Raw genomic sequence first — 56,437 nt, 5'->3', positions numbered from 1 at the left:
AGGGCTGCAAGCGCGGCCTCGAGCTCGTGCACAACGGCAATGAGCGCTCGGCCTTGTTCACGCTGCGCACCGCGCGGGAAATGGGCGACCTGCACCGCGTCATCCTCGGCACCGACGCGCCCGCCGGCTCCGGCGTGCAGCCGCTCGGCATCCTGCGCATGGTCTCGATGCTGTCCTCGCTCGGCGATCTGCCGGCCGAGATCGCGTTCTGTCTCGCCACGGGCAACACCGCGCGGATGCGGCAGCTTGATTGCGGCCTGATCGAGGTCGGCCGCTCCGCCGACTTCGTCATCATGGACAAGGCGCAGCACTCGCCCGGCAAGAACATCCTGGAGAGCGTCCAGCTCGGCGACCTCCCCGGCATCGGCATGACCATCATCGACGGCATCGTGCGCACCCAGCGCAGCCGCAATACCCCGCCGGCCGGCAAGGTGCCGGAGGTGGTGGCGAAGTGACCCCAGGCGGAGCGGCCAACCGCTCCGCATCGTCCCTCGAAGGGTTTGAACAAGTTTGCGGCCTGCTGCGTCTAACGCAGGCAGCCCTCGGCGGCGGCAGTTCATTGCTGGACCATCGAGGCAGACATGAAAAGCTCATCGCGAATAGCCGTCGGCGTTGCCGGCGCGGTGGCGGGCTATATCGCCACTTTTGTGCTGCTGTCCTTCTTCGATTTTGGCAACCGGGCGGACCCGATCACATCGGGTCTGCTGGGACTGTTCGTCTACTCTCCCATCGGCGCAATCGCCGGCGCGGTGCTCGCAAGCTGGCTGGTGACGCGCCCAGAGACGGACGCAAGCAACGGAAGCGTCGCCCGCACCAGTCTGAAGTCGCTTGGTATCGTCGCACTCTTCTGCGTCGCAGCCGCCGCTGCTTACCTCGCTTACGCCTACGCGACCGCGACGCCGTGGCTCAATCCGAACGCGGCCAATCCTCTTCTCGTGTTCGAGGTTCGTTTTCCGGCGGGAGTAACGGTGCCGGCGTCAGCACAGGGCATCAGCATCGAATTGCAGACCGACCTAAACACCATGCCGGGCGAAGTGAACCCGACCGCCTTCTATCGCGACGGCGACCAGCCTGTCATCGCAGGCGAGGTCGAACTCGCCTTTCGAACCTCCCACCGTCAACTCGCCGTGAGCATCCAGGGCCAGCCGACCCGAATCTATCCGATCGACTTGACGGCCCGTGCCCCGCATACGCCGGAGTTCGGAACGTGGCGGCGGCTTAGCGATGGCAGCGAAATCCGCTACCGCGCCAAATGGCCGGGCAAGACATGAACCTCGAGAGCGGCACTCTTTTGGAATTCCACGACGCACACAGATCTGCGCCCCTTGTCCAGCTGCCGTAGGGTGGGCAAAGGCGCAAAGCGCCGTGCCCACGATCCCTTGCCGATTGAGAAAGATGGTGGGCACGCTGCGCTTTGCCCACCCTACGGCACCGTCGCTACCGCAGCTTGTTCAGCAGCGCCATCAACGTCTCGCGCTCTTTCGCGTCGAGCGGCGCCAGCGTCTCGCGAGTGATCGCCAGCGCATTGGGCGCCAGCTTCTCCGCGAGCTGCTGGCCGGCGCGCGTCAGGCTTACCAGCAAGCGGCGGCCGTCTTCGGGATCCTGACTGGTCTCGGTCAGGCCGCGCGCGGTGAGGCGGTCTATCACGCCCTTGATGGTGGCGACGTCCATCGCGGTCAGGCGGCCGAGCTGGTTCTGTGAGCACGGACCGGTCTCGGCGAGCTTGGACAACGCCGCCCATTGCGTCGGCGTGAGATTGGTACCGATGTCGCGGGCGAAGATCGAGCTGTGGCGCTGCCAGACCTGGCGCAGGATGAAGCCGACCTGCTCGTCGAGCACGTAAGGCGGTTTTGCCGGTTTGACGTTCTTCTTCGCCGTGACGCTTCTCGCCATCCGTTCCCCGCCCCTACAACGACAGATGCGCGTCGCGGATATCAGGACGCGCGTCGAGCTCGGCCATGGTGCCGCCGAAGCAGATGCGCCCGCGCTCGATGATGTAGGCGCGATCCGAGATCAGCCGCGCGAAATGCAGGTTCTGCTCGGAGACGACGATGCTGACGCCTTCCTTCTTCATGGTCAGGATGGCATCCACCATCTGCTCCACGATCTTCGGCGACAGGCCTTCCGAGGGCTCGTCGAGCAGCACCAGCGAGGGATTGCCCATCAGCGTACGCGCGATGGTCAGCATCTGCTGCTCGCCGCCGCTCATGCGGCCACCCGGACGGTTCTTCATCTCACCGAGATTGGGAAACAGCGCGAACAGCTTTTCGCGCGTCCAGTGCGGCGCGTTCGCACGTTTCGGCTGCTTGCCGACTTCGAGATTCTCTTCAACCGTCAGGTCGGTGAAGATACGCCGCTCCTCCGGCACATAACCGAGCCCCTCGCGCACGATCTCGTGGGTCGGCTTTGCCGAGACATCCCTTCCCTCGAACATGATGCGGCCGGTTCGCTGTGCGACGAGGCCGACGATCGAGCGGAACGTGGTCGACTTGCCGGCGCCGTTGCGCCCGAGCAGCGCGACGACCTCGCCCTCGCCGACCTCGAAGCCGATGTCGAACAGGATATGGGCCGGGCCGTAATGGCTGTTGAGGTCCTGCACCGTGAGCTTCATGCCGAGGTCCCCTCGCGGTGGCGGGCGTCGTAGACCAGGCCCTCGCCGAGATAGACCGCCTGCACCTGCGGATTGCCGCGCACCTCGGCCGGCGAACCCTCGGCGATCAGCGCGCCGCGGTTGAGCACGATGATGCGGTCGGCATGCTCGAACACCACGTCCATGTCGTGCTCGGTGAAGAGCACGCCGATCGATTTCTCCCGCGCGATCTGCGCCGTCAGCCGCATCAGGTCGACGCGCTCGCGCGGCGCCATGCCGGCGGTCGGCTCGTCCATCAACAAGAGCTTGGGCTGGTTGGCGAGCGCCACCGCAAGCTCGAGCCGCTTGAGGTCGCCATAGGCGAGCTCGCCGCAGGGTCGATCCGCATAGCCGCCCATGCCGACCAGCTCGAGTAGACGGCCGGCCTCGTCGCGGTCGAACTTGGGTGCCGAACCGAACGGATTGAACAGCTGCCTCTCGTGCGAGATCAGCGCGACCTGCACGTTCTCGCGCACGGTCATGGTGGCGAAGGTCGCGGTGATCTGGAAGGTGCGCCCGACGCCGAGCCGCCAGACATCGCGCGGCTTTCTGCCGGTGATCTCTTCGCCGAGCAGGCGAACATGGCCGCTATCGGGCTTGTTCTGACCGTTGAGCATATCGAAGCACGTGCTCTTTCCCGCGCCGTTCGGCCCGATCAGTGCCAGGATTTCGCCTGATCGCAGCGAGAACGACACCCCGCGCACGGCATGGATGCCGCCATAGGATTTGGTCAGACCTTCGACCGCAAGAAGTGGGGGTGCAACGCTCATTCGGCAGACTCGATCGGCTTGGCAAGCAGAGGTGAGGCCGGCGGCGGCGCTTTCCGGCGGCGCTGCGCCAACGTTTCCAGCATGCCGACGATGCCCTTGGGAAAGACGACGACGATCAGCATGATGAAGCCGCCGAGCACAAGCTTCGACAGATCGGTCTGGCTGACCAGCCAGATGTTGAGCGCCTTGTAGACGATGGCGCCGATCACCGCGCCCGACACCGTCTCGACGCCGCCGAGCAGCACCATGACGAGCGCATCGACCGACAGCGAGATGCCGAGATTATCGGGGAAGACGCTGCCCTTGAGGTAGGCGAACAGCGCGCCGCCGATGCCGGCAGTCGTGCCAGCAATCACGAAGGCGGTCCATTGGATGCGCTTGGCGTCGATGCCGATCGCTTCGCTGCGCAGCAGAGAGTCGCGCGTGGCGCGAAGCGCGTAGCCGAATGGCGAGAACACCATGGCCCGCAGCGCGATGGTCACCAGCGCCGCAACGCCGAGCGCCAGCCAATAGAAGTGCGACGGGCTCGCCGCCCACGTCTCCGGCCAAACGCCCAGGATGCCGTTGTCGCCGCCTGTCACGCTCACCCATTGGAACGCGATCGACCAGACGATCTGTGCAAAGGCCAGCGTCAGCATCGCAAAGTAGACACCGGAGAGCTGCACGGCAAAGAAGCCGAACACGGCGGCGCCCATGCAGCCCAGCAGCGGCCCGAGCAAGAGGCAGACGAGCATCGGCAGCCCCGCCATCTTGGCGAGGAATGCGATGCCATACGCACCGAGGCCGAAATAGGCGGCATGGCCGAACGAGGCGAGCCCGCCGACCGACATCAGGAAATGCAGGGAGACCGCGAAGATCACGAAGATCGCGATCTCCGAGCCGACGGTCAGCAGATAACTGCCGGCGAACAGCGGCAGCGAGGCTGCGACGGCAAGCGCCGCAAGCGCCATCAGCCGCTCGTTTGCCGTCAGCGGCCGCCAGGGATTGACGGTGAGGCCCGGCGTCTTGCGCGCGGGCGCCTCCGGCTTGCCGAACAGGCCCCAGGGGCGCACGATCAGCACCACCGCCATCACCAGGAAGACCAGGATGATCGAGATCTTCGGAAAGATCAGGATGCCGAAGGCATTGAGCTCGGAGACCAGCACCGCCGCGACGAAGGCGCCGATGATGCTGCCGAGGCCGCCGATCACGACGACCACGAAGACCTCGACGATGATGCGCAGATCCATGGCGTGATGCACGGCATCGCGCGGGATTTGAAGGGCGCCGCCGAGCGCGGCGAGGAAGACGCCGACCGCGAACACCGATGTGAACAGCCACTTTTGATTCACACCGAGCGCCGCGACCATGTCGCGGTCCTGAGTCGCCGCGCGCACCAGGACGCCCCAGCGCGTGCGCTGGAACAGCAGCCAGAGGATACCGAGCACGACGGGTCCCAGCACGATCAGGAACAGGTCGTAGGTTGGAATGTTCTGGCCGAAGAAATCGATGGCGCCCCTGAAGCCCGGCGCGCGGCGGCCGACGAGATCGTCGGGCCCCCAGACCAGCACCACGAGATCCTCGACCATCAAGGTCAGGCCGAAGGTCGCGAGCAGCTGGAACAATTCCGGCGCATGATAGATGCGGCGCAGCAGCACCATCTCGACGATGACGCCGATGACGGCCACCGCGAGCGCCGCCAGCACGATGCTGCCCCAGAAGCCGAACGCGCCGGACAGGCGCTCGGTGAGCGTGAAGGCGATGTAGGCGCCGATCATGTAGAAGGCGCCATGCGCGAAATTCACGATCCGCGTCACGCCGAAGATGATCGACAGGCCCGAGGCCACCAGGAACAGCGACGCCGCGCTGGCGAGACCGGTCAGAAACTGTACGACGTAAAAGGCCATCGGCGGTCCGGGTTGAGTGATGTCGTAGGGTGGGTTAGCCCAGCGACAGCGCGGAGCGCTGTCGCCCGGCGTAACCCACCATCTCTCGTGTGTGCCGCAGAAGGTGGTGGGTTACGCCTTCGGCTAACCCACCCTACGCAGCGGAGTCCGGAACGGCTCTTTAGTCCTTCGGACGCAGCTTCGCGACCTCGGCATCACCCGGCAGATAGTCCGCGCCCTTCTTGTAGGACGAATCCACCATCACGCCCTTGCCGTCCTTCAGCGCGGTCTTGCCGACGAAGGCACCGAGCGTGGACTGGTGATCGATCTTGCGGAAGGTGATCTCGCCGAACGGTGACGGCATGGAGAGCCCTTCCGCGGCCGCGATCAGCTTCTCCGGGTCGGTGGAGCCGGCCTTCGTCAGGATTGCCGCTGCCGCCTTGATGGTCTGGTAGCCGACGATCGAGCCGAGGCGCGGATAATCGTTGTACTTGGCCTGGTAGGCCTTCAAGAACGCGTCGTGCTCAGGCGTCTTGATCGAGTACCAGGGATAGCCGGTGACGATCCAGCCCTCGGGCGTCTCGTCCTTGAGCGGATCGAGATATTCGGGCTCGCCGGTCAGGAACGAGACGACCTCGCGTCCCTTGAACAGGCCGCGGGTGTTGCCTTCACGCACGAGCTTGACGAGATCGGCGCCGAAGGTGACGTTGAGGATCGCTTCCGGGTTGGCGGCGGCAACGGCCTGCACCACGGGACCTGCGTCGATCTTGCCTTGCGGCGGCCATTGCTCGTCGACCCACTGGATGTCCGGGCGCTTCTCCGACATCAGCTTCTTGAACACCGCGACCGCCGACTGGCCGTACTCATAGTTCGGCGCGATCGTCGCCCAGCGCTTGGCCGGCAGCTTGCTGGCGGCTTCCACCAGCATCGCGGCCTGCATGTAATTGGAGGGGCGCAGGCGGAAGGTGTATTTGTTGCCCTTCGACCAGGTGATGGCGTCCGTCAGCGGCTCGGCCGCGAGGAAGAACACCTTCTTCTGGTTGGCGAAGTCGCTGACGGCAAGGCCGATATTGGAGAGGAACGTGCCGGCAAGCATCGCAACGCCCTCGCTCGACACCAGCTCGTTGGCCGCGGTCTGCGCGTCCGCCGGCTTGCCGCCGTCATCCTTGGAGACGACGACCAGCTTCTTGCCGTTGATGCCGCCGGCTGCGTTGACCTCCTCGACCGCGAGCTGCCAGCCCTTACGATAGGGCTCGGTGAACGCCGGCAGCAGCGAATAGCTGTTGATCTCGCCGATCTTGATGTCCTGCGCCATGGCCGAATGAGCCATGCCGCCTGCCAGGAGCGCGAAGGCCGCTCCCACAAAAATGTTTCTCGCTCGCATCCCAACCTCCAGTTTTTGAACTCTTTGACGTCGTCAGCGTGACCTTGTCGGGAAGGCTGTGCCCGCCTCCCCGGTTCTCAAACCCTATCTCAGACCGTCTTCGCCCTTGATCTCCGCGACCGTGAGCCCGCCGACGCGCGGCAGCGGACGGCCGCTGTCGGTGACGGCGACGGCGACCATGATCTCGTTGGCACGCGGCGCATCGTTGATCTGCACCTCCATGCCGTCGAAATGACTGCGCACGAAGGCCGCATCCTTGTGCCCCAGCGGAATGTCGAGCGTCGTGCCCGGCCCGCTGCGCTTCTTCGACGACGGGATCAGCGCCGCACCCTTGCTCAGGACCTTGCGCACCGGCGCCCCCATCTTGGGATGCAGGATCGCGGCGGCATGTTCCAATTCGCCGTTCTCGCCGACGGCCGCGGCCTTGCCGTAGCTCTGCGCCTTCGCGCCATCGATGCCGAGCGCAGCCACCGCGCGCTTCGACAGCAATTCGCCCAGCTCCTCGCCGATCGCGATCAGCGGCGAGAGATCCTCGACATATTGTCCAGCGAAGGGATTCTCGATCACGGCGATCGCCGCGGCACGCCGGGTCGGCGGCGAGACCTGGCGCCCCATTTCCATCTGCGTCTCTTCGACGACGGTGACGATCTTGCGGATGATCGCGCTCATGTTTCGCTTCCCTGGTCAGGCACAGACCGCGTCTTTCGGCAGACGCGGGCGCGTTCGTTGCTCTTTTATATCCTTAGGTCCGATGACAAGCATATCACCACAAAGCTGCAACACGGCACCCTCGATCAAGCCGCGATCGAACAATTGACGTGCACATTCCGCGCCAGATTCGAGGGCGGCAGCGATCTCGCTCCGTGACAATTCACCGACATGCCGGGTGACAAGACGCGCGCCGAGATCGCTGTCGGGCTGAAGCTCGCAGGCCGGTTGCCTGACGATGGCAGGATGCCCGGGCAGATCGACGGCATTGGCGATGACCGTCGCCGCAGCATCGGCCTGCGACGCCGTCGCGGCCAGCACCGTCACCGCATCGGCGATCCCGAGAGAAAAGCTCCGGCCGTGACGCCCGCTGGTCGCAATGCCCCCGACCTGGTCATCCGCATCGACCCGCATCGTCCGCATCACGCCGTCACCATCGGGGCGATCCATCAGGCCAATCGAAAAATGCTCGCCTCTCCCGAGATGCAGAGCGATGTCGCCGCCATTATTGACATAGGCCCGATCAAGCGTCGCAGCGCCCAGCATGGCGCCGAGGATCTCCTCGGCCACGCTGCCGGCAACGGCGGCCATCGGCGTGATGAAGCCATCGGCGGCAAAGGGCGCGACAGCCGCGTGCATCCGGCGCGCCACCACGCCGCCCAGCGAGGTCCGCGCCTCGGCCGCAGCGCGTAGCGCCGGCAGCTCCGCGCAGAGTTCGTCGAGCAATCCGGTGAACCGCTGCGCCGCGGCCTCATAGGCCGCACGCACCGCGTCGGCACGCCCCCTCGCCTCGATGATCAGGTCGATCGGTCCGTCCTGCAAATGCAGCCGCCGGCCATCAGACAGCAATGCGATTTGCGGGAGCCTGGTCATGCCCGCGGCCCCGGAATCGGGTTCACCCAGGGCAGCTGGCGGACATCGTCGCCGTTCTGCACCTCGGACAGCGGCTTCACGTAATCCATGTGGCCGCCGAGCGCGGCATAGTCCGACAGCTTCATCGTGAACTCGATCGGCGCGACCAGCGCCGGGGTCGGAACGTACCCGAAAGCCCCCGCCGGCATCTGCGTCACATCGACCATGTAGGTGATGCCGCCGCCGGGCCAGACATAGACCGGCGCACCGCCGCTGGTGACGCGCGTCAGCGCATCCTTCACCGAGCGCGTCAGCCGCACCGGATTGTCGGTGACGCCGGCGCGCAAGGAGCCTCCGGCCCCGGCCATGAACAGCACGGTGCACAGCGCCGGCTCGCAGTTCTCCTGGATGCGCTCGACCGAGAACTTCAGGTCGGCAGGCATCTCGGTCTCGACCGGCTTCAAGGCCTCGTCGAGCACGTAGTAGGACGAGTGCTCACCGGTCGTGGAGACCATCAGCATTGTCAGACCGGGGCGGGCTTCCCTGGCATCGAATGGCCCGAGGATCGCTAGCGGATCGGAAATGTTGGTGCCGCCCCACCCCGTGCCGGGATCGGCGACCTGAAAATAGCGGCCCGGCGTCGAGCGCCGGCCCTTCATCTTGATGCCGGTGTCGGCGATGTCGAGCAGCTTGCCGGCCTGGTGTTCGCTGAGCACGCCGGTGATGTGGTCGTCGACCACGACAACCTCGTCAACCTTGCCATGCCATTGCTTGGCGAACATGCCGATCGTCGCCGAGCCGCAGCCGACGCGCATGCGCTCTTCCCTGACGCCGTTCACGATCGGCGGCTGGCCGGCCTGCACCACCACCGTGGCGCCGCCGTCGATGGTGAGCTCGACCGGCCTGCAATTGGCGAGGTCCATCAGCGTATCGCAGGTGACGCGGCCCTCCTTCTTGGAGCCGCCCGTCAGGTGATGCACGCCGCCGAGCGACAGCATCTGCGAGCCGTATTCGCTGGTGGTGACGTGGCCGACCGCCTCACCCTGCGCGCGCACGGTCGCGGTCTCCGGACCGAGATAGCGGTCGGTGTCGATCTTCACCTTGACGCCGCAATAAGAGAAAATGCCCTCGGTGACCACGGTCACCATATCGACGCCTTCGACCTCGGCGGACACGATGAACGGCGCCGGCTTGTAATCGGGATAGGTGGTGCCCGCACCGATCGCCGTCACGAAAGTGGAAGGCTCGTGGACGATCTTGCCGTCCCAGTCTTCGGTGCGGCTGAACGGAACCAGCTTGCCGCCATGCGAGACGGTGCGCTCCAGGATCACGTGCGGATCGACGCGGACGAGCTTGCCGTCGTGGTTGGCGTAGCGGTCGCAGGCACCCGCCGCGCCCGGCTTGATGTAGCACATCACCGGACACGCATCGCAGCGGATCTTGTCGATGGCGGCGCTCGTCGTTTCAGTCACCATGTCGGAGCCAGCTGGCGCGGGTTATCATTCGTATACGAACGATGTTGCGCGCGGTCGCCTCCGACTGTCAAGCGGCGGTGCAGTGCAAAAGATGCAGCTGCCGCATAAAGCCTCATTTGCCCATCCGCTCTGTCCACAAACAAGGCAGCTGCGTTGCACTGCGGCATGCATGGCTTGCACGTTTGTGTACAAACGGTATCGTCGCGATGTCGAATTTGATGCGGGCTTGGGACCTAGGATGACGCAGACACCGATCCGCCTCACCGTGAACGGCAGGATCCACGAGATCGATGCGGCGCCGGAGACGCCGCTGCTCTACGTGCTGCGCAACGATCTCGCGCTCAACGGCCCGAAATATGGTTGTGGTCTCGGCGAATGCGGCACCTGCACTGTCCTGATCGACGGAGCTGCAGCACGCGCCTGCGTGATTCCCGTCAGCGGCTGCGCTGGCCGCGACATCGTGACGCTCGAAGGGCTCGGCACGCGCGACAAGCCTGACGCCGTGCAGCAGGCCTTCATCGACGAGCAGGCCGCGCAATGCGGCTATTGCCTCAACGGCATGATCATGACCACCAAGGCGTTGCTCGCGATCAACCCGCGGCCGACCGAACAGGAGGCGTTGGCGGCGTTGCGCTACAATCTCTGCCGCTGCGGCACCCATGTCGAGATCCTGCGCGCCGTGATGCGGGCGTCGGGCCAGCTCACCGAGGCGGCTGACTGATGGCCTCCTCTGTTTCGAACGGAACCGACCGGTCACCGGGATCGCTTGTCGTCGTCCGCACCGTGGACGAGATGACGTCCGAGACCTTCGTCCGCATTACCGCCGACGGATCGGTCACGGCCTATAACGGCCATGTCGATCTCGGCACCGGCATTCGCACCGCACTCGGTCAAATCGTCGCCGAAGAGCTGGATGTGTCCTTCGCTCGCGTCGTGATCGTGCTCGGCGACACGGCCCTGGTGCCGAACCAGGGCGCGACCATCGCGAGCGAGACCATCCAGATCACCGCCGTGCCGCTGCGCAAGGCCGCAGCGCAGGCAAGAGGCTTCCTGATCGCGCGCGCAGCGGAGCGCCTGGAGCTGCCGGAGGCCGATCTCAGGATCGAGGACGGCCTGGTGCGCGGGCATGACAACCGCAGCGTCAGCTATGGCGAACTGATCGGCGGCGAACAGATCCGACTCGAGCTTGCCGAAGATGTCGCGGTCAAACCCGTCGGCGACTACGCGATCGTCGGTCAGTCCGTCCCGCGCGTCGACCTGCCGGCCAAGGCCACGGGCGAGTTGACCTTCGTCCACGACATCCGCCTGCCCGGCATGCTGCACGGCCGCGTGGTGCGACCGCCCTATGCCGGCGTAGATGCGGGACCCTTTGTCGGCACCAGCCTGATCGCGGTCGATGAAGCATCTGTCCGCGACATTCCCGGTCTCGTGGCCGTGGTGCGCATCGGCGATTTCGTCGGTGTCGTCGCCGAGCGCGAGGAGAATGCGATCCGGGCGGCGGAGCAGCTCAAGCTGAGCTGGAAGCCGACGCCCACCCTCACCGATCTTTCCGACCTCGAGACCGCACTTCGCGCCAATCCATCGACCCCGCGCACCCTGATCGACAAGGGCGATGTTGGCGCGGCGATATCCGGCGCGGCCAAGCCGATGCAGCGCACTTATGTCTGGCCGTATCAGATGCACGCCTCGATCGGCCCCTCCTGCGCAGTCGCGGACTATCAGGACGGCAATATCAGGGTGTGGTCCGGCACGCAGAACCCGCACCTGCTGCGCAGCGATCTTGCGCTCCTGATCGAGCGGCCCGAGAGCGAGATCGAGGTCATCCGCCTGGAGGCCGCGGGCTGCTACGGCCGCAACTGCGCCGACGACGTCACCGCCGACGCGCTGCTGCTGTCGCGCGCGGTCGGCCGTCCCGTGCGCGTGCAGCTGTCGCGCGAGCAGGAGCACACCTGGGAGCCCAAAGGCACCGCGCAGCTCATCGACGTCAATGGCGGGCTCGATGCCGACGGCGGCATCGCCGGTTACGATCTCGCCACGCGCTATCCCTCGAACGCCGCGCCGACGCTGGCGTTGCTGCTGACCGGTCGCATCTCACCGGAACCAGCCGTGCTCCAGATGGGCGACCGCACCGCGATCCCGCCCTATGACTACGAGCACATGCGCGTCGTCGCCCACGACACGCCGCCGATCGTGCGCGCGTCCTGGTTTCGCGGCGTCTCCGCGCTGCCGAACACCTTTGCGCACGAATCCTACATCGACGAGGCCGCCACCGAGGCCGGAATCGACCCGATCGAATATCGCCTGCGTTACCTGAAAGACCAGCGCGCCATCGATCTCGTCAATGCCGTGGCGGAGCGCGCTGGCTGGACGCCACGCCCTGTGAGGCAGGACAAGGACGGCGAAATCGTGCATGGGCGCGGCTTTGCCTATGCCCTCTATGTCCACAGCAAGTTTCCCGGCTACGGCGCGGCATGGTCGGCCTGGGTGACAGATGTTGCCGTGAACAAGACAACCGGCGACGTCAGCGTGACCCGCGTCGTCGCCGGGCAGGATTCCGGCCTGATGATCAACCCGGACGGCGTGCGCCACCAGATCCACGGCAACGTCATCCAGTCCACCAGCCGCGCGCTGATGGAAGAGGTCTCGTTCGAACGCGGCGCGGTGGCGGCGCGTGAATGGGGCGCCTATCCGATCATCCCCTTCCCCAACGTGCCCAAGATCGACGTCCTGATGCTGCCGCGGCAGGATCAGCCGCCGCTCGGCGTCGGCGAGTCGGCCTCGGTGCCGAGTGCGGCGGCCATTGCCAATGCGATCTTCGATGCCACTGGCGTGCGCTTTCGCGAGCCGCCGTTTACCCCGGAACGTATCTTGAAGGGGTTGCATGGTGAAACATCGGCTGTGCCCCTGCCCGCGCCCACGGCTCCGCCTCCCTCTCGCATCTGGGATAATCCGTTCGCCAAGCGCGCCGGCATCTTCGCAGCAATTGCGGCGGTGTGCACGGCTGCGATCGGCATTGGCGCCGCGCTGCTGCCGGGGCGCGCGATCGCGCCGATCGCACGGCCCGACGCGTCGGTTTATTCCGCAGCGACGATCGCCCGCGGCGAGCAGCTCGCGGCGCTCGGCAATTGCGCGGAGTGCCACACCACGCTTCGAGGCGCGCTCAATGCCGGCGGCCGCGCGCTCGAGACCCCGTTCGGCACGATCTACAGCACCAACATCACGCCCGATGTCGACACCGGCATCGGGGCATGGTCCTATCCCGCCTTCGCGCGCGCGATGCGCGACGGGTTGCATCGCGACGGGCGGCAGCTCTATCCGGCCTTCCCCTACACGCATTTCGCCAAGACCAGCGACGCGGACATGCAGGCGCTCTACGCCTATCTGATGGCGCAGCCTGCGGTGCGCGCGACGCCGCCGGCGAATCAGCTCGCCTTCCCGTTCAATCTCCGTCCGCTGCTCGCGGGGTGGAATGCGTTGTTCCATGAAGCAACGGAGTTCAAGCCCGATCCGACAAAATCGGAAATCTGGAATCGCGGTGCCTATCTGGTCGAAGGTCTCGGCCATTGCAGCGGCTGCCATTCGCCGCGCAACGCATTCGGCGCCGAGCAGCGCAATGCCTATCTCGCCGGCGGCTTCGCCGAAGGCTGGGAGGCGCCGGCGCTGACCGCGCTCTCGCACGCGCCGATCCCGTGGAGCGAGGACGAGCTGTTCGCCTATTTGCGCACCGGCCATTCACGCTATCACGGCGTCGCCGCCGGCCCGATGGCGCCTGTGGTCAGGGACCTCAAGGCCCTGCCCGACCAGGACATTCGCGCGATGGCGGTCTATCTAGGTTCCTTCAACGGCGCCGCCGCCGACGCACCTGCTCTTGCCGCGAAGCTGGAGAGCACAACGCAAGTCACCGTCGCCTCCTCCACCGGCGCGCGGCTCTATCAGGGCGCCTGCGCAGTGTGCCACGAGGTCGGAGGCCTGCCGCTGTTCGGCACTCGTCCCTCGCTCGCGCTGAACAGCAACCTGCACAGCGCGACGGCGGACAATCTGGTCCAGGTGATCCTGCACGGGATCACAGATCCGGTCTCCAGCGAACTCGGCTACATGCCGGCATTCAGGAACAGCATGAGCGACGCGCAGATCGAGGAGCTCGTCACGTTCCTGCGCAGGCAATTCGCACCGGACAAGCCGGCATGGCCGGGCGTGCGCGATACGATCGCACGGGTGCGCGTGTCGGCGCACTGAGATAAGGCGAAGGAAGGCGTGGCTTAACGCTCGCCTGTGGCCATCCTTCGAGACGCCCGCCTGCGGCGGTCCCTCAGGATGAGGACGGAGTACGTGGGACGAGTTCAATAAGGCAAGGCTGCCGCTTAGCCTCACCCTGAGGAGACCGCGAAGGCGGTCGTCTAGAAGGGCGAGACGCTTGCTCAGACCTCGCCCCGCTCACGCCTTCAACTCTAACCGTGCTTCATCTCCACCGGCGGGGTGCCGTGGGTGTGGAAGGACTCGATCGTCTTTAATCCCCAGGCCTGGCCTTTCTTGCGCTCCTCCTCGGTCCACACGATCGGCTTCCAATCGGGCGCGAGGATGAGACGCGCGCCGGCATTGGCGACCTCGACGCGGTTGCCGCCGGGCTCGTAGACGTAGAGGAAGAAGGTCTGCTGGATCGCGTGCTTGTGCGGACCGGTCTCGATGTGCACGCCGTTCTCGAGGAAAATGTCGGCCGCGCGAAGAATCTCCTCGCGGCTGTCGAGCGCGTAGGTGACGTGATGGAAACGGCCCGGCACGCCGGAATGGTCGAGCGAATAGGCGAAATCGTAGCTCTTGTTCGACATCGTCAGCCACATCGCCGCTTCCCGGCCGTCGTTGAGCACGATCTGCTCCGTGAGGCGGCAGCCGAGGTAATTCTCGAAGAATTCGCGATTGGCCTTGATGTCGACGGCGAGGCAGTTGAGGTGGTCGAGCCGGCGCACGTTGACGCCGCGCGCGGGAAAGCGCTGCGCCTGGTTCTTCAGCGCGGGCTTCAGCTCCGGCGGTGCCTGGTACCACTCGGTCTCGTAATAGAGCTCGACGATGTGGCCGTCGGGATCGCGGCAACGGAAGGTCGGGCCCTGCCCCATGTCGCCATCGATCCAGCCGATGTCGAAGCCGGATCCCTTCAGCGCGGCGACGCGGCGCTCCAGCGCCTGCTGGCTGCGCGCGCGCAGCGCCATGTGCTCCATGCCCGAGGTTTTCGACGCCGTCAGCTTCAGCGAGTAGCGTTCGTAATCGTCCCAGCCGCGCAAATAAACCGACTCGCCCTTTTGGCCGCTGACGGTCATGCCCATGACGTCGACGAAGAATTTCAGGCTCTCATCGGGCTTGGGCGTCAGCAGCTCCATATGGCCGAGATGAGCAAGATCGAGGATCGGTTCGGGCTGCATGTCTTCCTCCAGCAAGGCTGGCGATCCGCCGGATCGCGCGTTCGGGTGCAGGATCGCAACAGGCTGACCCACCCGAAGGCGGCACCGAGGCCGCCGGTTCATTTGTACTAATGTACAAATGATTAGGTCCCGTCAACAAATCAAACGCCAGTCTGGACTCGGATGACGTTCGCTGCGGGAGGGCCATCATTCCCGAAAACGGGAAGCGGAGTGACCGGATGGTAAAATATTCCTTAACCCCTCTTTTGCGCCAGGCCCTTGAACTGCAGCATTTTCCCGACGTTTCCGCCCATAAGTCCGCGTTCGGAAACAAACCCCACGGCCGAATTGTCACAGATTTAACGAAGCGGCCGCGCTTGGCGCTTAACCGTTTGTCCAGCGACGGCCGGGCATAGTCCGGGACAAATCTCTCGCTCTTGCCAGGTTCATTGATCGTGACATCCTTTGGACGCGTGATTTCGGTTCGCGGCTCGCTCGCCCGGGTCGGGCTGCTGGCGGAAAGCCAGATGCCGATCTCGGAAGTTCGGGCAACCGTCGGCCGCTTCGTCAGCATTCGCAGTGCCAGCTCGGTCATCGTCGCGATGATCACCGAGGTGTCCTGCGAGAATTTGTCGAGCAGCGACAATTATATCGCGGTCGCCTCGGTCGACCTGCTCGGCGAAATCCTCAACGCCAGCGACAAGCCGAAATTCCAGCGCGGCGTCACCAATTATCCGACCATCGGCGATGCCGTCGACCTGATCACCAGCCAGGAGCTGCGCACGATCTACGCGCCGACCGGCTCGGACCAGATCAATGTCGGCTTCCTTCAGCAGGACCGCTCGGTCGTCGCCTATGTCGACGTCGAGGAAATGCTGTCTAAGCATTTTGCGGTGCTGGGATCGACCGGCGTCGGCAAATCCACCGGCGTGTCGCTGCTGCTCAACGAGATCCTGAAGGCGCGCCCGAACCTGCGTATCTTCCTGCTCGACGTGCACAACGAATATGGCCGCTGCTTCGGCGACCGCGCGCTGGTGCTCAACCCGCGAAACCTGAAGCTGCCGTTCTGGCTGTTCAACTTCGAGGAAATCGTCGACGTGCTGTTCGGTGGCCGCGCAGGCGTGCCCGAGGAGCTCGACATCCTCGCCGAGGTGATCCCGCTCGCCAAGGGCGTCTACACCCAGTACCAGAACGCCGACCGAATCGGCCTCAAGCGCATCGATCCCAAGCAGATCGGCTACACCGTCGACACGCCGGTGCCCTATCGCCTGGTCGACCTGATGTCGCTGATCGACGAGCGCATGGGCAAGCTCGAGAACCGCTCCTCGCGCATCATCTATCACAAGCTGATCTCGCGCATCGAGGCGGTGCGCAACGACCCGCGCTACGCCTTCATGTTCGACAACGCCAATGTCGGCGGCGACACCATGGCCGAGGTCATCAGCCATCTGTTCCGCCTGCCCGCCAACGGCAAGCCGATGACGGTGATGCAGCTCGCCGGCTTCCCGGCCGAAGTCATCGATTCCGTCGTCTCGGTGCTCTGCCGCATGGCCTTCGATTTCGGCCTGTGGAGCGACGGCGTCTCGCCGCTGCTGTTCGTGTGCGAGGAAGCGCATCGTTACGCCTCCGCCGACCGCAACATCGGTTTCGGGCCGACCCGCAAGGCGGTGTCGCGCATCGCCAAGGAAGGCCGCAAATACGGCGTTTATCTCGGCCTCATCACCCAGCGCCCGGCCGAGCTCGACGCCACCATCATCTCCCAGTGCAACACGCTGTTCACGATGCGTCTTGCCAACGACCGCGACCAGGCGCTGCTGCGCGCCGCGGTATCGGACGCCGCCGCCAACCTGCTGTCCTTCGTGCCCTCGCTCGGCACGCGTGAAGTGCTGGCCTTCGGCGAGGGCGTCGCGCTGCCGACGCGCTTGCGCTTCAAGGAGGTGCCGCCGCACCAATTGCCGCGCGGCGAAGCCACCATCTCGAGCGTGCCGTCGGTCACCTCCGGTCACGACATGCATTTCGTCAGCGCCGTGCTCGAGCGCTGGCGCGGCGCCACATCGCAGCGCGACGTGCCGAACGATCCGGTGTTCTCGGCCCCGCCCGCCAAGACCCTATCCAACGTCGAGGCCCCGATGCTGCAACCCTCGATGGGGCTCGATCCGGACCGCTTCTCGCTGCTGAAGAAGCCGCTGCGGTAAGGGGCGGACAGCCGCCTCCGCAAATTCCGGTGTCATGCCCCGGCTTGACCGGGGCATCCAGTGCGCCGCAGCTTCTCTGCTCAAGCACTAACGCATCTGGAATACCGGATCGCCCGATTGAATCGGGCCGATGACATCAGTGCGTTGCACCGTCGCCCGTCGCACCTCGTTGAGCCTCTCGCCCGCATAGACTATGTTTTGCCGGCGCAAAGCCGGCGGGAGATAACGGATAAGACATGACCGAGCTGGACTGGCCCGAAATCCTGCTGCGTCTCGGAAGCGCGACGCTCGCCGGCAGCGCGATCGGCCTGAACCGCGACCTGCACGGCAAGCCGATCGGGCTGAAGACGCTCGGAATCGTCGGGCTCTCCACCGCAACCGTCGTGCTGCTTACGGTCCAATTTGCCGAGCCCGGCAAGATCACCGATGCGGCGAGCCGTGTGATCCAGGGCATCTTGACCGGCATCGGCTTCCTCGGGGCCGGCGTCATCGTCCATGAAAGCGAACGTTTTCGCGTGCGCGGCCTGACCAGCGCCGCCTGCACCTTCCTGGCCGCCTGTCTCGGCATTGCCTGCGGCGCCGGGCAATGGAAGATCGTGCTGGCCGCGCTGGCCTTCGCCTTCGTTCTGCTGACGATCGGCCGCCGCCTGGAGCGCTGGCTGCATCGGATGCTCGGTGGCAGGGACGATCCTCATCGGGTGGAGGCTTCGACAAAGACGGCCCGCCGGGACGAAGGCTAGAATCGCAGCCGCCGTGCCCAGATCGGTTTCAACAATTCGAGCACCGTGAGCACCAGCAGGCCTGCACCGAGCGTGACCATCAGATCGTTCAGATGCAGGGGACCGAAACGAAACAGGCCGGACGCCGGCGGCCAGACCAAAGCAGTGGTCAGAATCGACGCGATCGACACGAAGATCCAGAGCAATGCCGGGTTCGGACGGAAGAAGGCGGACAGGAACGACGCGCTGAAGGACCGGTTGACCAGCACCAGCGCGACGATGCAGACGACCAGCGCGATGAAGGCGAGCGTGCGCGCCTCGTCGGCAGATATGCCGGAACGAAGCGCGACGATAAAGATCGCGGCGATCAGCGCAAATGCCAGACCCCCCTGAAGAACGCTCCAGCCGACCAATGCCCACGAGAACAGCACCGCATCGGCGCGCCTCGGCGGGCGCGCCATGACATCGCGCTCGTCCCGCTCGGCTTCGAACACCAGCGAGCAGACGGGATCGATGATCAGCTCCAGAAACGCGATGTGAACGGGGCCGAGAATCACCGGCAACCCGAACACCAGGGGAAGCAAAGCAAGCCCCGCGATCGGAACGTGGACAGCGAAAATGAAGGCCATCGCCTTGCGGAGATTGTCGTAAATCCGGCGCCCGAGGCGGACGGATGCGACGATCGAGCCGAAGTCGTCGTCGAGCAGGACGATCGAGGACGCCTCGCGGGCAACATCGGTGCCGCGGCCGCCCATCGCGACCCCGATATGGGCGGCCTTCAGGGACGGCGCGTCGTTGACGCCGTCGCCGGTCATCGCGACGATCTCGCCGTTGCGCTTCATCGCCTGAACGATCCGCAGCTTCTGCTCCGGCAGGACCCGGGCGAACACGTTCACGTTCCTGACGAGTGCCTCCAGCTCGCTCTCGTTCGCGAGCTTGATCTGCTCGCCGGTTACGACCTCCTTGACGTCCAGCCCGGCCTGCCCGGCGATCGCCATGGCGGTCGCAGGATAGTCGCCCGTGATCATGACGACGCGAATGCCGGCCGAACGACATTCCGCCACTGCCTCGGGGACGCCAGGACGCAGCGGATCGGCCAGCCCGACGAGACCGAGGAAGCGGAACGAAAAGCCTTGCTGCGAGGTCGGCAGACTCTCACCGCTATGGCTCGCAGCGGCCACGCCCAGCACGCGGAGGCCGTTCTTCGCCATCGCCGCGACCGAATCGCGCATCGCCTCCTGCTGCGCACCGTCCAGCTTGCAGAGGCGGGCAATCGCCTCGGGGGCACCTTTCGCCGAAGCGAAGACGTCCTGATGATGCGGCAACCGCCAAACCTGGGTCATCGCCAGCAGCTCGGGCCGCAGGCCGTAGGTACGTATCAAGGTCCGAGCGCCGCCGGCTTCCTCATCCTTCGGCAGCTGCGCCTGCACGAACGTGTGCAGGGCCTTCTCCATCGGGTCGAACGGTTCCGGCGAGCTCGCCAGCACGCTGCAACGCGCCAGCTCGAAGAACTCTGCTCCCACGGGAGCGGGCTGCGATGAGGCAAGGCGCATGCTCGTCCCGTCGCGCAGCCTCAGCTCCGCAACCGACATCCGGTTCTGCGTCAGCGTGCCGGTCTTGTCGGTGCACAGCACCGTGGCAGAGCCAAGCACCTCGATCGCGGCGGAGCGCCGCGTCAGCACGCGCGCCTTCGAGATGCGCCAGGCGCCCATCGCCATGAACACCGTGAGGACGACGGCAAACTCCTCGGGAAGCATGGACATGCCGATGGCGATGCCCCCGAGCAGCGCCTGCAGCCAATCCCCGCGCAACGTTCCGTAAAGCAGGACAGCGGCCAGGCTGATCGCCGCGCCGCCGAGAAAGCAAAGCCGCACTAGCCGTGCCGTCTGTTGTTGCAACCGCGGCGGCTCTGCCTGCAAGCCATGCAGCGACAGTCCGATCTTCCCGATCTCGCTGCGAGGGCCGGTGGCCCCGACCTCGGCCAGGCCCTCGCCTCGCACCACCAACGACCCCGAATACACGAAAGGCTGATCGTCGCCGCCCGGGCGATGCTCGGCCGAAGCGGTTTCGCGCGCCGGCGTCTTGACGGCCTGCTTGCGAACAGGGACCGACTCGCCGGTCAGCAGCGACTCGTCGACCGCCAGATCATGCGCGCTGACGAGCATCGCGTCCGCCGGCACCCGGTCGCCTTCGGCCAGGACCAGAAGATCGCCGCGGACGACGTCGCGTCCCGCGATCCGCCGCCGCTCCCCATCCCTGACCACGAGGGCGCGTGGACTGGTCAGCTCCCGCAGGGCTTCCAGCACGCGCTCGGTGCGGGTTTCCTGCACGATCGTGATCACGACGGAGATGGCGCCGAACGCCAGCAGAAGCAGCGCCTCGCGGAGGTCACCGAGCAGGAGGTAGACCAGCCCGCCCCCCAGAAGCAGCGCGAGCATCGGTTCGCGCAGCACCTCCAGCACGATGCGCAGCGGCGTGCGTCGCTCGGCCCGAGGCAGTTCGTTGAAACCGTCCTGTTGCAGCCGCAGCCGAGCCTCGGTTTCGCTCAGTCCGCCGGAAACGCCGCGTTCTGCCTTGCTCACGTCTTCCGCCGCAGGCCCCAGAGACTTCCAGCCCCCACAATGGCCGTCACAAGCAGGACGGCGACGAAGGTCTGAATGATGGTGAAGTTCAGGGCATCACGCGCGACGAACAACGCGGTGATGGCGCCGGCAATGACGAAGAGGATGCGGAAGATGACGCTCATGGTTCGTGTCTCCAGTTAGCATGACCTGGAGCCCACCTCACCCCCGACGTCAGGGCAGAACGCTGCTTCGGCAATCATGCAGGCGGACAGTACCGGGCTGCCACCATACGCGTTTGCGGAATGTCAAACCGTTGCCCGGGACGCGATGGCGCCGATCCCGAGAACTCCGCGGCGCGACGTCTATAGCGGTCGCGACGTCCGTTGTTGCAACGCACCCCTTGCGTCCTGCCGCCGCCATGACGGCCGGTTTCACGATCGCTCCGCACGGTCCATGCGCAAATAGAGCGGGCCTACGATTGCACGCGGACATTGCGAAGATTTTCTGCAACACGTTCATCACGTGTGCTATCAAAAAGCGTGCTTCGGAGTGATCCCCGCCCTATGACGACCCAGCGGCCCATAAGCTCTGACGACGAGCACCGGGTGCTCCAGTTCAGGCCGCGCACCTCGCCTCCCCCTGCGGTCCACCGCGGTAGCGGTACCGTGAAGCCGTTGCGCGGCGCGCCCGAACCGCTCGACCTGTCGCGCTACGAGCAGCCTCGTGCCGAGCCGGGCGATTTCCGTCATCGTATGCTCGCCAACATCGCGGCGCTGGCCTTCACCATCGCGTTGACCGCCATTGGAATCTGGCTCGCGGTCAGCATCGCCGACCTGCGCCGGACCCAGGATTGCGTGCTGATGGGCCGTCGCGACTGCGTCAAGATCACGACGCCGCATATCTAGGCCCGATCCGCCGGCGGGAGCGGGCCCGGCGGGCGTCCCCAGCCTCGTCTCCTCGCCTGCCCGGCTCCATTGAACTCAGGGCGGCGCTCCGATATACGGGCTTTCGACCCGGCCAGAGCGGGGGTTGAGGGCGTCATCAGGGGCGCGATGCCCACCCACCGTGCCACTCTGGACAATCTGACAAATACCCGCAATATATCAAAGGCTTAGTGATGTCCTCCACATTCGATCAGGTCGCCACGATCATCGCTGAAACCTGCGACATCCCACGCGACACGATCACGCCGGATAGCCATGCCATCGATGACCTCGGCATCGACAGCCTCGATTTCCTGGACATCGCGTTCGCGATCGACAAGCAGTTCGGTATCAAGCTGCCGCTGGAAAAGTGGACCCAGGAGGTCAACGACGGCAAGGCGACCACCGAGCAGTATTTCGTGCTGAAGAACCTGTGCGCCCGCATCGACGAACTGGTTGCGGCCAAGGGCGCGAGCGCGTAAGCGCGCGGCCATGCAACTCGAATACTTCCACATGATCGATCGCATCGTCGACCTCAAGGTCGACGAGAAGACGATCGTCGTCGAAGCCCAGGTCCCCAAGGAGAGCACCATCTTCGAGGGGCACTTTCCGGGTTACCCCTTGATGCCCGGCGTGCTCCTGATCGAATCGATGGCGCAGGCCTCCGGCTGGCTCCAGCTCGGCGTGTTCAAGTTCGAGCGCATGCCGATTCTTGCCGCCGTGAAGGAGGCCAAGGTGCGCGGCTCGGTCTTCCCCGGGGATCTCATGAGCATCGAGGCGAGCCTCACCTATGAAGGCTCCGGCTATGCCATGACCGAAGCCAAGATCAGGGTCGGCGGCAAGCTGCGCGCGAATTCGGCGCTGACCTTCACGCTGATCCCCTTCCCCAATGCGGATATGCGCGGATACATGGCGAAAGTCGCCGAGCGTGTCGGCTTTCCGCAACAGGCCGTATCGCCATGATTGACACTGCTTCGAAGCCCAGCCAGACCGAGGTCTGGATCACCGGCATTGGCCTTGCCACCTCGCTCGGCGAAGGCCTGGACGCCAATTGGGCCGCGCTTTCCGAGAAGCGCATCAACGTCGACGAGAAGGGCTTTGCGCCCTACATCGTGCATCCCCTGATGCCTGTCAGCTTCGACAGCCAGATCCCGAAGAAGGGCGACCAGCGCCAGATGGAAGCCTGGCAGCGCATTGGCACCTATGCCGCCGGCCTTGCGCTCGATTCCGCCGGGATCAAGGGCAACAAGGACATCCTGTCGAAGATCGACATGGTGGTGGCCGCCGGCGGCGGCGAGCGCGACCTCAACGTCGACACCGGCGTGCTGACGGCCGAGGCCAAGGGGGCGAACGCGCCCGGCTTCCTCAACGAACGGCTGATGAGCGATCTGCGGCCGACCTTGTTCCTGGCGCAGCTCTCCAATCTGCTCGCCGGCAACATCGCCATCGTGCACGGTCTTGGCGGCACCTCGCGCACCTTCATGGGCGAAGAGGTTGCGGGGGCCGATGCCGCCCGCATTGCGCTGGCGCGCATCGCCTCGGGCGAGAGCGACATTGCCCTGGTCGGCGGCTCGCATAACGGCGAGCGCAAGGACCTGATGGTCCTCTACGAATTCGGCGACTTCAATTTGAAAGACAAGTTTGCACCGGTGTGGGCGCGCAAGGACCACGCCGGCTTCGCGCTCGGCTCGGCCGGCGCGTTCCTGGTGCTGGAATCGAAAGCCCACGCGCAAGCGCGCGGCGCAAAGCCGTTCGCAAGACTGTCGAGCGTCGTCGCCGACCTCGCCCGGCGCAAGCAGCCCGGCGACATGGCCGCGACGCTGGAGCAGCTTTGGGCCAAGCTGCCCAAGCGCGAGGGCAAGGGCGCGATCATCACGGGCGCGACCGGTGCGGAGCCGGCGACGAGCGAAGAGCGCGGCTTCCTGAAGGCTCACGCCGAATTCCCGGTGCGTTCGACCGGCACGATGTTCGGCCACACCATGGAGACGCAATTCCCGCTCGGCATCGCACTCGCCGCGCTGTCGATCTCGCGTGGTGCGCTGTTCCCGCCGAACGATTCCACCGGCACCGAGATTGAAATGCAGGGAGCGCCCACCCAGATTGTGGTGGTGGGAGCCGGACACTGGCGCGGCGAAGGCATGGCGCTGGTCGAGGCAGTAGACTAGCTCACCCGGGGGATCGACATGACTGCACCACGCGACAAACTCGGGCGCCCCGTCGTCGTCGTCACCGGCATGGGGATCATGACCTCGCTCGGTGCCGGCAAGGCCGACAATTGGGCGAAGCTCGTCGCCGGCGAATCCGGCATCCGCACCATCACCCGCTTTCCGGTCGACGGTCTGAAGACCACGATGGCCGGCACTGTCGATTTCGTCAGCGTCGAGCCGTTCTCGTCCACCGGCCTGTCCGAACGCATGGCTGAGCTCGTCACGCAGGAGGCCCTCGATCAGGCCGGCATTGGCGCCAAGGCCGATTTCCCGGGTCCCCTCTTCCTCGCGGTCGCGCCGGTCGAGGTGGAATGGCCGCAGCGCCGCGAGCTCGGTCGCGCCGTCGGCAAGCCCGACTTCAACTATGACGATCTGCTGCGCATCTCCGGCGGCGGCAAGTACGCCGCTTATCATCACCGTTTCATGTTCGGCTCGGTCGCAGCGCACCTCGCCGAGACCTTCGGCACCAAGGGCTCGCCGATCTCGCTGTCGACGGCCTGTGCCTCCGGCGCGACCTCGATCCAGCTCGGCGTCGAGGCGATCCGCCGCGGCGAGACCGACGCTGCGCTGTGCGTCGCGACCGACGGCACGGTCAATCCGGAGGCGATGGTCCGGTTCTCGCTGCTCTCGGCCCTGTCGACCCAGAACGATCCGCCGCAGGCAGCCTCCCGCCCCTTCTCCAAGAACCGCGACGGCTTCGTGATGGCAGAAGGCGCCGGCGCGCTGGTGCTCGAAAGCTACGAAGCCGCCACCGCGCGTGGCGCAAAGATCCTCGGCGTGATCGCCGGCTGCGGGGAGCTTACCGATTCCTTCCATCGCACCCGCTCCTCGCCCGACGGCAAGCCGATCATCGGCTGCATGAACAAGACGCTGGCCGACGCCGGCATGACGCCGGACCAGATCGACCACATCAACGCGCACGGCACCGCAACGCCCGAGAACGACAAGATGGAGTACAACACGACATCGGCCGTGTTCGGCGAGCTCCTGCAGAAGATTCCGGTCACCTCCAACAAGTCGATGGTTGGCCACACCATCTCGGCCGCCGGTGCGGTCGAGGCGATCTTCTCGCTGCTCACGCTCGAGCATCAGCGCATTCCGCCGACGATCAACTACGACACACCGGATCCCACCATCCTGTTCGACGTCGTCGGTAACAGGGCGCGCGATGCCCGCGTCACCGCCGTGATGTCGAACTCGTTCGGCTTCGGCGGCCAGAACGCCTCGCTGATCCTGACCCGCGAACCGGCCTGACCGGACGCATGGCGCGACTGACTGCGAGCACGAAGGCCCGCGCGCGAGAGGCTGCCAAATCGATCGGCGGCAGCCTGATCGGCGCCGCCACGGTCGGCATGCTGCGCACCACGCGCTATTTCGACCCGGTCAAGACTTCAGACTTCTTCGCACGCGTCGTGAAGACGATCGGCCCGCGCCTGCGCGAGCACCGCATCGGCCGTGCCAATCTCGCTGCGGCCTTTCCCGAGAAGTCGCCGGAGGAGATCGAGCGGATCCTGATGGGCGTGTGGGACAATCTCGGCCGCGTCGGCGCCGAGTTCGCCCATATGGACCGTGTTTGGGATTACGACCGTGCCCATCCGGAGAAGAGCCGGATCGAACTGACCCAGAGCAGCATCGAACGGTTCGACCGCATCCGCGACGACGGCAAGCCGGCCCTGATCTTCGCCGCACACCTGGCCAATTGGGAATTGCCGGCGCTCGCGGCAGTCGCGCACGGGCTGGACGCTGCGATCCTCTACCGCCGCCCCAACATCGCCTCCGCCGACCGCATCATCCAGGAGATGCGCCAGGTCAACATGGGCACGCTGATCCCCGCCGGCCGCGACGCGCCGCTGCGGCTCGCGCAGGCGCTGAAGGACGGCAAGCACGTCGCCATGCTGATCGACCAATACCTAACCGGCGGCGTCGAGGTCACCTTCTTCGGCCGCAAGACCCGCGCCAATCCGATGCTGGCGCGCCTCTTGCGCCAGGTCGAATGCCCGATCCACGGCGTGCGCATCATCCGCCTGCCCGGTGGCCGCTTCCGCGGCGAGATCAGCGAAGAGATCCCGCCGGTGCGCGACGCCGAGGGCAAGATCGACATCCAGGGCACGACCCAGGCGATCACGAGCGTGGTGGAAAGCTGGGTGCGCGAACATCCCGAGCAATGGCTGTGGCTGCATCGCAGGTGGCGGTAGCTCGTCGTCATTGCGAGGAGCGAAGCGACGAAGCAATCCAAAGTGCCGCCACGGAGAGATTCTGGATTGCTTCGCTTCGCTCGCAATGACGAAGTGGGCGCCCTACCGCCCCGTCTTCACCCTGGTCCAGAGCCGGTTGATGATCCGCTGCGTCGCCGGCTCCCGCGCCGTGATGACGAACAGCTTTGAAAGCGTTGCCTCGTCCGGATAGATGTTCTTGTCGTTCAGGATCTTCGGATCGACCAGCTTCTGGCTGGCGAGGTTGCCGCTGGCGTAGGACAGGAAGTCCGAGTTCTTGGCGGCGACGTCTGGGCGGTACAGATAGTTGATCAGCTCGTGGGCTTCGTTGACGTTCTTGGCGTCGGCGGGGATGGCCAGATTGTCGAAGAACATCTGCGCGCCCTCCTTCGGAATGGCGTAGCCGATCTCGATGCCGCTGCTGCCGTCTTTCTTGGCTTCGGCGGCGCGGGCGCGGGCCTGCATGATGTCGCCGGACCAGCCGACCACGAAACAGATCTCGCCGGTGGCGAGCGCGCTCAAATATTCGGATGAGTGGAACTTGCGGACGGACGGACGGACCTTGGCGACGGCATCGGCGGCTTTCTCCAGGTCGGCCTGCTTGGTCGAGTTGGGATCGAGCCCGAGCCAGCTCAGCGCCGCCGGAAAGATGTCGTCGGCGGAATCGAGCATGTGCACGCCGCAATCTTTGAACCTTGCCAGGTTCTCCGGCTTGAAGACGATGTCCCAGCTGTCGATCTTGGCATCGGCCCCGAGGATCTGCTTCACCTTGGCAACGTTGTAGCCGATGCCGGTCGTGCCCCACATGTAGTTTGCGGCATAGACGTTGCCGGGATCGTAGGTCGCCAGATGCTTGGTCACCATCGGCCAGGCATTCGCAAGGTTCGGCAGCTTCGCCTTGTCGAGCTTCTGGAAGATGTTGGCCTTGATCTGGCGCTGCAGGAAATAGGCCGTGGGCACCACGACGTCGTAGCCGGACTTGCCGGCCATCAGGCGCGTCTCCAGCGTCTCGTTGGCATCGAAGGTGTCGTAGACGACCTTGATCCCGGTCTCCTTGGTGAAGGCCTCCAGGACATCAGGCGCCATGTAATTGGACCAGTTGTAGAAATTGACGACCCGCTCGGCGGCACAAGCCGGGGCGGCAAGCAACGTCAGCGCTGCGGCGATCGCAAGACCAGCTCCCGAGCGGCTGCCCCTCGTCATCGCTACCTCTTGCGCCCGCGCACCGCGTCAGACAGCCGTTCCAGGGCGGTGTCCAGCGTCTGGTCCTTCTTGGCGAAGCAGAAGCGCACCACGGAGGTTACCGGGTCCTGCTCGTAGAACGCCGATACCGGGATCGCCGCGACCTTGTAGTCCTTCACGATGCGCCAGCAGAACTCGGTGTCGCTCTCGTTGAGCCCGAGCGGCGACAGGTCCACGGTGAGGAAATAGGTGCCCTGCGACTTCAGTACGGGGAAGCCGAGGCTCTCCAACCCCCTGGTCAGGCGGTCCCTGCTCCGCGTCAGATCCTTGCGCATCGACAGGAAGTAGTCATCGGACTTGCCGAGACCGTAGGCCACGGCGGCCTGCAGGTTCGGCGCGGTGGTGAAGGTCAGGAACTGGTGCACCTTGGCGGCGACGCGCAACAGCGGCGGCGCGGCGCAGACGAAGCCGATCTTCCAGCCGGTCAGCGAGAAGATCTTGCCGGCCGAGCCGACCTTGATGGTGCGCTCGCGCATGCCCGGGATTGTGATCAGCGGGATGTGCTTGTGCTCGTCGAAGGTGACGTGCTCCCAGACCTCGTCGCAGATCGCGATGACGTCGAACTCCTGGCAGTAGCGCGCCAGCAGCTCGAGGTCCTCGCGCGGATAGACCACCGCGGACGGATTCAAAGGGTTGTTGAACAGCACCGCCTTGGTCTTTGAATTGAAGACGCTTTTCAGCATGTCCTCATTCAGCCGCCAATGCGGCGGCTCGAGCCGGACGAGGCGCGGAATGCCGCCAGCCTGCCGGATGATCGGCAGATAGGAATCATAGACCGGCTGGAAGCACACCACCTCGTCGCCGGGCTGGACCACCGCGAGGATGGCCGAGGTCAGCGCCTCGGTGCCGCCGGAGGTGACCATCACCTCGCTCATCGGATCGAGCTTGAGGCCGTGCCAATGGCCGTAATGGGTCGCAATCGCCTGGCGCAGCTCCGGCAGGCCCATCATCGACGGGTACTGGTTGTAGCCATTCAGCGAGGCCTCGGCCGCGGCGCGGCGGATGTCCTCCGGGCCGGGATCGTCAGGAAAGCCCTGGCCGAGATTGATCGCGTCGTTGTCGCGGGCGGCCTGCGACATCGCCTCGAAGATGGTGACGGGAAGGTCGGCGAAGACCTTGTTCAGCGAGGAGCTCTTGGACATCGGGTGAGGTCAACCGCCGGCCTTGCTGGGAAGACCAGCCGCCTTCCAGCCCAGCATGCCGCCGGCCAGATGCTTGTCGTAAGGCAGGCCCGCCGCCTGCGCCGCGAGCGAGGCCGTCACCGAGCGTTTGCCCGAGCGGCAGGCGAACACGACCTGCTTGCCCTGGGGATCGGGAATCGCCTTGGGATCGAAGGTCGAGAGCGGGACGACGACGCCGTAAGGATAGGCCTCGACCTGGACCTCGTTCGGCTCGCGAACGTCGACCAGCAGATAGCGTCCTTCCGCGACACCTTTGGAGACCTCGTCCGGGGTCAGATCCTGTACCTGGTTTGCCACATCATCCTCCAACGTCGCGAGCCGCAGGCCGGAGCGTCCGGCCGGCGGCAACCTCGCCTCTCAGGAGACGAAAATCAAGCGCTACAAAGGCTTGAGCCGCGCGGCGCAAGTTAAAGCTAAATCGCAGCGACTTGAAGTGCGGCTTTCGGGAGGCCACGCCAGAGACACCGCCCTCCCTCTCACCACGCCCTCGATGTCATTCCTCGCGAAAGCGGGGAATCCAGTACGCCGCGGCTCCTCGGTTCTAGCCGCGCCGTCTCTGGAATACTGGGTCGCCCGGTCAAGCCGGGCGACGACAGCGGAGCTAGATCGCCACCTGGGTGCCGACTTCGACCACGCGGCCGCTCGGGATCTGGAAATAGTCCGTGGCGTCGTTGGCGGAGCGGCTGAGCGAGATGAACAGCCGGTCCTGCCAGCGCGGCATGCCCGAATGAGCTGCGGGCTTCAGCGCCCTTCGCGACAGGAAGAACGAGGTCGACATGATGTCGAACTGCCAGCCGAGCTTGCGGGCGATCGCCAGCGCCTTCGGCACGTTGGGCGATTCCATGAAGCCGAACCTGAGCGTCACCTTGGAGAAGGTCGGTGAGATCTGCTCCAGCTTGACCCGCTCGGACGGATCGATGCGGGGGGTCTGCGCCGTCTCGATGGTGAGAATGACGTTCTTCTCGTGCAGCACCTTGTAGTGCTTCAGGCTGTGCATCAGCGCCGTCGGCGCGCTCAGGGGATCCGAGGTCAGGAACACGGCGGTGCCGGGCACGCGCTGCGGCGGCCGCTTCTCCAGCATGGCGACGAGCTCGGCGAGCGGGAACTCGAGCTTGCGCGACTTCTCGAACAGGAGCCGGCTCCCGCGCCGCCAAGTGTACATCACGACGATCATGAGCGCGCCGAGCGCCAGCGGCACCCAGCCGCCCTCGAGCACCTTGAGCAGGTTCGCGCTCAGGAAGGTCAGATCGAGAAGCAGGAACGGGGCGATCAGCGCCGCGGCCGCCAGCGGCTTCCAGCGCCAGCCCTTCCAGACCACGACGAAGCCCATCATCGCCGTGACCACCATGGTCCCGGTGACGGAGATGCCGTAGGCCGAAGCCAGTGCGCTCGAGGAGCGGAACAGCAGCACCAGCAGCACCACCGCGACCAGCAGCAGCTGGTTGATGCGCGGGATGAAGATCTGGCCGGAATGGGCTTCAGACGTATGGCGAATTTCGAAGCGCGGCAGCAGGCCGAGCTGGATCGCCTGGCGCGTCAGCGAATAGGCGCCGGTGATGACCGCTTGGCTGGCGATGACGGTCGCCATGGTGGCGAGCACGACCATGCAGCCGCGGAAGAAGCCTTGCGGAAACAGCTGGAAGAACGGGCTCACGATCGCGCCGGGGTCGCTGAGCACGAGCGCGCCCTGCCCCAGATAGTTCAGCGCCAGCGAGGGCAGCACGATCGACAGCCAGGCAATCTGGATAGGCCGTTTGCCGAAATGGCCGAGATCGGCATAGAGCGCCTCCGCGCCGGTAACTGCCAGGAACACCGCGCCCAGAGTCACGAAGCCGATGATGCCGTGGTGGAGCATGAAGGACACGGCGTAGAGCGGGTTCAGAGCCAGCAGAACCTGCGGCTGCTGGATGATCGGATGGATTGCCGCCGCCGCGATGACGGCGAACCAGACGCACATGATCGGGCCGAAGAAGGCGGCGACGCGGGCGGTGCCGCGCGACTGCACGGCAAACAGGCAGACCAGGATCACCACCGTCAGCGGCACGATATAGGGCTCGAACCTGAGCGTGACGTCCTTCATGCCCTCGATTGCCGACAGCACCGAGAGCGCCGGCGTGATCACCGCGTCGCCGTAGAACAGCGCGCCGGAGATGATGCCGAGCAGCACGATGGTCGCCCCGCGGGTGCCGACCGCGCGCTGGGCCAGCGCCATCAACGCCAGCGTGCCGCCCTCACCGTTGTTATCGGCCCGGAGCAGGATCACGACGTATTTGAGCGTCACCACGACGATCAGCGCCCACAGGATCAGGGAGAGCACGCCAAGCACCGCAGCCGGCGTCGGCAGCCCCTCTGCGCCCGAGGCGGCCATCACCGCCTCGCGGAAGGCGTAGAGCGGACTGGTGCCGATATCGCCATAGACCACCCCGATGCTGCCGAGCGTCAGCGCCCCGAAACCGGCGGTTGTATGGGCATCGCCATGCCCATTGGCCGCCACCGTTTCCGGGGCGGAAATCGCTACATCACTTGTCATGGGAGAGCCTACGGCCTCAAAAATGCTTCACTGCACAACGGCGGAGCGCGCGGCTTATAGTCCTGCGCTACCGGCATGGCCTAGCCCGATTGCGGGCCTTAGCTATGCAAATCCGCATAGCTTCTCCATTTCGGTCTAGATGGTGACCTGGGTTCCGACCTCAACCACGCGTCCGGTGGGGATCTGGAAATAGTCGGTGGCATCGTTGGCGGACCGGCTGAGCGCGATGAACAGATGATCCTGCCACAGCGGCATGCCCGACTGCGCGGATGCCTTCAGCGATCGTCGAGAGACGAAGAACGACGTCGACATGATGTCGAACTGCCAGCCCTGCTTGCGCGCGATCGCGAGCGCCTTGGGCACGTTCGGCTGCTCCATGAAGCCGAAGCGCAGACGAACCTTGGAGAATTTGTCGCTGATCTTCTCCATGCGGAATCGCTCCGCCAGGTCGACCCGCGGCGTGTGCGCGGTCTCGATGGTCAGAATCACGTTGTGCTCGTGCAGCACCTTGTTGTGCTTGAGATTGTGCAGCAGCGCGGTCGGCACGAACGCGGGATCGCTGGTCAGGAACACCGCGGTGCCCTTGACGATGTGCGGGGGCCGCTTCTCGAGGCTGCGGATCAAATCGTCGAGCGGCACCTCGATCCGTCGCGTCTTCTGGATCAAAATTCCGGAGCCCTTGCGCCAGGTCCAGATCGTCCCCGCCATGACGATGCCGAACAGCAGCGGCACCCAGGCGCCTTCCAGCAACTTGAGCAGGTTGGCGCTGAAGAAGCTCAAATCGACGATGACGAAAGGGACGATCACGGCCGCGGCCGTCGCCGCGCGCCAGTTCCACAACTTCCAAATCACGACGAAGCCCATGATGCCATCGGCGACCATGGTGGTGGAGACGGCAATACCGTAGGCCGAAGCCAGATTGCTGGGAGTGTGGAACAGCAACACCAGCAGCATCACGCCGATCAGCAGCAGGCGGTTGACGCGCGGCAGATAGATCTGGCCGGCATGGGATTCGGAGGTGTAACGCACCTCGAAACGCGGCAGGAGCCCGAGTTGCACGGCCTGGTGGACCAGCGAATAGGCGCCGGTGATCACCGCCTGGCTTGCGATCACGGTTGCGGCTGTCGCGAGTCCGACCAGCGGCAGCACCAGGCTCTCGGGCACCATACGATAGAAGGAGTGCTCGATCGCGCTGGGATCGGACAGCACCAGCGCACCCTGCCCGAAATAGTTGATCAGAAGCGCGGGCAGCACGAAGAACATCCAGGCCGACTGGATCGGCTTGCGGCCGAAATGGCCGAGATCGGCATAAAGCGCCTCGCCGCCCGTCACCGCCAGGAACACCGCGCCGAGCGTCACGAGGCCGATCACGCCGTGCGACAGCACGAACTGCACCGCGTAATAGGGATTGATTGCCGCGAGCACGGTGGGGTCGTCGGCGATGTGCACGGCCCCCATCACCGCGATCACGGCGAACCAGACCACCATCACAGGCCCGAAGGCCGATGCGACCAAGGCGGTCCCCTTGCTCTGGACCGCGAACAGCAGCACCAGGATGAGGACGGTGAGCGGCACGACATAGTGCTCGAGCGCGGGGGTTGCGAGCTTGAGACCCTGCACCGCCGAGAGCACCGAGATCGCCGGCGTGATCATGGAATCGCCGATGAACATGGAGGCGCCCACCACACCGAGCGCCATCAAGACCCAGCTTCGTCGCCCGAGCGCGCGTTGACCGAGCGCCATCAGCGAGAGCGTGCCGCCCTCCCCGTTATTGTCGGCACGCAGCAACAGCAGGACGTATTTGGCGGTGACGACGATCAAGAGGGCCCACAGGATCAGCGAGAGCACACCGAGCACGATGACCCGTGAGACCGGCTCGCCATGGGCCGCGCCCTTGACCGCCTCGTGAAATGCGTAGAGCGGCGAGGTGCCGATATCGCCGAAGACGACGCCGATGCTCCCGAGCGTAAGGGCCCAAAAACCTGATCTGACCGGCCCTTCCTGGGTTTCGGCCTGTGTGATGCTCGCCGTCATGAGGGTGGAGAACGCTTCTTCCCTGGGAATTGATCCGGCGCCTTTTGACGCTTCCAGTGCGCCTGTCAATCGGCGCACCACCATAGCAGGCGCCGAGCCGGATGCTGTGACGCTGCAGCCACGCTCATCGCCAGCGCGACGTCATGCCTCAGGTAACATGGTAGCGCAAGAGAGTCATTCTCCGGGCACGATCGCGTCGGAAACCGACGCTCACCGTGCCCCGGTCATGGCTTCAGATTTGGCGGCAGCGGCGGATCCTCGCGCATCAGGGTGATGGTCACCCGCCGGTTGGCTGCGAGCGAAGGATCGTCCGGAAACAGTGGCTGGGTGTCCGCCTTGCCGGAGACGGCGAAGATGTGCGACGGCGGCAGGCCCTCGCGTTCGAGAATCTGACGCACGGCATTGGCGCGGTCGGCCGACAGATCGAAGGCGCCGTAATCGCTGCGGTTCGGCACGAAGCCGGCCGCGGTGTGACCGGCGATGGAGACGCGGAGCGGCGTGGCCTTGAGCGGAATGGCGAGCTTCTCGACCAGGCGGCGGGTCCGGTCATAGGGCACCTTGGAGCCGTCGGCGAACATCGAGCGGCCGTCCTGATCGACGATCTCCAGGTTGAGGCCCTGCTTGGTCTCCTCGAACATGATGTGCTTGGACATCTCGGTCAGCTCCGGCATGTCCTGCAACGCCTGGCGCAGCGAGGCTGCGGCGAGCGCGAAATTGCGGTCGACCTTGATCTTTGCGCCGGAGGTCTTCTCGCGGTCTTCCTGATCCGGCGTCGGCGTGTTGGACGCATCTTCCGGCTGGATGTGGTCGACGTTCTTCAGCCGCGGGCGCGTCGGCAGGCCATCCGATTCGACGATGCCGGAGTAGCGCGCTTCGCTCTGCACGCCGAACGCCTCGCGCATCGAGCCCGCGACGATCTTCAGCTTGTTGGCATCCTGCGTGGAGAACGCGACCAGCATCACGAAGAACGCCAACAGCAGCGCCATCAGGTCGGCGAAGGTCACGAACCAGCCGTGGCCGCCGCCGTGAGCATTGCCGCGCTTCTTCTTGGCCATCTCTCAAATTCCAGGCAGCGGCCTTAGGCCGGCACCGGCTCTCCCTCGGTGTTACGATGCTTCTCCGGCAGATAGGCCAGCAGCATTTCGCGCACCAGGGTCGGGCTCTTGGAGTCGCGGATCATCAGGATGCCGTCGATGATCAGGGTGCGGTTGGTCTCTTCGTCCAGCAGCTTGCCGTGCAGCTTGTCGGCAATCGGCAGGCAGACCAGGTTGGCGACAACGGCGCCGTACAGGGTCGCCAGCAGCGCGGTGGCCATGAACGGACCGAGCTTGGAAGGATCCGACATGTTGGAGAACATCTGCACCATGCCGAGCAGCGTGCCGATCATGCCGAACGCCGGGGCGCAGTCGCCGACGGCGCGGTAGATCTTGCTGCCTTCGTCCAGGTGCATCAGGAAGTTGTCGCGGTCGCGCTCCAGATTGTCGCGAATGAAATCGAGGTCGTAGCCGTCGGCGACGTAGCGGATGCCCTTGGCGAGGAACGGCTCGTCAGTCTCGACCTTTTCCAGCCCGACCGGACCCTGCTTGCGGGCGATTTCGGCGATGCGGGCGAGTTCGTCGACGAGGTCGTGGGCCGAAAGGCGGCTCAGGGTGAAGGCAAACTTCGCGCCGAGCGGCACGCCGTGGATCATCGCGGACAAGGGAAAGCGGATCATCGTTGCGGCGAAGGAGCCGCCGAAGATGACGATCACGGCGTGGATGTCGTAGAACATCCCGAAGCTGCCGCCCATCAAGATCAGCGTCGACACCACCACGGCGCCCGCGGCCAACCCGACGAGTGTTGCGATATCCATTGTCGACTCCAACGCGTACGCGACAACGGCCGTCCTGGCCGCTGGTGCGGCCCAACCCCGAACCGCATCGCAAACCCTAGAGCGCCGCCCTTAAAGCCGCGTAAAGGTTAAGTTGAGCCAGCACGCCGGACCGGGACAGTGTGCTTGGGGGATGCCGGCTTTGCCGCTTGCCGACAGGCATCTCAACGTTTCACTAACCATAAAAGCGCCCTCGGCCGATGATGTCCTCGCCCTCCGGGCGGCGGACTCATGAACGCGCAGCCGTTATGGCCGACACTGGAGCGTCGAGGGGTTCTCCCATGGTTTTCTGGCTGGCGAGCGCGATTGGATTGGCCATCGCCTATCTCTTCGGTTCTGTGCCCACCGGTTATCTCGCTGGGAACTGCTGAGGGGTATCGACATCAGGGAGCACGGCTCCAAATCGACCGGCGCAACAAATGTGCTGCGCATCCTCGGAAAATGGCCCGCGCTGGCTGTGCTTCTGGTTGATGTGCTCAAGGGTGCCGCGGCAATCGTCTTTGCCCGCTGGTTCTTTGGCTGGGCTTTCACGTTTCCATCAGGCACGCCGCCGGCCGCGCTCGATCCGCAAGGCTGGATCGACTGGGCCGCGTGTCTTTCCGGACTTGCCGCGTTGTTGGGACACGCCCTTTCGATTTGGCTGAACTTCACCGGCGGCAAATCCGCGGCGACAGGGCTCGGCGTCCTGCTTGCGATGGCGTGGCCAGTCGGGCTCGGAGCAGCAATCGCTTTTGCTGTCGCCCTTGGCCGTCTCGCGCATCGTCTCGCTGGGCTCGATGCTGGCCGCGCTGACGACGATCGCCCTCGTCTGCGTCCTCGAGCAACCCTTGCCCTATCGATTGCTGGTGCTTGCAGGTGGCATCTATGTGATCGTGCGCCATCGCACCAACATTCAGCGCCGGGACCGAGCCACGGTTCGGGCGACTCAGTCCGGAACCACGGCCGGAGGCTTAAGGAACTGCTCGCTCGCCATCGAAGCTGAGTTCCCAAGCGAACTGCGGCCCTGCGCCACGGGCGGGCCCCTCAATGATCTGCTATTCTGCAGCCCGCGCAGGCCAAATCGCGGGAGCGATCTGCAATGTTGACGCTATTCGGTGTTCTCACCGCGTTGCCGGCGGTGCTGGCGCTCCATTTGCTCGAGCCGGAGCTGGTCCTGCCGGCGTTCAGCGCCCTGCTCTTTGTCGAGGCGGCCTTCGCCCTGCTCGCGGCGCGATTGCTTCACAGCCCCAACAGCGCGGACGACATCACCCTGTGGGATTTCGCCGGCGGCTTCGCCCTGATCGGATGTGCCGCCGCCGTGCTGGGAGAGCCGGATCAGGCTGCCCTGTTCCTGGCCGAACAAGGCAGCCCGCGACCGACGTCATCGCCGTAGGCTCAGTGGATCTCCGCCGAGCGCTTCAGCGCGGCCTTCAGCTTCTCCAGCGAGAAATCGGGACTGCGGGCGATCTCCAGAATCGGCGTCTCGCGGCGGCCGCAGAGCTCGGCCGCCTCGGGCAGCTTTGCCGCGACGTCGAGCGGGATCACGATGGCGCCGTGCCGGTCGGCGTGGATCAGGTCGTCAGACCTCACGGTCATGCCGGCGACGCGGACCTCGCCGCCAAAGCTCTCGGCATGGACCCAGGCGTGGGACGGCCCGATCGAGCCCGCCAGCGCCTGGAAGCCAGGGGCCCATTGCGGGATGTCGCGGATCGAGCCGTCGGTGATGACGCCGAGGCAGCCGAGTGCCTTGTGCACGTTGCTCTGCACCTCGCCCCAGAACGCGCCGTAGCCGACGTCGGGACCGTCGATGTCCTGGATCACGGAGATGCGCGGCCCATGGCCGGTGCCGACATATTCGTAATATTCGATGCGGCGCTTCGACTGCTCCTCGGCGGGAAGCGAGGATTTCAGCACCGAGCGGATCGCAACCGTGCGGGCATAGCCGACGATCGGCGGCAAATCGGGGAACGGGCAGACCAGTTGCTTGGTGGTGTAGCCGATCAGCCGGCGCTCGGGCGCCACGATCTCCATGGCATTGCAGATCGTCGGCGTGTCGTAGCGGCCCAGCGCTTCGAGGACGGAAGCGGGCAGCGGCCCGGTCGCTTTATCGGTCACGGCGTTCTCTCCCAAATTGGCGGCTGATTGACGCGATGCCGCCGTCACAGGGCGATATAGCCGAGATCGGGTCTCAACCCAACTCGGGGGGCCTCATGGCAGATATCCGCGTGTCGCTGCTCAGTGCAGCCGTCCGGGCCGGTCGTCGTCCTGCGGCGGCTCCGACAGATTCGTCAGCGTCGGCGCCGAGGGCGGCGAAGAGACCTCGTCTCCCGCCGGCGCCGCAGCCTCCATCGCGCGGGCCTGGTCGCGATAGGATTTGTAGCCGAGCGGCAAAGCGAGAAGATACAGCACCGTGCCGATCGACAGCACGTGCCAGGGATAGGCGATCAGCAGCGCGATGAAGACGATCACCGCGACGAAGGCCGGCAGCACCAGCTCCGGCGGCACGCGCATGCGCTTGGTCTTGCCGGAGAACACCGGCAGGCGCGACACCATCAGGAAAGCGATCAGGAGCGTGTAGGCCGCCGTCACCGCCGCAGGCATGCGGCCGAGATCGAGGAAGGCGACGTAGATCGGCAGCAGCACGGTGATCGCGCCGGCCGGCGCCGGCACGCCGGTGAAGAAATTGGCGGCAAAGGCCGGCTTGTTGGGATCGTCCATGGTGGCGTTGAAGCGCGCCAGGCGCAGGCCGCCGGAAATCGCAAACACCATGGCAGCGATCCAGCCGGCATTGCCGAGCTCGTGCAACTGCCAGAAATACAGCATCAGACCGGGCGCGACGCCGAAATTGACGAAATCGGCAAGGCTGTCGAGCTCGGCGCCGAACTTGGACTGGCCCTTGATCATGCGCGCGATGCGCCCGTCGATACCGTCGAGCGCGGCCGCGAACACGATGGCATAGACGGCGAGCGACATCCGCCCTTCGATCGACAGCCGGATCGAGGTCAGGCCGGCGCAGATCGCCAGCAGCGTAATGACGTTGGGCACCAGCATCCGCACCGGAATCGGGCGGAACCGGCGGCGGCGTACATCGGGATCTCTCAGATCGTAGGGCGTCATGGCTGTCCTCACCTCAAGGCGAGATATAGCAAGCCGCGCCCCCCTCCGCCATCGCAGCGGAAGGCCCTCCTAGACCGACTATTGGTTAATTGGCGCGGAAGGCGCGGCCGGGGTCGTCGCCGGCAAGATCGGCCAAAATCGTCTCGCCGGCGATGGCGGTCTGCCCTTCCGAGACCAGCGCCTTGGTGCCGACGGGCAGATAGACGTCGAGCCGCGAGCCGAAGCGGATCAGGCCGAAGCGTTCGCCGGCGCCGATCGCCTGGCCTTCCCGGACGAAGCAGACGATGCGCTTGGCGACGAGGCCTGCGATCTGCACCACACCGATGCGAGCCGTCGGTGTCGAGATGACCAGCGAGTTGCGCTCGTTGTCCTCGCTGGCCTTGTCGAGCTCGGCATTGATGAAGAGTCCGGGGCGGTAGGCGATGCGGTCCACCCGGCCCGCGACGGGCGCGCGGTTCACGTGGCAATTGAACACGCTCATGAACACCGAGATGCGCGGCAGCGGCCGGTCGCCGAGCCCGAGCTCGGCCGGCGGCAGCGCCATGGTGATCATCGAGACGCGGCCGTCGGCAGGCGACACCACCAGCCCCTCGCGCACCGGCGTCACGCGCACGGGATCGCGGAAGAACAGCGCGCACCACACGGTCAGGATCGTGCCGATCCAGCCCAGAGGCGACCACAGCCAGAACAGGACCAGGCTGGCCAGCGCAAAGCCGCCGATGAAGGGATAACCCTCCTTGTGGATCGGCGGGATCTGACGCTGGATCGAATCGAGAATGGACATCGTTATCTGCCGCTCGGGGTTGATGGCGCAGGTCGCGCGGGCCTGTTTAGGCCAGAGTTGGGACCGGAGACAAGGTCACACCGCCGCCGGCGTCGTCAGGGCGTCATCGACCGGGGGCGGCTCCCGGTTGGGGGCCTCGCCGGTATCGGCCATCTGGGCCAGCTTCTCGCGCGCCGCCTCCGCCTCGCGCTGCCTGTTCCACATGCTGGCATAGAGGCCGCCATGGGCGAGCAGCTTGGCGTGGGTGCCCCGCTCGGCGATGCGGCCCTGATCCAGCACGATGATCTCGTCGGCCCCGACGATGGTCGAGAGCCGGTGCGCGATCACCAGCGAGGTGCGGTTCTTCGCCACGCGGTCGAGCGCGCCCTGGATCTCGTGCTCGGTGTGGGTATCGAGCGCCGAGGTTGCCTCGTCCAACACCAGGATCGGCGGCGCCTTCAAGACGGTGCGCGCGATCGCGACGCGCTGCTTCTCGCCGCCGGACAGCTTGAGCCCACGCTCCCCGACCTGCGTCTCGTAGCCCTTCGGCGCCATGCGGATGAAACGGTCGATCTGCGCCAGTTGCGCCGCTTCCTCGACCTCGGCATCGCTGGCGTCCCAGCGACCGTAGCGGATGTTGTAGCGAATGGTGTCGTTGAACAGCACGGTATCCTGCGGCACCATGCCGATCGAGGCGCGGAGCGAATCCTGCGTCACCGCGCGGATGTCCTGGCCGTCGATCAGAATCCTGCCGCCGGAGACGTCATAGAGGCGGAACAGCAGCCGCGAGATGGTCGACTTGCCTGCGCCCGACGGGCCGACGATGGCGACGGTCTTGCCGGCCGGCACCTCGAAGCTGATGCCCTTGAGGATCGGACGCGTCGGCTCATAGGCGAAGCGCACGTCCTCGAAGCGCACGGTGCCGGCGGAGACGACCAGCGGCTTGGCATCGGGGGCGTCCTTGATCTCGGCCTCGCGGCCGAGCACGCCGAACATCTTCTCGATGTCGATGATCGCCTGCTTGATCTCGCGATAGACCATGCCCATGAAGTTGAGGGGCTGGTAGAGCTGGATCATCATGGCGTTGACCAGCACGAAATCGCCGACCGTGTTGGTGCCGTTGCGCACGCCGATCGCGCACATCAGCATGGTCGCGGTCAGGCCCAGCGTGAAGATCACCGCCTGGCCGGTGTTGAGCACCGCGAGCGAGGTGTAGGTGCGGACGCTGGCTTCCTCGTAGCGCTCCACCGATTTGTCGTAGCGCTGCGCCTCGCGCGCCTCGGCGCTGAAATATTTCACGGTCTCGTAGTTGAGCAGCGAGTCGATCGCCTTGGTGTTCGCCTCGGTGTCGGAATCGTTCATCTTGCGGCGGATGCCGATCCGCCACTCGGTCGCGATGTAGGTGTAGTACATGTAGAGCGCGACCATGATCAGGGTCGCGACCACGTAGCGCCAGTCGAACTGCCAGAGCAGCACGGCCATCAGCAGCGAGACCTCGACGATGGTCGGGATCAGCTGCAGGATCACCATGCGGACGATGACCTCGATGCCTTCGCGGCCGCGCTCGAGCACGCGGGTCAGGCCGCCGGTCTTGCGCTCGAGGTGGAAGCGCAGCGACAGCTCGTGCATGTGGATGAAGGTGATGGTGGCGAGCTTGCGCACCGCGTGCATGGCGACGCGCGCGAAGATGCCGTCGCGCCATTGCGTCAGCAGCGCCATCAGGATGCGCATCACGCCGTAGCTCACCGTCAGCAATAACGGCGAGGCGATCACCCAGAGCTGCCAATTGTCGGCCGCGACCGGCGCGGTGTTGGCGCCGGTCAGCGCGTCCGTCGCCCATTTGAAGCTGAAGGGGACCGCGAGCGTGATCAGCTTGGCCGCAAGCAGCAGCACCAGCGACCACACCACGCGCATCTTCAGGTCGAAGCGGTCGCCCGGCCAGATATAGGGCCACAGATGCGCAAGCGTGCCCATCAGCGTCCCCTGCTCGGGCGGGCCGCCGGCAGGAACGTCGGCGCCGTCGAACGATTGAGGTTGGTCCATCAAGAAGCCTGAAAGCCCACCGGATGCGGGCGTCGTCGAGATTTACGATTTTCGCCTGTCATATAGAGCCTTCCCGATGCCAGCGCACCCCGTCAAATGGCGAATCTTCGATTGTTTGCCGCCATTTACCGGTAGATTTCCGGAAGTATCGAATCACCTGAAGGGCTTGACGCCTCTTCGCTGCAATGCATCATGGCACCAATGAGCACGATCAAAACCGTCTGTGTCTATTGCGGCTCCGGCCCTGGAACCAATCCCAACTTCATCGAGGCGGCGAAAGCGCTCGGCAAGGCGCTGGCGGATAGCAAGATCCGCCTCGTTTATGGCGGCGGCTCGCTCGGGCTGATGGGGGCGGTCGCAACCTCCGTGCTCGATCACGGCGGCACGGTCACCGGCATCATCCCCGACTTCCTGCGGATGCGCGAGAACGCACTGACGCGCGTGCAGGAGATGGTCGTCACGCCCGACATGCACGAGCGCAAACGGCTGATGTTCGAACGCTCCGACGCCTTCGTCGCCCTGCCCGGCGGGCTCGGCACGCTCGAGGAGCTGGTCGAGCAATTGACCTGGCAGCAGCTCGGTCGTCACGCCAAGCCCGTGCTGCTCGCCAATATCGACAATTTCTGGGAGCCGCTGTTCTCTCTGGTGGCCCACATGCGCCAAACCGAGTTCATCCGCGCCGGTCTCACCGTCGATATCCTGAAGGCCGACAGGGTCGAGGAGATCGTTCCGCGATTGCGCGCCGCTGCTGCGCAGATTCCGGACAGCCAGCGCGATCTCGCGCCCGACGTGGCGCGCCGGCTGTAGGGCGCTATTCCTGCGGAAACGTCACCGCCTCGATGCGGTTGCCGTCGGGATCGACGACGAACGCCGCGTAGTAGCGCACGCGATCGTGCGGTCGGATGCCGGGCGCACCGTCGGAGGCCCCGCCCGCCGCGAGAGCCGCGGCATGAAACGCATTGACCTCGTCCGTCGTCTTGGCCCGCAGGCAGATGTGCACGCCGCTTTCCCGGGCTACAGGCGGCATGTTCTCGCGCAGATTGATCCAGAACTCGGGATAGGCCTTGCCGAAGCCGACTGTCCGCGGCCGCGTGACGAGGCGCGCAAGGCCAAGCGCTGCGAGCGTCGCCTCATAGAATTTCGCGGCGCGCTCGAGATCGCTGACGCCGACGGAAATGTGGTCGATCATTGGTCCCCTCCTCGCTCCGCTGTCATCGCCCGGCTCGACCGGACGATCCAGTACTCCGAGACGTTGCGACGTGCGGAGAGGCCGCGGCGTACTGGATACCCCGCCTTGGCGGGGTATGACAGCCGCTGTAGGGCTTACGCCGGCGCGCCCGACTTCACGAGCTTGTAGATCACCGAATCCATCAGCGCCTGGAACGAGGCGTCGATGATGTTCGGGGAGACGCCGACTGTGGTCCAGCTGTCGCCGTTCTCGTCCTCGCTCTCGATCAGCACGCGCGTGACCGCGCCGGTGCCGCCGTTGAGGATACGCACCCGGTAATCGATCAGCCTCAAGCCCTCGATGTATTTCTGGTACTTGCCGAGGTCCTTGCGCATGGCGACGTCGAGCGCGTTGACGGGGCCGTTGCCCTCGGCCGCCGAGATCAGGTGCTCGCCGGCGACGTCAACCTTCACCACCGCGAGCGCCACGGTGACGCGTTCGCCGAGCGCGTTGTAGCGCTGCTCGACATTGACGTCGAACTGCTCGACCTCGAAATAATGCGGCACCTTGCCGAGCGTGCGACGCGCCAGCAGCTCGAAGGACGCGTTGGCGGACTCGTAGGCGTAGCCTTGCGCCTCGCGCTCCTTCAGCTCCTCGACGAGGCGCGTCAGCTTGGGATCGCTCTTCTCGTAGGGAATGCCGGCCCGCTCGAGCTCGGCGATGACGTTGGACCGACCGGCCTGGTCCGAGACCAGCACCTTGCGGTGATTGCCCACCGTCTCCGGCAGCACGTGCTCGTAGGTCTGCGGATCCTTCAGCACCGCGGAGGCATGAATGCCGGTCTTGGTGACGAAGGCGCTCTCGCCGACGTAAGGAGCATGCCGGTTCGGAACGCGGTTGAGCATGTCGTCGAGCGTGCGCGAGACCTTGACGAGCGTCGCCAGCTTTTCCGTCGTGACGCCGATCTCGAAGGCGTCGGCAAAACCCTGCTTCAACTTCAGCGTCGGGATCAGCGAGCAGAGATTGGCGTTGCCGCAGCGCTCGCCGAGGCCGTTCAGCGTGCCCTGGATCTGCCGCGCGCCGGCCCGCACCGCGGCGAGCGAATTGGCCACCGCCTGCTCGGTGTCATTATGGGCGTGGATGCCGACGTGATCGCCGGGGATGTGCTTCGTCACCTCGGTGACGATGGCCTCGACCTCGTCAGGCATGGTGCCGCCGTTGGTATCGCACAGCACCACCCAGCGCGCGCCGGCATCGAAGGCCGTCTTGGCGCAGGCCAGCGCGAATGCGGCATCTTCCTTGTAGCCGTCGAAGAAATGCTCGCAATCGAGCATGACCTCGCGGCCGGCGGCCTTCGCGGCCGCGACGCTGTCGCGGATCGAGGCGAGGTTCTCTTCTTTCGTCGTCTCCAGCGCGACGCGCACCTGATAGGCCGAGGCCTTCGCCACGAAGCAGATCGCATCCGCCTTCGCTTCCAACAGCCCGGCCACGCCCGGATCGTTCGAGACCGAGCGCCCGGCCCGTCGCGTCATGCCGAACGCGGTGAAGCGGGCATGATCGAGCTTGGGCTTGCTGGCAAAGAACTCGCTGTCGAGCGGATTGGCGCCGGGATAGCCGCCTTCGACATAATCGATGCCGAGGTCGTCGAGCATCGCGGCGATGACCTGCTTGTCGGTCAGCGTGAAGTCGACGCCGTTGGTCTGCGCGCCGTCGCGCAGCGTGGTGTCGAACAGATAAAGACGCTCCTTGCTCATTGCCCGCCTCCGAGCGTCTTCTTCATCGTGGTGTTGGCGAGCCATTCGTCGTTGACGGTGACGCTGTTGCGCTGCTGGGCGGTGTAGCCGCGCTTGGCGAAAAAGCCCTCGGCGGTGTCGCTGGCGTCGACCGACAGGCTCGCCGCACCGCGGCCGCCGGCAAGCTTCTCCAGCGCGTCGACCAGCATGGTGGCGATGCCGTGCCCGGCTACGGCCGGATGCACATAGAGCATGCGGATGTGGTCGGTGCCGCGCAGCGACGCAAAACCAACCGGCGAGCCTTCGATGGTCGCGATCAGGGTCAGGTCGGCCGCGAGGTGCTTGCCGAACTCTTCGCCTTCCGCGAGCTCCATCCAGGCCTGCTGCTGCGCCTCGCTATAATCCTCGCCGGTCAGCTCTTCGATGCTGGCGGTAAAGATCGCGGCGAGCAGCGGGACGTCCTCGGGCAGGAACGGCCGAAGTGCGGGCTTTGGCAAAGTCTGTCCCATCGTCCTCACCACATCCCATACAGCTTGAGCACCAGCGCCACCGCGCCCGCGAGCAGCGCGATCTTCAGCGCGATGTAGTAGATCCAGTGCCGAGGGAAAGGCGTGTCGGGACGCTTCATCGCGCGATCTCCCACGTGGTACCTTCCTTGGAGTCCTTGATCGCAACGCCCATGGCGGCGAGCAGATCACGAATGCGGTCGGATTCCCCAAAGTCCTTGCGGCTACGGGCGGCAGTCCGCTCCGCGATCAGGCGCTCGACTTCGCTGGCATCGACGCCGCTCGCCTGCTGCTTGCGGCCCTCCCACTGCGCAGCGCTCTCGGACAGGAAACCGAGCAGCCGCAGCGAGCCCGCCAGGGCGCTCACGTCTCCGCCGCGCAGGCCATGCAGTGCCGCGATCGCCAGCGGCGTATTGAGATCGTCGAGCAGCGGCTCGACGACGGACGCAGCCGGCTTGCCGGGCTCGACGTCCGCCGCGACGCGATACCAGTCGTCGAGCGTCTTGGCGCTCTCCTCCAGCGACTTCATGGTCCAGTCGATCGGCGAACGGTAATGCGTCTTCAGCATGTTCAGGCGCAGCACCTCGCCCGGCCAGTCCTTGAGCAGCTCGTGGATGGTGATGAAGTTGCCGAGGCTCTTCGACATCTTCTCGCCCTCGACCTGGAGGAAGCCGTTGTGCATCCAATAGTTCGCCATGCGCTCGCGGTGGAAGGCGCAGCAGGTCTGCGCCACCTCGTTCTCGTGATGCGGAAACACGAGATCGATGCCGCCGCCATGAATGTCGAAATGCTCGCCGAGATGCTTCCAGGCCATCGCCGAGCACTCGATGTGCCAGCCCGGACGGCCCTCGGCCTTGATGCCGGCCGGCGAGGCCCATGACGGCTCACCGGGCTTGGACGGCTTCCACAGCACGAAATCGGTCGCATCACGCTTGTAAGGCGCGACATCGACGCGCGCACCTGCGATCATCTCGTCGAGTGACCGCTTCGACAGCGTGCCATAGCGCGGCAGCGAGGAATTGGCCGCGTTCATCGCCTGCGGCGAGAACAGCACATGGTCCTCGGCGACATAGGCAAAGCCGCCCTTGACGAGCCGTTCGATGATCTCGCGCATCTCGGCGATATGCTCGGTCGCGCGCGGCTCGACGCTCGGCCGCAGGCAGCCCAGCGCATCGACGTCGGCATGAAACTGCCGGCCCGTCTCCTCCGTCACCTTGCGGATCGCCTCGTTCAGCGGCAGGCCGGGAAAATCGCGCGCGGCGCGGTCGTTGATCTTGTCGTCGACGTCGGTGATGTTGCGGACATATTTGACATGCGCCTCGCCATAGAGGTGGCGGAGCAGCCGGAACAGCACGTCGAACACGATCACCGGCCGCGCATTGCCGATATGGGCGAAGTCATAGACGGTGGGCCCGCACACATACATGCGGACGTTGCTGGCATCGAGCGGCACGAAGGCGCGCTTGTCCCGGCTCAGCGTATCGTAGAGGCGCAATTCCATGACAACCCATCCCTTGCGGCCGGGCGTCCAAGGCTCTCAACGTGTTTGAGAAAAGACGGCTCCAGCCAGCGAATCGCTAGCTCGTAATCTCGCGGCAAATGGCGCAAATGGCGAGGAGACCGTTCATGCGGAACATATGGGCCATCAGGCGCCCCTGCGTCAAGAGAGCCGCGAAAAGCCCCCGTTTTGTCTTCCGCAAGGCGCGCCCGTCCTGAGGGTTCACGATCCCCTAACCATTTGAGCCCATTCTGGAACCGGCAGTTCCCCTTTTTTGCCCCGGTGCCTTTTCATGCGATTCTTGCCCGCGCTCATTTCCAGCGCCTTCGTCTTCGCCGCCTCCGGCGCCTGCGCCGAGACCCGCGTCTTCATCATCGCCAATCAGGCCAGCGGTTACGGCGTCGACCAGTGCCTGGCCAAAGGTGACAAATGCGGCGCCTCCGCCGCGCGCACATATTGCCAGTCACGAGATTTTGCCCAGGCATCAGCCTATCGCCGGGTCGATCCCGACGAAATTACCGGCTCCGTCCCCAAATCCGGCACAAATTGCTCCCATGGCCATTGCGACGAATATGTCGCAATCACCTGCCAGCGCTGAATTTGCTCGGAGCTGGCGCAGCTTAGGCCGGTCACTTGGTCCCCGAAACGACGTGACGATGCCGCAGGAAGCGGCTATTGGGAGGGCGCGCTTCGGCCCTCCAAGTCAAGTTGGAAAGTCACGTTGGGCCGTGACCTCGCTAGAATGGCGGATATGCCTGAATTCCTGTCTCTCTCCCGTGCTCGCTGTCTCCTTGCCTGCACCGTGCTGTTGAGCACGGCCGTGCTCGTCACCGGCGCTTTGGCGCAGGCCGTTCCGCCCGGACCGCCGCCGCAAGCGGGCCAGAACGGCGTCGGGCCGAATCCGATGTGCGTGCGCCTGGAGGGCCAGCTCGCCGCGCTGGATCGCGGCGGCGGTGGCGACCCCGCGCGTGAGGAGCAGGTCCGCCGCTACCAGGATTCCCAGACCCGCCAGCAGGCCGAGCTCGACCGCGTCACCATGCAGGCCAAGCGCATGGGCTGCGACTCCTCCGGCTTCTTCTCGCTGTTCAACGGCCAGTCGGCGCAATGCGGCCCGGTCAACACCCAGATCCAGCAGATGCGCGCCAATCTGGATCAGATCACCGGCAATCTCGAGCGCCTGCGCGGTGGCGGGCCCGGCGGCTTCAGCCCCGAACGCGACGCCCAACGCCGCTCGGTGCTGGCGGCGCTGGCGCAGAACAATTGCGGCCCGCAATATGCCAATGCCGCGCCGCCGCAAGGCGGCGGCAACTTCCTGACCAACCTGTTCGGCGGCAACAACGCCGGCAATCCGCAAGGCATGCCGCCCTCCGATCTCGGGCCGCAATCCGGCACCTTCCGCACCGTGTGCGTGCGCACCTGCGACGGCGCCTATTTCCCGGTCTCGTTCGCGACGGTGCCGGCGCGCTTCCCCGACGACGAGAAGACCTGCAAGGCGCTCTGCCCGGCCGCGGAAGCCATGCTCTACACCCATCGCAATCCCGGCGAAGACATGAACTCCGCGGTCTCGATCAGCGGCCAGCCCTACACGGCGCTGCCGACCGCGTTCAAGTTCCGCAGCGAGTTCAATCCGTCCTGCTCCTGCAAGGCCGCAGGACAGACCTGGGCGGATGCGCTGAAATCCGCCGACGACAAGGCCGCGGCCGAGCAGCAGGGCGACATCATCGTCACCGAGGAGAGCGCCAAGAAGATGCAGCAGCAGCGGCTCAACAAGGGCGCGCCTGCCAACGCCAAGAAGGGCGCCGCTCCCGCGCCGACGACCGCGAATGCACCGGCTGCAACGCCGCCGGCGGAGACCGGCACGGCTGCGAGCTCCGAAAACAAGCCGATCCGCTCGGTCGGCCCCACCTTCCTGCCGCAGCAGCAGAAGTAGCGTAAGGCGCCCGCTCCAATCTCAACTGTCATGCCCTGCGCAGGCGGGGCATCCAGTACTCCGCGGCGGCAGTTGGTTTTCACGACGCACGCCGCGGAATACTGGATCATCCGCTTTCGCGGATGATGACAGCGGAATGAGTCCGTAGGGTGGGCAAAGGCGCACTTGCGCCGTGCCCACGAACTTTGACAACAGCGAAGAACCCGTAGGCACGCTTCGCTTTGCCCACCCTACTTCCTACTCCGGTCAACTCACCCCTCGAACGCGTCGATCGAGGCCTTGCTGCCGCGCGACACCAGCGCTTCGTCCGCCGCAGGCAATGGTTCACCCTTGTCGCGAAAGCGGTTGGTGATGGGATAGCGGCGGTCGCGGCCGAAATTCCTTGGCGTGACCTTCACGCCGGGCGCGGCTTGGCGGCGCTTGTATTCGGCGACGTTGAGCAGATGGTCGATGCGGGTGACGATCTCGCGGTCGAAGCCGGCGGCAATGATCCGGTCCAAAGGCTCTTCGCGCTCGACCAGGCGCTCCAGGATGGCATCGAGCACGTCATAGGGCGGCAGCGAATCCTGATCGGTCTGGTTCTCGCGCAGCTCCGCGGTCGGCGGCCGCGTGATGATGTCGGGCGGGATCACCTCGCCGGCGGGTCCGAGCGCGCCGTCCGGCTTCCAGCCGTTGCGCAAGCTTGCCAGCCGGAACACCTGCGTCTTGTAGATATCCTTGATCGGATTGAAGCCGCCGTTCATGTCGCCATAGAGCGTGGCGTAGCCGACCGACATCTCGGACTTGTTGCCTGTCGTCACCACCATCAGGCCGGTCTTGTTGGAGATCGCCATCAGGAGCGTGCCGCGGGTGCGGGCCTGGAGATTCTCCTCGGTGACATCAGGCGGCAGATTCTTGAACAGCCCTGACAGGATGGTCTCGAACCCGCTGACGGCTTCCGCGATCGGCAGCACCTCGTAGCGGATGCCGAGATGGCCGGCGAGCTCGCCGGCGTCGGCGATCGAGTGCGCCGCCGTGTAGCGATACGGCAGCATCACGCCATGCACCTGGTCGACACCGAGCGCATCGACCGCGATGGCCGCGCACAACGCTGAATCGATGCCGCCGGAAATGCCGAGCAGCACGCCGGGAAAGCCGTTCTTGCCGACATAGTCGCGCAAGCCCAGCACGCAAGCCGCGTAATCGGCCTTGTCGCCTTCGGGCAGCGCAGCGACCGGCCCCGCGCAGCGCCAATCGTCGCCGTTGCGGCTGAAGCGCAGCGTAACGACGCTGTCCTCAAATGCCGGCAGTTGCGCCCCGAGCGAAAGATCGCCGTTGAGCGCGAAGGAGGCGCCGTCGAACACCAGCTCGTCCTGGCCGCCGACCTGGTTGAGATAGACCAGCGGCAGCCCGCTCTCGGTGACGCGCGCGACCGCGACCGACAGGCGCACGTCGTTCTTGTCGCGGGCGTAAGGCGAGGCGTTCGGAACCAGGATGATCTCGGCGCCGGTCTCGGCCAGCGTCTCGACCACGTTCTCGTAGTCCTCGGACTCCTCCAGCCAGATGTCCTCGCAGATCGGCACGCCGATGCGCACGCCGCGCACGGTCACCGGTCCCGCCGCGGGCCCGCGCGCAAACAGCCGCTTCTCGTCGAACACGCCGTAGTTCGGCAGGTTGCATTTGAAGCGCAGGCTCGCGATGCGGCCGCCGTCGAGCAGCGCGCAGGCATTGTAGAGCTTGCCCTCCTCGACCCAGGGCGTGCCGACCAGCATGGCAGGCCCGCCATCGGCGGTTTCGCGCGCCAGGGCTTCGATCGCGGCGCGGCAGGCGGCCTGGAAGGCCGGCTTCTGCACGAGGTCTTCCGGCGGATAGCCGGCGATGAACAATTCCGGAAACAGCACGAGATCGGCGCCGTCGGCGACCGCTTGCGCGCGCGCCGTCCGCGCCTTGGCGGCATTGCCCGCGATGTCGCCCATGGTCGGATTGAGCTGGGCGAGCGTGACCGCGAATGCGTTGAGACGTTCGGTCATCGGGCGCCCTTGTCCGTTCCTCGTTAGACGAAACCCAACCGCTCGACGATGGCGAAGATCCAGAACGCGCCGGCCATCAGCAACGCCACGCCGACCGCGGCCGAGCCCATGTCCTTGACCCGGCCGATCTGCTTGTCGTGGTCCATGGTCAGCCGGTCGGCGAGCTTCTCGATCGCGGTGTTGAGGAGCTCGACCGTCAGCACGAACGCCACAGAGCACACCAATTCGACCGCGCGCATCGCGGTCGCGCCGATGAACCAGGCAAGCGGCACCGACAGCAGAAGCGCAAAGATCTCCTCGCGGACGGCCTGCTCCGATTTGAACGCAAAGGCCAGACCGTTACGGGAATTGATCGTGGCCTTCCAGATCCGCAGCAAGGTGTCAGAGCCCCGCTGCGACCGGCATCGGCTGGGCCTTGCCGGCGCGCTCCTGCTTGAGGAGCTCCGCGATCAGGAAAGCCATGTCGATGGATTGCTCGGCATTGAGGCGGGGATCGCAGACCGTATGGTAGCGGTCGTTGAGATGCTCGTCGGTGATCGCGCGGGCGCCGCCGATGCACTCGGTGACGTCCTGCCCGGTCATCTCCAGATGGACACCGCCGGCATGGGTGCCCTCGGCGGCATGGATCGTGAAAAACGACTTCACCTCGGAGAGGATACGGTCGAAGGGCCGCGTCTTGTAACCGGACGTCGAGGTGATGGTGTTGCCGTGCATGGGATCGCAGGACCAGACCACCACCCGGCCCTCGCGCTTCACGGCGCGGATCATGTTCGGCAGGTGCTCGCCGATCTTGTCCGAGCCGAAGCGGCCGATCAGCGTCAAACGGCCCGGCTCGTTGTCGGGGTTGAGCACGTCGATCAGCTTCAGCAGTTCATCAGGCTTCAGCGACGGGCCGCACTTCAGCCCGATCGGGTTCTTGATGCCGCGGAAATATTCGACATGGCCGTGGTCGAGCTGGCGGGTGCGGTCGCCGATCCAGATCATGTGGCCCGAGGTCGCGTACCAGTCGCCGGTGGTGGAATCGACGCGGGTAAGGGCCTGCTCGTAGCCGAGCAGCAATGCCTCGTGGCTGGTGTAGAAGTCGGTGGCGCGCAGCTCCGGATGGCTCTCGAGGTCGAGGCCGCAGGCGCGCATGAAGTTGAGCGCGTCCGAGATGCGGTCGGCCAGTTCCTTGTAGCGGCGGGACTGCGGGGAATCCTTGAGGAAGCCCAGCATCCATTGATGCACGCTGCCGAGATTGGCGAAGCCGCCGGTGGCGAAGGCGCGCAGCAGGTTGAGCGTCGCGGCCGACTGGCGATAGGCCATCAGCTGGCGCTGCGGATCGGGGACGCGCGCTTCCCTGGTGAAGGCGATGTCGTTGACGATGTCGCCGCGATAGCTCGGCAGCTCGACGCCGTTCACCTTCTCGGTCGGCGACGAGCGCGGCTTGGCGAACTGCCCGGCGATCCGGCCGACCTTCACCACCGGCACCGCGCCGGCATAGGTCAGGACCACCGCCATCTGCAGCAGCACGCGGAAGAAGTCGCGGATGTTGTTGGCGCCGTGCTCGGCAAAGCTCTCGGCGCAGTCGCCGCCCTGAAGCAGGAAGGCCTCGCCGGCCGCAACGCGGCCCAGCGCCTTCTTCAGGTTGCGTGCCTCGCCCGCGAACACCAGCGGCGGAAAGGTCGCAAGCTGCGCCTCGACGTCGGCCAGGGCCTTGGCGTCGGGATAGTCGGGCACCTGTAGCACCGGCTTGCTGCGCCAGGACTCGGGCGTCCACCGCTCGGACATCGCAATCTCTCCGTGAAGCAAAAAAGCACAACCTGATCTAGGGGTTGTGAGCGCCGCCTTATACACAGGCTCGCTCCGCCCCGCCAGTTGTAAATCCGTTTGGCGCCGCAAGCCCTTGCGGCGAAAGCCAAATTCGCATTTGCTGGAAAGCTTGAGGAAACTGGCAAATACCTTCTGGCCATGGACGCGGCATTGGACGACGTTTTCATCGACGAGATCAGCTTCCCGGCGGCCGACGGGTATGGGCTCACCGGCACCCTGTTCCTGCCGCGGGGTGCCAAGCGCCACGCGGTGCTGATCAGCTCGGCGACCGCGGTCCCGCGCAAGATCTATCGCGGCTTTGCTTCCTACCTCGCCCATCGCGGCTGCGCGGTGCTCACTTACGACTATCGCGGCATCGGCGATTCCCGCCTGCCGGCGATGGTCGGCTACAACCAGCCGAAGTCGCTGGTCGGCTTCAAGGCCTCGATGTCGGACTGGGCCGCGCTCGACGTCACCGCCGCGGTGCGCTGGATGCGGGAGCGGTACAATACGCTGCCGCTCGCCTATATCGGCCATTCCTTCGGCGGCCAGGCGCTCGGGCTGATCGAGAACAATACCGACATCTCCCGCGCGGCCCTGGTGGCCTCACAGGCCGCGACCTGGCGGCTGATGACCTCACCCGAGAAGTACCGCGTCTTCGCCTTCATGAACCTGATCGGCGTACCACTGGCCCACACGCTCGGCTATGCGCCGGGCTGGGCCGGAATCGGCGAGGATCTGCCCAAGGGGGTGTTCCTGCAATGGGCCGAGTGGGTCTCGAGCCCCCGCTATCTCTTCGATTCCAAGCTGCCGGCGCTGGACAATTTCACCAGGTTCAAGGGCGAGCTGCGCGCGCTGTGCTTCTCCGACGATCCCTGGGCGACGCGGCCCGCGGTCGAGTTGCTCACGAGCGGGTTCTCCGCGATCAAGCCGGAGGTGCTGACGGTGAGGCCGTCCGAGGTCGGCGCCAAGACAATCGGCCATTTCGGCTTCTTCCGCCCCGAACACCGCGACACGCTATGGCGCGGCGTCGCGGAATGGGTGCAGGGGGAATGAGACCGTGTCAGCGAATGATGGTCGTGAGAGACGAGTAACGCCTGTTCGGTTTTGCATCGCCCGGCGCGAATTGCGCGAATGCCTCGCTGACGCGGACCGCCGGCGGCGTGTCGCTCGCAAACCGAAACTCCTTCGGCCGCGGCGCGTAGAAGCTGGCGCGGTAATAGGCGTCGTCGAAGCGCGCCTCGCCGACCCCGAACAATGCGTCACAGACCAGCAGGAATGCGTAGACTCCTGCGACGGCTGCGACGGTCTCCCTGAGAATTGCCATGCCCATAGCCCTGCCCTTTTGCGGACAGGATGCAGACCGGTTCCAAAGGCCTGGTTTAAAGCGCCGGGCTTCTTGTCCGCAGGCTTTGCCGCCGCTGAACGGATTGCAGACAATTTTATCGATCCTGCAAAAAAGAGCCCGCCGGATCGGAGGATCAGGCGGGCTCCAGGCTTGGCCGCTCGGGAGGTCTCAGGCGGCCGGATTCGTCAGTGGTGGGCGGCTTTCTCGCGATGGCCGCTCTCGCTGAGGCGGTCGACCCAGGCGATGCCGACCGCAGAGACGATGAAGGTCATGTGAATCAGCACCTGCCACATCACCCCGCTCTCGGTGAAATTGCTGCGCGTCGTGCCGAGATTGCCGGCCTCGATGAAGGTCCTGAGCAGCGAGATCGAGGAGATGCCGATGATCGCCATCGCGAGCTTGATCTTGAGCACGCTGGCATTGACGTGACCGAGCCATTCCGGCTCGTCGGGATGGCCGGTGAGGTTCAGCCGTGAAACGAAGGTCTCGTAGCCGCCCACGATCACCATGATCAGCAGGTTCGAGATCATGACCACGTCGATCAGCCCGAGCACGACCAGCATGATCTGCTGCTCGCTGGCGTCGAACGAGTGCAAGACGAGATGCCAGAGCTCCTTCAGGAACAACAGCACATAGACGGCCTGGGCGACGATGAGGCCGACATAGAGCGGCAATTGCAGCCAGCGCGAGCCGAAGATCAGCTTCGGAAGCAGGCCGACCGGCGGCAGTGGCGCGGCCGGCGCCGAAGGTGCTTTGGGTTCAGACGTCATGGATCACTCCGGGTTGCAAGCAGGCATGCTGCCTCAGAGACTCGCGATCACAGGCGCGAGCTCGAGCGAACCCCGATAGATCATCTCGAAGGCGACGTAAATGATGATGGCAAGACCGACATAGGCGACCCAGCGCTGTTTCTGGAGCACGCGGCCGAGCAGATCGGCGGCGACGCCCATCATCGCGACCGAGAGCAACAGGCCGAAAGCGAGGATGTAAGGGTGCTCGCGCGCGGCGCCCGCGACCGCGAGCACGTTGTCGAGCGACATCGAGACGTCGGCTGCAATGATCTGCAACGCGGCCTGGCCGAAGGTCTTTGACTGCACCGGGGCAGCGTCCTGGCTGCCGCCGTGGCTGAAGGCGAGTTGCCGCGAATGCGCAGACTGCTCGCGCAGCTCGCGCCACATCTTCCAGCACACCCAGAGCAGCAGCACGCCGCCGGCAAGCAAGAGGCCGATGACCTGCAGCAGTTGGGTCGCGACGCCGGCAAAGGCGATGCGCAGCGCGGTGGCGGCAGCGATGCCGACGATGATGGCGCGGCGGCGCTGCTCGGCCGGCAATCCCGCTGCGGCAAGGCCGATGACGACGGCGTTGTCGCCGGCGAGAACGAGGTCGATCAGGATGACTTGGAACAGCGCGGTCAGCGCTTCGGCGGTGATGAGTTCAGTCATGATTGATCATTCCTAGAAGCCGACGATTCGAGCCAATGCGGCTTGCGGCGCTCGATCCAGTCGAAGACTTTTGAACGGGAGGTGCGCAGCGCAGGGACGTCCTCGGCGAGCAGAGCCAGGCCGAGCGGGAGCATCCAGACACCGAGAATCGGAAGGAAGGACAACACGCCGCCGAAGATGAGCAGCGCGCCGGAGGGAATTCTGACCCAGCGGCTCGACGGTTTGAGCAGATAGGTGACGGTATCACCCATGCGCGGCGGCAGTCGATCGACGAGCTTGTCGAGGCGCGGGTCACCGCCCGCCAGCTCACTGGCGGGACCCGTGGCCTCACGCGTACGCCCGTTCGATGCTGCGCCCATGCTTACTCCTCTGTGGCCAGTTGCCGTTCGGTGCGCGCCTGACCCGACGGGATCGGCTTCGCGCGCGGCAGCGCCAACGTCAGCAGGCGCAACAATTTGATCGCCTGCACTTCGTGGGGATGGACGTCCTGGTCTGCGGCCGCGACCCGCTGCGACAGTTCCATCAGATGTGACGACAACGGCATGTCCGAGACCGGCCGCAGCGTGTCGATCACGACATTGGCGAAATCCGGTTCCTCCAGCCGTTCGGCGAGTGCGTCGAACATTGCAAACAGCCTCTCGTCGTCGAGATGCGGCGCCAAGCCGCGATCCCTGATGAATCGGATCACCTCGTCGCGCTCGACCGGCGAAACCTGCCGGTCGGCCACGGCGACGAGCGCGCCGGCGATCACCAGCGCAGCCGCGGCCTGCTCGTTCAGGCTGGACGGCTCTGCGATCTCGATCTCGATCTCGATGGGATTTGAATGCTTGGCGTCGGACATCGTTGCTCCCTGGTCTTGCGAAATGGCCGCACGGAGCTGCGATGGGGGTCGATGGAGTCGGAGAGAACATCAAGGGCCCGACGATCGGCCAATCCATCGCATTCGCGCGGGACAGGTCATCCGACATCACGAGGTTTGCCGACATTGTCGGCGTCCTCGCCAGAGGGGCCCGGATTCTTGTTCGTACCAGAAATATAGGTGTGCCTGTCGGAATCAAGGCAAGATGAGTGCGACCAGCCGCCGCATCGGTTCCATATATGTCGGAACGGACCGAGGGAGCGACACTTTCCAAACCCGTCATCCGGGCGTCAGATCTGGATGCAGTGGCGTTGCAATCCGAGCCTCGACGGATGACTGCCTGGCGATCGACGCCGCAACGTACGATGTCAGCTTGCGTAAGAGCGAACCGCCACGCGTTCACCCCTGACAAGCGCTTCAACCGCCTTGCGTGCGACGTCGTCAAAGTCGGACGGTGCTGATGACCCTGCGCGTAAGCTTGCTGCGTCAATCGCTCGATGCGCCTGTCTTCGGCGGTGGACCATCGGCGGGCGGCTCGATCAGCGTGCCGTCGGACGCATCGGGTTCATAGCTGGCAATTCTAGACAGATTGCCAGCCACATCTTTTCCGTGGGCCACGGGCAAAAGGCGGAAGTTGCTTGGCTCGCCTATTGAATGACCGCCGGCCCGAAATTTGTACCGGGCCGGCAGTTCTTTTCGCTCAGCGACGATTGAATGCATCAACGCCGGCCTGACAGACGACGGCGTCCTGCGGTCCAGTGCCACCGCTGCAACCGATCGCACCGATGAGTTTGCCTTCAAGGATAATTGGCAGGCCGCCAGGTGAGGCCACTAGAGTGCGGTCGAGTGTCATCACGTAGTTATGACCGGTCTCGGTGAGATCGAACAGGATCTTGGTGTCACGCCGAAACTGAGCAGCGGTACGCGCCTTGTTTTGAGCGATTGATGGCGATGCGAGCATGGCGTCATCCATCTTCACAAGGTGGGTCAAATCTCCCGATGGAGATACAACAGCGACAGACATTTTCCAGCCGCGCTTGGCGGCGTCAGAGACTGCAGCGTCTACCGCTTGGCGGGCCAACTCCATCGATATAGGCGTGCCATAAGGGATATCCGCGGGCATCTTCTCTGGCACCCCCGGCGGAAGCGGTTGTTGCGCCAATGCTGCTCCGATCGGGATCAGGGCGCATGTGGATAACAATCTTGCAAGAGTACGAAATCCCACTGAACTTCCTCCCTATCTTGGAATAACCAAAGATTGCAATCTTAGCGCAGTACTAGCGAATTGACGAGTGCAGCCGGAGACGATGATCCGCTTCGGGTCAAAATGCGAAGACCTCAACCTGAGCAGATCTGGTCCGCAATGCGTCACCGAGCGGACTTCAACGAAGGTGAGCAGCTACTTCGTTGATGGGCCAAAAGCGGACGTGGCAGCATCTGAATGCTCGGTTCGATCGATCGTGCGCCGCGCGTGGCAACAATACTGATCGCTGATCG

Annotated in this window: 53 protein-coding genes and 1 pseudogene (1 of these 54 only partly in view); 18 read left to right on the top strand and 36 right to left on the bottom strand. The window is 65.2% G+C overall.

What is annotated here, in order from left to right; translation table 11 throughout:
• Positions 1-455 carry the end of an amidohydrolase family protein gene (locus tag DCM79_RS30865; protein WP_028135707.1) on the top strand. 742 nt of this gene lie to the left of the window's left edge, so only the last 455 of its 1,197 coding nucleotides appear in the window; its start codon lies beyond the left edge, outside the window; its stop codon occupies positions 453-455.
• Between the two features lie 126 nt (positions 456-581).
• Positions 582-1,271, top strand: a complete 690-nt coding sequence (locus DCM79_RS30860; RefSeq protein WP_257177793.1) for a hypothetical protein — start codon at positions 582-584, stop codon at positions 1,269-1,271.
• 166 nt (positions 1,272-1,437) lie between these two features.
• On the opposite strand, the gene DCM79_RS30855 is transcribed toward DCM79_RS30860, so the two are convergent.
• The 8 genes from DCM79_RS30855 to DCM79_RS30820 all read right to left on the bottom strand — a co-directional run bounded on the left by DCM79_RS30855 (position 1,438) and on the right by DCM79_RS30820 (position 9,683).
• Positions 1,438-1,893, bottom strand: a complete 456-nt coding sequence (locus DCM79_RS30855; protein ID WP_028135705.1) for a MarR family winged helix-turn-helix transcriptional regulator — start codon at positions 1,891-1,893, stop codon at positions 1,438-1,440.
• Positions 1,894-1,906: 13 nt separating this feature from the next.
• Positions 1,907-2,611 carry an ABC transporter ATP-binding protein gene (locus DCM79_RS30850; RefSeq protein ID WP_257177792.1) on the bottom strand — a complete coding sequence of 235 codons (705 nt, stop codon included), beginning with the start codon at positions 2,609-2,611 and terminating at the stop codon, positions 1,907-1,909.
• Positions 2,608-3,399, bottom strand: a complete 792-nt coding sequence (locus tag DCM79_RS30845; protein ID WP_257177791.1) for an ABC transporter ATP-binding protein — start codon at positions 3,397-3,399, stop codon at positions 2,608-2,610. The genes DCM79_RS30850 and DCM79_RS30845 overlap by 4 nt, the downstream gene beginning before the upstream one ends.
• Complete coding sequence (locus tag DCM79_RS30840) at positions 3,396-5,285, bottom strand: ABC transporter permease (protein ID WP_257177790.1); 1,890 nt, start codon at positions 5,283-5,285, stop codon at positions 3,396-3,398. The genes DCM79_RS30845 and DCM79_RS30840 overlap by 4 nt, the downstream gene beginning before the upstream one ends.
• Before the next feature lie 160 nt (positions 5,286-5,445).
• Entirely contained in the window at positions 5,446-6,648 is a 1,203-nt protein-coding gene (locus DCM79_RS30835) for an ABC transporter substrate-binding protein (RefSeq protein WP_257177789.1), read from the bottom strand.
• Positions 6,649-6,732: 84 nt separating this feature from the next.
• The gene (locus DCM79_RS30830) at positions 6,733-7,317 is read right to left on the bottom strand and encodes an amino acid synthesis family protein (protein ID WP_126261219.1); all 585 of its coding nucleotides are present in this window, start codon (positions 7,315-7,317) and stop codon (positions 6,733-6,735) included.
• 15 nt (positions 7,318-7,332) lie between these two features.
• Positions 7,333-8,229: a UPF0280 family protein gene (locus tag DCM79_RS30825; RefSeq protein WP_257177788.1), complete on the bottom strand. Its 897-nt coding sequence runs from the start codon at positions 8,227-8,229 to the stop codon at positions 7,333-7,335.
• Positions 8,226-9,683, bottom strand: coding sequence for a 6-hydroxynicotinate reductase (locus DCM79_RS30820; protein ID WP_257177787.1), 1,458 nt, complete (start codon positions 9,681-9,683; stop codon positions 8,226-8,228). Before DCM79_RS30820 ends, DCM79_RS30825 begins: the two co-directional genes overlap by 4 nt.
• A 238-nt stretch (positions 9,684-9,921) precedes the next feature.
• Between DCM79_RS30820 and DCM79_RS30815 the strand changes: the two genes are divergently transcribed.
• Both DCM79_RS30815 and DCM79_RS30810 read left to right on the top strand, forming a co-directional pair.
• Positions 9,922-10,404: a (2Fe-2S)-binding protein gene (locus DCM79_RS30815; RefSeq protein ID WP_135163888.1), complete on the top strand. Its 483-nt coding sequence runs from the start codon at positions 9,922-9,924 to the stop codon at positions 10,402-10,404.
• Positions 10,404-13,919, top strand: coding sequence for a molybdopterin-dependent oxidoreductase (locus DCM79_RS30810; protein WP_257177786.1), 3,516 nt, complete (start codon positions 10,404-10,406; stop codon positions 13,917-13,919). Before DCM79_RS30815 ends, DCM79_RS30810 begins: the two co-directional genes overlap by 1 nt.
• Before the next feature lie 212 nt (positions 13,920-14,131).
• Here DCM79_RS30810 and DCM79_RS30805 read toward each other — a convergent pair whose 3' ends face one another.
• Positions 14,132-15,097 carry a catechol 2,3-dioxygenase gene (locus tag DCM79_RS30805; protein WP_135168356.1) on the bottom strand — a complete coding sequence of 322 codons (966 nt, stop codon included), beginning with the start codon at positions 15,095-15,097 and terminating at the stop codon, positions 14,132-14,134.
• Positions 15,098-15,531: 434 nt separating this feature from the next.
• On the opposite strand from DCM79_RS30805, the gene DCM79_RS30800 reads away from it, so the two are divergent.
• Complete coding sequence (locus DCM79_RS30800; RefSeq protein ID WP_257177785.1) at positions 15,532-17,271, top strand: ATP-binding protein; 1,740 nt, start codon at positions 15,532-15,534, stop codon at positions 17,269-17,271.
• A 236-nt stretch (positions 17,272-17,507) separates the two neighbouring features.
• Positions 17,508-18,011, top strand: coding sequence for an MgtC/SapB family protein (locus tag DCM79_RS30795; RefSeq protein ID WP_257177784.1), 504 nt, complete (start codon positions 17,508-17,510; stop codon positions 18,009-18,011).
• Here the strand turns inward: DCM79_RS30795 and DCM79_RS30790 are convergent.
• Entirely contained in the window at positions 18,008-20,572 is a 2,565-nt protein-coding gene (locus tag DCM79_RS30790; protein WP_257177783.1) for a cation-translocating P-type ATPase, read from the bottom strand. The genes DCM79_RS30795 and DCM79_RS30790 overlap by 4 nt on opposite strands.
• Positions 20,569-20,736 carry a hypothetical protein gene (locus DCM79_RS30785; RefSeq protein ID WP_257177782.1) on the bottom strand — a complete coding sequence of 56 codons (168 nt, stop codon included), beginning with the start codon at positions 20,734-20,736 and terminating at the stop codon, positions 20,569-20,571. The genes DCM79_RS30790 and DCM79_RS30785 overlap by 4 nt, the downstream gene beginning before the upstream one ends.
• Before the next feature lie 381 nt (positions 20,737-21,117).
• Between DCM79_RS30785 and DCM79_RS30780 the strand changes: the two genes are divergently transcribed.
• The 6 genes from DCM79_RS30780 to DCM79_RS30755 all read left to right on the top strand — a co-directional run bounded on the left by DCM79_RS30780 (position 21,118) and on the right by DCM79_RS30755 (position 25,879).
• Positions 21,118-21,459 (top strand): hypothetical protein, encoded by a 342-nt coding sequence (locus DCM79_RS30780; protein ID WP_028135690.1) that lies wholly within the window; start codon positions 21,118-21,120, stop codon positions 21,457-21,459.
• 212 nt (positions 21,460-21,671) lie between these two features.
• Complete coding sequence (locus DCM79_RS30775; protein WP_007592476.1) at positions 21,672-21,959, top strand: acyl carrier protein; 288 nt, start codon at positions 21,672-21,674, stop codon at positions 21,957-21,959.
• A gap of 10 nt (positions 21,960-21,969) precedes the next feature.
• Positions 21,970-22,440 (top strand): 3-hydroxyacyl-ACP dehydratase FabZ family protein, encoded by a 471-nt coding sequence (locus DCM79_RS30770; protein ID WP_028135689.1) that lies wholly within the window; start codon positions 21,970-21,972, stop codon positions 22,438-22,440.
• Positions 22,437-23,642 carry a beta-ketoacyl-ACP synthase gene (locus DCM79_RS30765; protein WP_257177781.1) on the top strand — a complete coding sequence of 402 codons (1,206 nt, stop codon included), beginning with the start codon at positions 22,437-22,439 and terminating at the stop codon, positions 23,640-23,642. The genes DCM79_RS30770 and DCM79_RS30765 overlap by 4 nt, the downstream gene beginning before the upstream one ends.
• A gap of 18 nt (positions 23,643-23,660) precedes the next feature.
• A complete protein-coding gene (locus DCM79_RS30760; RefSeq protein ID WP_257177780.1) occupies positions 23,661-24,938 on the top strand; it encodes a beta-ketoacyl-ACP synthase in 1,278 nt (425 codons plus the stop codon).
• Positions 24,939-24,946: 8 nt separating this feature from the next.
• Positions 24,947-25,879 (top strand): lipid A biosynthesis lauroyl acyltransferase, encoded by a 933-nt coding sequence (locus DCM79_RS30755; RefSeq protein WP_257177779.1) that lies wholly within the window; start codon positions 24,947-24,949, stop codon positions 25,877-25,879.
• Between the two features lie 102 nt (positions 25,880-25,981).
• Here the strand turns inward: DCM79_RS30755 and DCM79_RS30750 are convergent, their stop codons facing one another.
• The 7 genes from DCM79_RS30750 to DCM79_RS30720 form a co-directional block, all read right to left on the bottom strand.
• The gene (locus DCM79_RS30750) at positions 25,982-27,100 is read right to left on the bottom strand and encodes a polyamine ABC transporter substrate-binding protein (protein ID WP_257177778.1); all 1,119 of its coding nucleotides are present in this window, start codon (positions 27,098-27,100) and stop codon (positions 25,982-25,984) included.
• Between the two features lie 2 nt (positions 27,101-27,102).
• Complete coding sequence (locus tag DCM79_RS30745; protein ID WP_028135684.1) at positions 27,103-28,281, bottom strand: aminotransferase; 1,179 nt, start codon at positions 28,279-28,281, stop codon at positions 27,103-27,105.
• 9 nt (positions 28,282-28,290) lie between these two features.
• The gene (locus DCM79_RS30740) at positions 28,291-28,617 is read right to left on the bottom strand and encodes a rhodanese-like domain-containing protein (protein WP_257177777.1); all 327 of its coding nucleotides are present in this window, start codon (positions 28,615-28,617) and stop codon (positions 28,291-28,293) included.
• 304 nt (positions 28,618-28,921) lie between these two features.
• Positions 28,922-30,850, bottom strand: a complete 1,929-nt coding sequence (locus tag DCM79_RS30735) for a potassium transporter Kup (protein WP_257177776.1) — start codon at positions 30,848-30,850, stop codon at positions 28,922-28,924.
• Between the two features lie 135 nt (positions 30,851-30,985).
• Complete coding sequence (locus DCM79_RS30730) at positions 30,986-32,884, bottom strand: potassium transporter Kup (RefSeq protein ID WP_257177775.1); 1,899 nt, start codon at positions 32,882-32,884, stop codon at positions 30,986-30,988.
• A 224-nt stretch (positions 32,885-33,108) separates the two neighbouring features.
• A complete protein-coding gene (locus DCM79_RS30725; protein WP_028135680.1) occupies positions 33,109-33,939 on the bottom strand; it encodes a flagellar motor protein MotB in 831 nt (276 codons plus the stop codon).
• A gap of 23 nt (positions 33,940-33,962) precedes the next feature.
• Positions 33,963-34,736 (bottom strand): motility protein A, encoded by a 774-nt coding sequence (locus DCM79_RS30720; RefSeq protein WP_028135679.1) that lies wholly within the window; start codon positions 34,734-34,736, stop codon positions 33,963-33,965.
• Between the two features lie 299 nt (positions 34,737-35,035).
• Between DCM79_RS30720 and plsY the strand changes: the two are divergent.
• Positions 35,036-35,708: pseudogene (plsY, locus tag DCM79_RS30715) on the top strand (glycerol-3-phosphate 1-O-acyltransferase PlsY).
• A gap of 124 nt (positions 35,709-35,832) precedes the next feature.
• Positions 35,833-36,126 (top strand): hypothetical protein, encoded by a 294-nt coding sequence (locus tag DCM79_RS30710; RefSeq protein ID WP_257177774.1) that lies wholly within the window; start codon positions 35,833-35,835, stop codon positions 36,124-36,126.
• Positions 36,127-36,128: 2 nt separating this feature from the next.
• Here the strand turns inward: DCM79_RS30710 and DCM79_RS30705 are convergent, their stop codons facing one another.
• From DCM79_RS30705 to DCM79_RS30690, 4 genes are all read right to left on the bottom strand, one after another.
• Positions 36,129-36,848 carry an RraA family protein gene (locus DCM79_RS30705; RefSeq protein ID WP_257177773.1) on the bottom strand — a complete coding sequence of 240 codons (720 nt, stop codon included), beginning with the start codon at positions 36,846-36,848 and terminating at the stop codon, positions 36,129-36,131.
• Between the two features lie 120 nt (positions 36,849-36,968).
• A complete protein-coding gene (locus tag DCM79_RS30700; RefSeq protein WP_257177772.1) occupies positions 36,969-37,850 on the bottom strand; it encodes a phosphatidylcholine/phosphatidylserine synthase in 882 nt (293 codons plus the stop codon).
• Positions 37,851-37,935: 85 nt separating this feature from the next.
• On the bottom strand, positions 37,936-38,640 hold the full coding sequence (locus DCM79_RS30695; protein WP_257180901.1) for a phosphatidylserine decarboxylase: 705 nt from the start codon (positions 38,638-38,640) through the stop codon (positions 37,936-37,938).
• Between the two features lie 69 nt (positions 38,641-38,709).
• Positions 38,710-40,656, bottom strand: a complete 1,947-nt coding sequence (locus DCM79_RS30690) for an ABC transporter ATP-binding protein/permease (RefSeq protein ID WP_257177771.1) — start codon at positions 40,654-40,656, stop codon at positions 38,710-38,712.
• 201 nt (positions 40,657-40,857) lie between these two features.
• On the opposite strand from DCM79_RS30690, the gene DCM79_RS30685 reads away from it, so the two are divergent.
• The gene (locus DCM79_RS30685; RefSeq protein WP_257177770.1) at positions 40,858-41,463 is read left to right on the top strand and encodes a TIGR00730 family Rossman fold protein; all 606 of its coding nucleotides are present in this window, start codon (positions 40,858-40,860) and stop codon (positions 41,461-41,463) included.
• A gap of 4 nt (positions 41,464-41,467) precedes the next feature.
• Here DCM79_RS30685 and DCM79_RS30680 read toward each other — a convergent pair whose 3' ends face one another.
• From DCM79_RS30680 to cysS, 4 genes are all read right to left on the bottom strand, one after another.
• Positions 41,468-41,845: a VOC family protein gene (locus DCM79_RS30680; protein WP_257177769.1), complete on the bottom strand. Its 378-nt coding sequence runs from the start codon at positions 41,843-41,845 to the stop codon at positions 41,468-41,470.
• A gap of 134 nt (positions 41,846-41,979) precedes the next feature.
• On the bottom strand, positions 41,980-43,578 hold the full coding sequence (cimA, locus tag DCM79_RS30675) for a citramalate synthase (RefSeq protein ID WP_257177768.1): 1,599 nt from the start codon (positions 43,576-43,578) through the stop codon (positions 41,980-41,982).
• Positions 43,575-44,066 (bottom strand): GNAT family N-acetyltransferase, encoded by a 492-nt coding sequence (locus DCM79_RS30670; RefSeq protein ID WP_257177767.1) that lies wholly within the window; start codon positions 44,064-44,066, stop codon positions 43,575-43,577. Before DCM79_RS30670 ends, cimA begins: the two co-directional genes overlap by 4 nt.
• A gap of 115 nt (positions 44,067-44,181) precedes the next feature.
• Positions 44,182-45,564 carry a cysteine--tRNA ligase gene (gene cysS, locus DCM79_RS30665; RefSeq protein WP_257177766.1) on the bottom strand — a complete coding sequence of 461 codons (1,383 nt, stop codon included), beginning with the start codon at positions 45,562-45,564 and terminating at the stop codon, positions 44,182-44,184.
• Between the two features lie 289 nt (positions 45,565-45,853).
• Between cysS and DCM79_RS30660 the strand changes: the two genes are divergently transcribed.
• Entirely contained in the window at positions 45,854-46,159 is a 306-nt protein-coding gene (locus tag DCM79_RS30660; RefSeq protein ID WP_257177765.1) for a hypothetical protein, read from the top strand.
• A gap of 144 nt (positions 46,160-46,303) precedes the next feature.
• A complete protein-coding gene (locus DCM79_RS30655; RefSeq protein ID WP_257177764.1) occupies positions 46,304-47,491 on the top strand; it encodes a DUF2865 domain-containing protein in 1,188 nt (395 codons plus the stop codon).
• A 251-nt stretch (positions 47,492-47,742) separates the two neighbouring features.
• Here the strand turns inward: DCM79_RS30655 and DCM79_RS30650 are convergent, their stop codons facing one another.
• From DCM79_RS30650 to DCM79_RS30640, 3 genes are read right to left on the bottom strand one after another with little or no spacing between them, the layout of a single operon-like run.
• Entirely contained in the window at positions 47,743-49,500 is a 1,758-nt protein-coding gene (locus DCM79_RS30650) for an NAD+ synthase (protein ID WP_257177763.1), read from the bottom strand.
• 23 nt (positions 49,501-49,523) lie between these two features.
• Complete coding sequence (locus DCM79_RS30645; protein ID WP_257177762.1) at positions 49,524-49,877, bottom strand: diacylglycerol kinase; 354 nt, start codon at positions 49,875-49,877, stop codon at positions 49,524-49,526.
• Positions 49,878-49,881: 4 nt separating this feature from the next.
• The gene (locus DCM79_RS30640) at positions 49,882-51,270 is read right to left on the bottom strand and encodes a class II 3-deoxy-7-phosphoheptulonate synthase (protein ID WP_257177761.1); all 1,389 of its coding nucleotides are present in this window, start codon (positions 51,268-51,270) and stop codon (positions 49,882-49,884) included.
• A 180-nt stretch (positions 51,271-51,450) separates the two neighbouring features.
• Between DCM79_RS30640 and DCM79_RS30635 the strand changes: the two genes are divergently transcribed.
• The gene (locus DCM79_RS30635; protein ID WP_257177760.1) at positions 51,451-52,347 is read left to right on the top strand and encodes an alpha/beta fold hydrolase; all 897 of its coding nucleotides are present in this window, start codon (positions 51,451-51,453) and stop codon (positions 52,345-52,347) included.
• Between the two features lie 7 nt (positions 52,348-52,354).
• Here DCM79_RS30635 and DCM79_RS30630 read toward each other — a convergent pair whose 3' ends face one another.
• The 7 genes from DCM79_RS30630 to DCM79_RS30600 all read right to left on the bottom strand — a co-directional run bounded on the left by DCM79_RS30630 (position 52,355) and on the right by DCM79_RS30600 (position 56,165).
• Positions 52,355-52,618, bottom strand: a complete 264-nt coding sequence (locus tag DCM79_RS30630; protein ID WP_257177759.1) for a hypothetical protein — start codon at positions 52,616-52,618, stop codon at positions 52,355-52,357.
• Positions 52,619-52,824: 206 nt separating this feature from the next.
• Positions 52,825-53,409, bottom strand: a complete 585-nt coding sequence (locus DCM79_RS30625; RefSeq protein ID WP_257177758.1) for a TIGR00645 family protein — start codon at positions 53,407-53,409, stop codon at positions 52,825-52,827.
• A 33-nt stretch (positions 53,410-53,442) separates the two neighbouring features.
• Entirely contained in the window at positions 53,443-54,081 is a 639-nt protein-coding gene (locus tag DCM79_RS30620; protein ID WP_028135659.1) for a TerC family protein, read from the bottom strand.
• Complete coding sequence (locus tag DCM79_RS30615; RefSeq protein ID WP_257177757.1) at positions 54,078-54,440, bottom strand: hypothetical protein; 363 nt, start codon at positions 54,438-54,440, stop codon at positions 54,078-54,080. The genes DCM79_RS30620 and DCM79_RS30615 overlap by 4 nt, the downstream gene beginning before the upstream one ends.
• Before the next feature lie 2 nt (positions 54,441-54,442).
• Positions 54,443-54,922, bottom strand: a complete 480-nt coding sequence (locus DCM79_RS30610; protein WP_257177756.1) for a TerB family tellurite resistance protein — start codon at positions 54,920-54,922, stop codon at positions 54,443-54,445.
• A gap of 504 nt (positions 54,923-55,426) precedes the next feature.
• On the bottom strand, positions 55,427-55,660 hold the full coding sequence (locus tag DCM79_RS30605; protein ID WP_257177755.1) for a hypothetical protein: 234 nt from the start codon (positions 55,658-55,660) through the stop codon (positions 55,427-55,429).
• Positions 55,641-56,165, bottom strand: coding sequence for a heme-binding protein (locus DCM79_RS30600; protein ID WP_257177754.1), 525 nt, complete (start codon positions 56,163-56,165; stop codon positions 55,641-55,643). The genes DCM79_RS30605 and DCM79_RS30600 overlap by 20 nt, the downstream gene beginning before the upstream one ends.
• Positions 56,166-56,437 lie beyond the last annotated feature (272 nt).

The sequence above is a fragment of the Bradyrhizobium sp. WBOS07 genome (genome assembly GCF_024585165.1).
Classification (GTDB): Bacteria; Pseudomonadota; Alphaproteobacteria; order Rhizobiales; family Xanthobacteraceae; genus Bradyrhizobium; species Bradyrhizobium japonicum_B.
This window is presented reverse-complemented; position numbering and strand designations above follow the sequence as displayed.

What these genes read in the sequence shown, in the direction of transcription:
- DCM79_RS30615 (WP_257177757.1), bottom strand. Translation starts at nt 54,440, where the DNA reads ATGGGCGCAGCATCGAACGGGCGTACGCGTGAGGCCACGGGTCCCGCC.
- DCM79_RS30720 (WP_028135679.1), bottom strand. Translation starts at nt 34,736, where the DNA reads ATGGATATCGCAACACTCGTCGGGTTGGCCGCGGGCGCCGTGGTGGTG.
- DCM79_RS30700 (WP_257177772.1), bottom strand. Translation starts at nt 37,850, where the DNA reads ATGACGCCCTACGATCTGAGAGATCCCGATGTACGCCGCCGCCGGTTC.
- DCM79_RS30710 (WP_257177774.1), top strand. Translation starts at nt 35,833, where the DNA reads ATGTTGACGCTATTCGGTGTTCTCACCGCGTTGCCGGCGGTGCTGGCG.
- DCM79_RS30785 (WP_257177782.1), bottom strand. Translation starts at nt 20,736, where the DNA reads ATGAGCGTCATCTTCCGCATCCTCTTCGTCATTGCCGGCGCCATCACC.
- DCM79_RS30780 (WP_028135690.1), top strand. Translation starts at nt 21,118, where the DNA reads ATGACGACCCAGCGGCCCATAAGCTCTGACGACGAGCACCGGGTGCTC.
- DCM79_RS30830 (WP_126261219.1), bottom strand. Translation starts at nt 7,317, where the DNA reads ATGAGCGCGATCATCCGCAAGATCGTCACCGTCGTCGAAGAGACGCAG.
- DCM79_RS30760 (WP_257177780.1), top strand. Translation starts at nt 23,661, where the DNA reads ATGACTGCACCACGCGACAAACTCGGGCGCCCCGTCGTCGTCGTCACC.
- DCM79_RS30655 (WP_257177764.1), top strand. Translation starts at nt 46,304, where the DNA reads ATGGCGGATATGCCTGAATTCCTGTCTCTCTCCCGTGCTCGCTGTCTC.
- DCM79_RS30825 (WP_257177788.1), bottom strand. Translation starts at nt 8,229, where the DNA reads ATGACCAGGCTCCCGCAAATCGCATTGCTGTCTGATGGCCGGCGGCTG.
- DCM79_RS30845 (WP_257177791.1), bottom strand. Translation starts at nt 3,399, where the DNA reads ATGAGCGTTGCACCCCCACTTCTTGCGGTCGAAGGTCTGACCAAATCC.
- DCM79_RS30605 (WP_257177755.1), bottom strand. Translation starts at nt 55,660, where the DNA reads ATGCATTCAATCGTCGCTGAGCGAAAAGAACTGCCGGCCCGGTACAAA.
- DCM79_RS30620 (WP_028135659.1), bottom strand. Translation starts at nt 54,081, where the DNA reads ATGACTGAACTCATCACCGCCGAAGCGCTGACCGCGCTGTTCCAAGTC.
- DCM79_RS30755 (WP_257177779.1), top strand. Translation starts at nt 24,947, where the DNA reads ATGGCGCGACTGACTGCGAGCACGAAGGCCCGCGCGCGAGAGGCTGCC.
- DCM79_RS30805 (WP_135168356.1), bottom strand. Translation starts at nt 15,097, where the DNA reads ATGCAGCCCGAACCGATCCTCGATCTTGCTCATCTCGGCCATATGGAG.
- DCM79_RS30735 (WP_257177776.1), bottom strand. Translation starts at nt 30,850, where the DNA reads ATGACAAGTGATGTAGCGATTTCCGCCCCGGAAACGGTGGCGGCCAAT.
- DCM79_RS30730 (WP_257177775.1), bottom strand. Translation starts at nt 32,884, where the DNA reads ATGACGGCGAGCATCACACAGGCCGAAACCCAGGAAGGGCCGGTCAGA.
- DCM79_RS30685 (WP_257177770.1), top strand. Translation starts at nt 40,858, where the DNA reads ATGAGCACGATCAAAACCGTCTGTGTCTATTGCGGCTCCGGCCCTGGA.
- DCM79_RS30855 (WP_028135705.1), bottom strand. Translation starts at nt 1,893, where the DNA reads ATGGCGAGAAGCGTCACGGCGAAGAAGAACGTCAAACCGGCAAAACCG.
- DCM79_RS30795 (WP_257177784.1), top strand. Translation starts at nt 17,508, where the DNA reads ATGACCGAGCTGGACTGGCCCGAAATCCTGCTGCGTCTCGGAAGCGCG.
- DCM79_RS30650 (WP_257177763.1), bottom strand. Translation starts at nt 49,500, where the DNA reads ATGACCGAACGTCTCAACGCATTCGCGGTCACGCTCGCCCAGCTCAAT.
- DCM79_RS30660 (WP_257177765.1), top strand. Translation starts at nt 45,854, where the DNA reads ATGCGATTCTTGCCCGCGCTCATTTCCAGCGCCTTCGTCTTCGCCGCC.
- DCM79_RS30850 (WP_257177792.1), bottom strand. Translation starts at nt 2,611, where the DNA reads ATGAAGCTCACGGTGCAGGACCTCAACAGCCATTACGGCCCGGCCCAT.
- DCM79_RS30820 (WP_257177787.1), bottom strand. Translation starts at nt 9,683, where the DNA reads ATGGTGACTGAAACGACGAGCGCCGCCATCGACAAGATCCGCTGCGAT.
- DCM79_RS30770 (WP_028135689.1), top strand. Translation starts at nt 21,970, where the DNA reads ATGCAACTCGAATACTTCCACATGATCGATCGCATCGTCGACCTCAAG.
- DCM79_RS30690 (WP_257177771.1), bottom strand. Translation starts at nt 40,656, where the DNA reads ATGGACCAACCTCAATCGTTCGACGGCGCCGACGTTCCTGCCGGCGGC.
- DCM79_RS30725 (WP_028135680.1), bottom strand. Translation starts at nt 33,939, where the DNA reads ATGGCCAAGAAGAAGCGCGGCAATGCTCACGGCGGCGGCCACGGCTGG.
- DCM79_RS30745 (WP_028135684.1), bottom strand. Translation starts at nt 28,281, where the DNA reads ATGTCCAAGAGCTCCTCGCTGAACAAGGTCTTCGCCGACCTTCCCGTC.
- DCM79_RS30640 (WP_257177761.1), bottom strand. Translation starts at nt 51,270, where the DNA reads ATGTCCGAGCGGTGGACGCCCGAGTCCTGGCGCAGCAAGCCGGTGCTA.
- DCM79_RS30840 (WP_257177790.1), bottom strand. Translation starts at nt 5,285, where the DNA reads ATGGCCTTTTACGTCGTACAGTTTCTGACCGGTCTCGCCAGCGCGGCG.
- DCM79_RS30670 (WP_257177767.1), bottom strand. Translation starts at nt 44,066, where the DNA reads ATGGGACAGACTTTGCCAAAGCCCGCACTTCGGCCGTTCCTGCCCGAG.
- DCM79_RS30835 (WP_257177789.1), bottom strand. Translation starts at nt 6,648, where the DNA reads ATGCGAGCGAGAAACATTTTTGTGGGAGCGGCCTTCGCGCTCCTGGCA.
- DCM79_RS30775 (WP_007592476.1), top strand. Translation starts at nt 21,672, where the DNA reads ATGTCCTCCACATTCGATCAGGTCGCCACGATCATCGCTGAAACCTGC.
- cimA (WP_257177768.1), bottom strand. Translation starts at nt 43,578, where the DNA reads ATGAGCAAGGAGCGTCTTTATCTGTTCGACACCACGCTGCGCGACGGC.
- DCM79_RS30680 (WP_257177769.1), bottom strand. Translation starts at nt 41,845, where the DNA reads ATGATCGACCACATTTCCGTCGGCGTCAGCGATCTCGAGCGCGCCGCG.
- DCM79_RS30610 (WP_257177756.1), bottom strand. Translation starts at nt 54,922, where the DNA reads ATGTCCGACGCCAAGCATTCAAATCCCATCGAGATCGAGATCGAGATC.
- DCM79_RS30860 (WP_257177793.1), top strand. Translation starts at nt 582, where the DNA reads ATGAAAAGCTCATCGCGAATAGCCGTCGGCGTTGCCGGCGCGGTGGCG.
- DCM79_RS30635 (WP_257177760.1), top strand. Translation starts at nt 51,451, where the DNA reads ATGGACGCGGCATTGGACGACGTTTTCATCGACGAGATCAGCTTCCCG.
- DCM79_RS30625 (WP_257177758.1), bottom strand. Translation starts at nt 53,409, where the DNA reads ATGACGTCTGAACCCAAAGCACCTTCGGCGCCGGCCGCGCCACTGCCG.
- DCM79_RS30765 (WP_257177781.1), top strand. Translation starts at nt 22,437, where the DNA reads ATGATTGACACTGCTTCGAAGCCCAGCCAGACCGAGGTCTGGATCACC.
- DCM79_RS30630 (WP_257177759.1), bottom strand. Translation starts at nt 52,618, where the DNA reads ATGGCAATTCTCAGGGAGACCGTCGCAGCCGTCGCAGGAGTCTACGCA.
- DCM79_RS30750 (WP_257177778.1), bottom strand. Translation starts at nt 27,100, where the DNA reads ATGACGAGGGGCAGCCGCTCGGGAGCTGGTCTTGCGATCGCCGCAGCG.
- cysS (WP_257177766.1), bottom strand. Translation starts at nt 45,564, where the DNA reads ATGGAATTGCGCCTCTACGATACGCTGAGCCGGGACAAGCGCGCCTTC.
- DCM79_RS30810 (WP_257177786.1), top strand. Translation starts at nt 10,404, where the DNA reads ATGGCCTCCTCTGTTTCGAACGGAACCGACCGGTCACCGGGATCGCTT.
- DCM79_RS30815 (WP_135163888.1), top strand. Translation starts at nt 9,922, where the DNA reads ATGACGCAGACACCGATCCGCCTCACCGTGAACGGCAGGATCCACGAG.